The 53,972-nt window shown below is 64.9% G+C and carries 62 protein-coding genes, 2 tRNA genes and 1 other RNA gene (2 of these 65 running past the window's edge); 38 read left to right on the forward strand and 27 right to left on the reverse strand.

Going from position 1 to position 53,972, the window contains the following annotated elements; all coding sequences use genetic code 11:
- From PFY01_RS09455 to PFY01_RS09470, 4 genes are all read left to right on the forward strand, one after another.
- A protein-coding gene (locus tag PFY01_RS09455) for a D-amino-acid transaminase (RefSeq protein WP_271041084.1) crosses the window boundary here: on the forward strand, window positions 1-181 show its end. The gene continues 680 nt to the left of window position 1, outside the view; the window shows 181 of its 861 coding nt (coding positions 681-861); the start codon falls outside the window, past its left edge; it ends in the stop codon at window positions 179-181.
- Window positions 182-282: 101 nt separating this feature from the next.
- Window positions 283-528 (forward strand): RNA chaperone Hfq, encoded by a 246-nt coding sequence (gene hfq, locus PFY01_RS09460; protein WP_003164861.1) that lies wholly within the window; start codon window positions 283-285, stop codon window positions 526-528.
- Window positions 529-1,842: a GTPase HflX gene (hflX, locus tag PFY01_RS09465; RefSeq protein WP_271041085.1), complete on the forward strand. Its 1,314-nt coding sequence runs from the start codon at window positions 529-531 to the stop codon at window positions 1,840-1,842.
- A gap of 6 nt (window positions 1,843-1,848) precedes the next feature.
- Window positions 1,849-3,486, forward strand: coding sequence for a Na+/H+ antiporter (locus tag PFY01_RS09470; RefSeq protein WP_265148431.1), 1,638 nt, complete (start codon window positions 1,849-1,851; stop codon window positions 3,484-3,486).
- Between the two features lie 3 nt (window positions 3,487-3,489).
- Here the strand turns inward: PFY01_RS09470 and PFY01_RS09475 are convergent, their stop codons facing one another.
- The 3 genes from PFY01_RS09475 to PFY01_RS09485 are packed head-to-tail and all read right to left on the reverse strand — an operon-like array spanning window position 3,490 to window position 6,309.
- On the reverse strand, window positions 3,490-4,146 hold the full coding sequence (locus tag PFY01_RS09475) for an HAD family hydrolase (protein ID WP_271041086.1): 657 nt from the start codon (window positions 4,144-4,146) through the stop codon (window positions 3,490-3,492).
- Between the two features lie 10 nt (window positions 4,147-4,156).
- Window positions 4,157-4,921 (reverse strand): nucleoside triphosphate pyrophosphohydrolase, encoded by a 765-nt coding sequence (gene mazG / locus PFY01_RS09480; RefSeq protein ID WP_420197069.1) that lies wholly within the window; start codon window positions 4,919-4,921, stop codon window positions 4,157-4,159.
- A 26-nt stretch (window positions 4,922-4,947) separates the two neighbouring features.
- Window positions 4,948-6,309: an MFS transporter gene (locus PFY01_RS09485; protein WP_271041088.1), complete on the reverse strand. Its 1,362-nt coding sequence runs from the start codon at window positions 6,307-6,309 to the stop codon at window positions 4,948-4,950.
- Between the two features lie 105 nt (window positions 6,310-6,414).
- Here PFY01_RS09485 and PFY01_RS09490 point away from each other — a divergent pair, with 105 nt between their 5' ends.
- From PFY01_RS09490 to ygiD, 4 genes are all read left to right on the forward strand, one after another.
- Entirely contained in the window at window positions 6,415-7,272 is an 858-nt protein-coding gene (locus PFY01_RS09490; protein WP_271041089.1) for a D-alanyl-D-alanine carboxypeptidase family protein, read from the forward strand.
- A complete protein-coding gene (locus PFY01_RS09495) occupies window positions 7,248-7,706 on the forward strand; it encodes a hypothetical protein (RefSeq protein WP_271041090.1) in 459 nt (152 codons plus the stop codon). The genes PFY01_RS09490 and PFY01_RS09495 overlap by 25 nt, the downstream gene beginning before the upstream one ends.
- A 98-nt stretch (window positions 7,707-7,804) precedes the next feature.
- Window positions 7,805-8,407, forward strand: coding sequence for an NAD(P)H:quinone oxidoreductase (gene wrbA, locus PFY01_RS09500; protein ID WP_055805062.1), 603 nt, complete (start codon window positions 7,805-7,807; stop codon window positions 8,405-8,407).
- Window positions 8,408-8,411: 4 nt separating this feature from the next.
- Window positions 8,412-9,170 carry a 4,5-DOPA dioxygenase extradiol gene (gene ygiD / locus PFY01_RS09505; protein ID WP_271041091.1) on the forward strand — a complete coding sequence of 253 codons (759 nt, stop codon included), beginning with the start codon at window positions 8,412-8,414 and terminating at the stop codon, window positions 9,168-9,170.
- On the opposite strand, the gene PFY01_RS09510 is transcribed toward ygiD, so the two are convergent.
- A complete protein-coding gene (locus PFY01_RS09510) occupies window positions 9,171-10,724 on the reverse strand; it encodes an AMP-binding protein (RefSeq protein WP_271041092.1) in 1,554 nt (517 codons plus the stop codon).
- Between the two features lie 183 nt (window positions 10,725-10,907).
- Between PFY01_RS09510 and lipA the strand changes: the two genes are divergently transcribed.
- From lipA to PFY01_RS09585, 15 genes are all read left to right on the forward strand, one after another.
- Window positions 10,908-11,870: a lipoyl synthase gene (lipA, locus tag PFY01_RS09515; protein ID WP_017504838.1), complete on the forward strand. Its 963-nt coding sequence runs from the start codon at window positions 10,908-10,910 to the stop codon at window positions 11,868-11,870.
- A 7-nt stretch (window positions 11,871-11,877) separates the two neighbouring features.
- Entirely contained in the window at window positions 11,878-12,330 is a 453-nt protein-coding gene (locus PFY01_RS09520; protein ID WP_271041093.1) for a type II toxin-antitoxin system RatA family toxin, read from the forward strand.
- Entirely contained in the window at window positions 12,327-13,442 is a 1,116-nt protein-coding gene (locus tag PFY01_RS09525) for an NAD(P)/FAD-dependent oxidoreductase (RefSeq protein ID WP_271041094.1), read from the forward strand. The genes PFY01_RS09520 and PFY01_RS09525 overlap by 4 nt, the downstream gene beginning before the upstream one ends.
- Entirely contained in the window at window positions 13,439-13,990 is a 552-nt protein-coding gene (locus PFY01_RS09530) for a sugar O-acetyltransferase (protein ID WP_271041095.1), read from the forward strand. Before PFY01_RS09525 ends, PFY01_RS09530 begins: the two co-directional genes overlap by 4 nt.
- 133 nt (window positions 13,991-14,123) lie before the next feature.
- Window positions 14,124-14,306, forward strand: coding sequence for a 50S ribosomal protein L32 (rpmF, locus tag PFY01_RS09535; RefSeq protein ID WP_026108365.1), 183 nt, complete (start codon window positions 14,124-14,126; stop codon window positions 14,304-14,306).
- Window positions 14,307-14,415: 109 nt separating this feature from the next.
- Entirely contained in the window at window positions 14,416-15,036 is a 621-nt protein-coding gene (locus PFY01_RS09540; RefSeq protein WP_271041096.1) for a hypothetical protein, read from the forward strand.
- A gap of 89 nt (window positions 15,037-15,125) precedes the next feature.
- Entirely contained in the window at window positions 15,126-16,403 is a 1,278-nt protein-coding gene (gene eno / locus PFY01_RS09545; protein ID WP_271041097.1) for a phosphopyruvate hydratase, read from the forward strand.
- A gap of 138 nt (window positions 16,404-16,541) precedes the next feature.
- The gene (locus PFY01_RS09550) at window positions 16,542-16,841 is read left to right on the forward strand and encodes an FtsB family cell division protein (protein ID WP_017504845.1); all 300 of its coding nucleotides are present in this window, start codon (window positions 16,542-16,544) and stop codon (window positions 16,839-16,841) included.
- 134 nt (window positions 16,842-16,975) lie between these two features.
- Window positions 16,976-18,004 carry a pyruvate dehydrogenase (acetyl-transferring) E1 component subunit alpha gene (pdhA, locus tag PFY01_RS09555; RefSeq protein ID WP_039243674.1) on the forward strand — a complete coding sequence of 343 codons (1,029 nt, stop codon included), beginning with the start codon at window positions 16,976-16,978 and terminating at the stop codon, window positions 18,002-18,004.
- A 3-nt stretch (window positions 18,005-18,007) separates the two neighbouring features.
- On the forward strand, window positions 18,008-19,387 hold the full coding sequence (locus PFY01_RS09560) for a pyruvate dehydrogenase complex E1 component subunit beta (RefSeq protein WP_271041098.1): 1,380 nt from the start codon (window positions 18,008-18,010) through the stop codon (window positions 19,385-19,387).
- Window positions 19,384-19,701 (forward strand): DUF5076 domain-containing protein, encoded by a 318-nt coding sequence (locus PFY01_RS09565; RefSeq protein WP_165116908.1) that lies wholly within the window; start codon window positions 19,384-19,386, stop codon window positions 19,699-19,701. The genes PFY01_RS09560 and PFY01_RS09565 overlap by 4 nt, the downstream gene beginning before the upstream one ends.
- Window positions 19,701-20,999 (forward strand): pyruvate dehydrogenase complex dihydrolipoamide acetyltransferase, encoded by a 1,299-nt coding sequence (locus PFY01_RS09570; RefSeq protein ID WP_271041099.1) that lies wholly within the window; start codon window positions 19,701-19,703, stop codon window positions 20,997-20,999. The genes PFY01_RS09565 and PFY01_RS09570 overlap by 1 nt, the downstream gene beginning before the upstream one ends.
- A 15-nt stretch (window positions 21,000-21,014) precedes the next feature.
- Window positions 21,015-21,494 (forward strand): glutathione peroxidase, encoded by a 480-nt coding sequence (locus PFY01_RS09575; protein ID WP_271041100.1) that lies wholly within the window; start codon window positions 21,015-21,017, stop codon window positions 21,492-21,494.
- On the forward strand, window positions 21,494-22,900 hold the full coding sequence (gene lpdA / locus PFY01_RS09580; protein WP_271041101.1) for a dihydrolipoyl dehydrogenase: 1,407 nt from the start codon (window positions 21,494-21,496) through the stop codon (window positions 22,898-22,900). The genes PFY01_RS09575 and lpdA overlap by 1 nt, the downstream gene beginning before the upstream one ends.
- A complete protein-coding gene (locus PFY01_RS09585; protein WP_271041102.1) occupies window positions 22,900-23,106 on the forward strand; it encodes a hypothetical protein in 207 nt (68 codons plus the stop codon). The genes lpdA and PFY01_RS09585 overlap by 1 nt, the downstream gene beginning before the upstream one ends.
- Before the next feature lie 3 nt (window positions 23,107-23,109).
- On the opposite strand, the gene PFY01_RS09590 is transcribed toward PFY01_RS09585, so the two are convergent.
- The 5 genes from PFY01_RS09590 to PFY01_RS09610 all read right to left on the reverse strand — a co-directional run bounded on the left by PFY01_RS09590 (window position 23,110) and on the right by PFY01_RS09610 (window position 27,386).
- Window positions 23,110-23,292, reverse strand: coding sequence for a DUF3606 domain-containing protein (locus tag PFY01_RS09590; RefSeq protein WP_271041103.1), 183 nt, complete (start codon window positions 23,290-23,292; stop codon window positions 23,110-23,112).
- Between the two features lie 33 nt (window positions 23,293-23,325).
- Window positions 23,326-25,680, reverse strand: coding sequence for an ATP-dependent helicase (locus PFY01_RS09595; RefSeq protein ID WP_271041104.1), 2,355 nt, complete (start codon window positions 25,678-25,680; stop codon window positions 23,326-23,328).
- 333 nt (window positions 25,681-26,013) lie between these two features.
- A complete protein-coding gene (locus PFY01_RS09600; protein ID WP_271041105.1) occupies window positions 26,014-26,733 on the reverse strand; it encodes an SIMPL domain-containing protein in 720 nt (239 codons plus the stop codon).
- A 24-nt stretch (window positions 26,734-26,757) separates the two neighbouring features.
- Window positions 26,758-26,982 carry a ribbon-helix-helix domain-containing protein gene (locus PFY01_RS09605; RefSeq protein ID WP_271041106.1) on the reverse strand — a complete coding sequence of 75 codons (225 nt, stop codon included), beginning with the start codon at window positions 26,980-26,982 and terminating at the stop codon, window positions 26,758-26,760.
- Complete coding sequence (locus PFY01_RS09610) at window positions 26,979-27,386, reverse strand: YbaY family lipoprotein (protein ID WP_271041107.1); 408 nt, start codon at window positions 27,384-27,386, stop codon at window positions 26,979-26,981. Before PFY01_RS09610 ends, PFY01_RS09605 begins: the two co-directional genes overlap by 4 nt.
- Window positions 27,387-27,492: 106 nt before the next feature.
- Between PFY01_RS09610 and PFY01_RS09615 the strand changes: the two genes are divergently transcribed.
- Complete coding sequence (locus PFY01_RS09615) at window positions 27,493-28,377, forward strand: DMT family transporter (protein ID WP_271041108.1); 885 nt, start codon at window positions 27,493-27,495, stop codon at window positions 28,375-28,377.
- 4 nt (window positions 28,378-28,381) lie between these two features.
- Here the strand turns inward: PFY01_RS09615 and PFY01_RS09620 are convergent, their stop codons facing one another.
- Both PFY01_RS09620 and PFY01_RS09625 read right to left on the reverse strand, forming a co-directional pair.
- Window positions 28,382-28,570 (reverse strand): DUF4169 family protein, encoded by a 189-nt coding sequence (locus tag PFY01_RS09620; protein WP_271041109.1) that lies wholly within the window; start codon window positions 28,568-28,570, stop codon window positions 28,382-28,384.
- 2 nt (window positions 28,571-28,572) lie between these two features.
- Window positions 28,573-29,832 carry a patatin-like phospholipase family protein gene (locus PFY01_RS09625; RefSeq protein ID WP_271041110.1) on the reverse strand — a complete coding sequence of 420 codons (1,260 nt, stop codon included), beginning with the start codon at window positions 29,830-29,832 and terminating at the stop codon, window positions 28,573-28,575.
- A 150-nt stretch (window positions 29,833-29,982) separates the two neighbouring features.
- Here PFY01_RS09625 and PFY01_RS09630 point away from each other — a divergent pair, with 150 nt between their 5' ends.
- Entirely contained in the window at window positions 29,983-30,222 is a 240-nt protein-coding gene (locus PFY01_RS09630; RefSeq protein WP_039243689.1) for a DUF2171 domain-containing protein, read from the forward strand.
- Between the two features lie 96 nt (window positions 30,223-30,318).
- Window positions 30,319-30,705 carry a YccF domain-containing protein gene (locus PFY01_RS09635; protein WP_066551433.1) on the forward strand — a complete coding sequence of 129 codons (387 nt, stop codon included), beginning with the start codon at window positions 30,319-30,321 and terminating at the stop codon, window positions 30,703-30,705.
- A gap of 63 nt (window positions 30,706-30,768) precedes the next feature.
- On the opposite strand, the gene fumC is transcribed toward PFY01_RS09635, so the two are convergent.
- Window positions 30,769-32,160 carry a class II fumarate hydratase gene (gene fumC, locus PFY01_RS09640; protein WP_271041111.1) on the reverse strand — a complete coding sequence of 464 codons (1,392 nt, stop codon included), beginning with the start codon at window positions 32,158-32,160 and terminating at the stop codon, window positions 30,769-30,771.
- A gap of 108 nt (window positions 32,161-32,268) precedes the next feature.
- Between fumC and PFY01_RS09645 the strand changes: the two genes are divergently transcribed.
- Window positions 32,269-32,628: a RusA family crossover junction endodeoxyribonuclease gene (locus PFY01_RS09645; RefSeq protein WP_066551435.1), complete on the forward strand. Its 360-nt coding sequence runs from the start codon at window positions 32,269-32,271 to the stop codon at window positions 32,626-32,628.
- A 6-nt stretch (window positions 32,629-32,634) separates the two neighbouring features.
- Here the strand turns inward: PFY01_RS09645 and PFY01_RS09650 are convergent, their stop codons facing one another.
- From PFY01_RS09650 to miaA, 3 genes are all read right to left on the reverse strand, one after another.
- Window positions 32,635-33,108, reverse strand: coding sequence for an SspB family protein (locus tag PFY01_RS09650; protein ID WP_017504863.1), 474 nt, complete (start codon window positions 33,106-33,108; stop codon window positions 32,635-32,637).
- Window positions 33,109-33,219: 111 nt separating this feature from the next.
- Window positions 33,220-33,589: a transfer-messenger RNA gene (gene ssrA / locus PFY01_RS09655) on the reverse strand.
- A gap of 10 nt (window positions 33,590-33,599) precedes the next feature.
- Window positions 33,600-34,400 (reverse strand): tRNA (adenosine(37)-N6)-dimethylallyltransferase MiaA, encoded by an 801-nt coding sequence (gene miaA / locus PFY01_RS09660; RefSeq protein WP_420197070.1) that lies wholly within the window; start codon window positions 34,398-34,400, stop codon window positions 33,600-33,602.
- Between the two features lie 146 nt (window positions 34,401-34,546).
- Here miaA and PFY01_RS09665 point away from each other — a divergent pair, with 146 nt between their 5' ends.
- Both PFY01_RS09665 and PFY01_RS09670 read left to right on the forward strand, forming a co-directional pair.
- Complete coding sequence (locus tag PFY01_RS09665; RefSeq protein ID WP_271041112.1) at window positions 34,547-35,614, forward strand: Mrp/NBP35 family ATP-binding protein; 1,068 nt, start codon at window positions 34,547-34,549, stop codon at window positions 35,612-35,614.
- Between the two features lie 76 nt (window positions 35,615-35,690).
- Window positions 35,691-36,788 (forward strand): NADH:flavin oxidoreductase, encoded by a 1,098-nt coding sequence (locus PFY01_RS09670; protein ID WP_271041113.1) that lies wholly within the window; start codon window positions 35,691-35,693, stop codon window positions 36,786-36,788.
- Window positions 36,789-36,807: 19 nt separating this feature from the next.
- Here PFY01_RS09670 and PFY01_RS09675 read toward each other — a convergent pair whose 3' ends face one another.
- Both PFY01_RS09675 and PFY01_RS09680 read right to left on the reverse strand, forming a co-directional pair.
- Window positions 36,808-37,128 carry a YbjQ family protein gene (locus PFY01_RS09675; RefSeq protein WP_159851431.1) on the reverse strand — a complete coding sequence of 107 codons (321 nt, stop codon included), beginning with the start codon at window positions 37,126-37,128 and terminating at the stop codon, window positions 36,808-36,810.
- A gap of 9 nt (window positions 37,129-37,137) precedes the next feature.
- Window positions 37,138-37,665 carry a dihydrofolate reductase gene (locus tag PFY01_RS09680; protein ID WP_271041114.1) on the reverse strand — a complete coding sequence of 176 codons (528 nt, stop codon included), beginning with the start codon at window positions 37,663-37,665 and terminating at the stop codon, window positions 37,138-37,140.
- 57 nt (window positions 37,666-37,722) lie between these two features.
- Between PFY01_RS09680 and PFY01_RS09685 the strand changes: the two genes are divergently transcribed.
- Complete coding sequence (locus PFY01_RS09685) at window positions 37,723-38,310, forward strand: hypothetical protein (protein WP_271041115.1); 588 nt, start codon at window positions 37,723-37,725, stop codon at window positions 38,308-38,310.
- On the opposite strand, the gene PFY01_RS09690 is transcribed toward PFY01_RS09685, so the two are convergent.
- From PFY01_RS09690 to PFY01_RS09705, 4 genes are all read right to left on the reverse strand, one after another.
- On the reverse strand, window positions 38,307-38,612 hold the full coding sequence (locus tag PFY01_RS09690; protein WP_271041116.1) for a phosphoribosyl-ATP pyrophosphohydrolase: 306 nt from the start codon (window positions 38,610-38,612) through the stop codon (window positions 38,307-38,309). The two genes, PFY01_RS09685 and PFY01_RS09690, sit on opposite strands and share 4 nt — an antisense overlap.
- 4 nt (window positions 38,613-38,616) lie before the next feature.
- The gene (locus PFY01_RS09695; RefSeq protein WP_271041117.1) at window positions 38,617-39,471 is read right to left on the reverse strand and encodes an alpha/beta hydrolase family protein; all 855 of its coding nucleotides are present in this window, start codon (window positions 39,469-39,471) and stop codon (window positions 38,617-38,619) included.
- 11 nt (window positions 39,472-39,482) lie between these two features.
- The gene (locus tag PFY01_RS09700; protein WP_271041118.1) at window positions 39,483-40,340 is read right to left on the reverse strand and encodes a thymidylate synthase; all 858 of its coding nucleotides are present in this window, start codon (window positions 40,338-40,340) and stop codon (window positions 39,483-39,485) included.
- Window positions 40,341-40,415: 75 nt separating this feature from the next.
- Entirely contained in the window at window positions 40,416-40,958 is a 543-nt protein-coding gene (locus PFY01_RS09705; RefSeq protein ID WP_271041119.1) for a DUF924 family protein, read from the reverse strand.
- Between PFY01_RS09705 and ilvC the strand changes: the two genes are divergently transcribed.
- The gene (ilvC, locus tag PFY01_RS09710; protein ID WP_271041120.1) at window positions 40,957-41,991 is read left to right on the forward strand and encodes a ketol-acid reductoisomerase; all 1,035 of its coding nucleotides are present in this window, start codon (window positions 40,957-40,959) and stop codon (window positions 41,989-41,991) included. The two genes, PFY01_RS09705 and ilvC, sit on opposite strands and share 2 nt — an antisense overlap.
- 61 nt (window positions 41,992-42,052) lie before the next feature.
- Here the strand turns inward: ilvC and PFY01_RS09715 are convergent.
- A tRNA-Pro gene (locus tag PFY01_RS09715) sits at window positions 42,053-42,129 on the reverse strand.
- Between the two features lie 201 nt (window positions 42,130-42,330).
- On the opposite strand from PFY01_RS09715, the gene PFY01_RS09720 reads away from it, so the two are divergent.
- The 3 genes from PFY01_RS09720 to PFY01_RS09730 all read left to right on the forward strand — a co-directional run bounded on the left by PFY01_RS09720 (window position 42,331) and on the right by PFY01_RS09730 (window position 43,474).
- Window positions 42,331-42,404: transfer RNA gene (locus PFY01_RS09720), tRNA-Gln, on the forward strand.
- Between the two features lie 125 nt (window positions 42,405-42,529).
- Window positions 42,530-43,045 (forward strand): Dps family protein, encoded by a 516-nt coding sequence (locus PFY01_RS09725; protein WP_271041121.1) that lies wholly within the window; start codon window positions 42,530-42,532, stop codon window positions 43,043-43,045.
- Between the two features lie 66 nt (window positions 43,046-43,111).
- Window positions 43,112-43,474, forward strand: coding sequence for a hypothetical protein (locus PFY01_RS09730; protein ID WP_271041122.1), 363 nt, complete (start codon window positions 43,112-43,114; stop codon window positions 43,472-43,474).
- Between the two features lie 347 nt (window positions 43,475-43,821).
- Here PFY01_RS09730 and PFY01_RS09735 read toward each other — a convergent pair whose 3' ends face one another.
- Genes PFY01_RS09735 through PFY01_RS09745 form a run of 3 tightly spaced genes read right to left on the reverse strand, consistent with a single transcriptional unit; the run spans window position 43,822 to window position 46,905 of the window.
- A complete protein-coding gene (locus PFY01_RS09735; protein ID WP_271041123.1) occupies window positions 43,822-44,442 on the reverse strand; it encodes a 2-dehydro-3-deoxy-6-phosphogalactonate aldolase in 621 nt (206 codons plus the stop codon).
- Window positions 44,439-45,329 carry a 2-dehydro-3-deoxygalactonokinase gene (locus PFY01_RS09740; RefSeq protein WP_271041124.1) on the reverse strand — a complete coding sequence of 297 codons (891 nt, stop codon included), beginning with the start codon at window positions 45,327-45,329 and terminating at the stop codon, window positions 44,439-44,441. The genes PFY01_RS09735 and PFY01_RS09740 overlap by 4 nt, the downstream gene beginning before the upstream one ends.
- A gap of 1 nt (window position 45,330) precedes the next feature.
- A complete protein-coding gene (locus PFY01_RS09745; protein ID WP_271041125.1) occupies window positions 45,331-46,905 on the reverse strand; it encodes a sodium/sugar symporter in 1,575 nt (524 codons plus the stop codon).
- 190 nt (window positions 46,906-47,095) lie between these two features.
- Between PFY01_RS09745 and PFY01_RS09750 the strand changes: the two genes are divergently transcribed.
- The 3 genes from PFY01_RS09750 (at window position 47,096) to PFY01_RS09760 (ending at window position 50,524) form a co-directional block, all read left to right on the forward strand.
- Window positions 47,096-47,869, forward strand: coding sequence for an IclR family transcriptional regulator (locus PFY01_RS09750; RefSeq protein WP_271041126.1), 774 nt, complete (start codon window positions 47,096-47,098; stop codon window positions 47,867-47,869).
- Window positions 47,870-47,970: 101 nt separating this feature from the next.
- A complete protein-coding gene (locus tag PFY01_RS09755; protein ID WP_271041127.1) occupies window positions 47,971-48,720 on the forward strand; it encodes an SDR family NAD(P)-dependent oxidoreductase in 750 nt (249 codons plus the stop codon).
- Window position 48,721: 1 nt separating this feature from the next.
- Window positions 48,722-50,524 carry an IlvD/Edd family dehydratase gene (locus PFY01_RS09760; protein ID WP_271041128.1) on the forward strand — a complete coding sequence of 601 codons (1,803 nt, stop codon included), beginning with the start codon at window positions 48,722-48,724 and terminating at the stop codon, window positions 50,522-50,524.
- Between the two features lie 95 nt (window positions 50,525-50,619).
- Here PFY01_RS09760 and PFY01_RS09765 read toward each other — a convergent pair whose 3' ends face one another.
- Both PFY01_RS09765 and PFY01_RS09770 read right to left on the reverse strand, forming a co-directional pair.
- Complete coding sequence (locus tag PFY01_RS09765) at window positions 50,620-52,131, reverse strand: tryptophan halogenase family protein (protein ID WP_271041129.1); 1,512 nt, start codon at window positions 52,129-52,131, stop codon at window positions 50,620-50,622.
- Window positions 52,128-53,639: a tryptophan halogenase family protein gene (locus tag PFY01_RS09770; protein WP_271041130.1), complete on the reverse strand. Its 1,512-nt coding sequence runs from the start codon at window positions 53,637-53,639 to the stop codon at window positions 52,128-52,130. Before PFY01_RS09770 ends, PFY01_RS09765 begins: the two co-directional genes overlap by 4 nt.
- A gap of 285 nt (window positions 53,640-53,924) precedes the next feature.
- Between PFY01_RS09770 and PFY01_RS09775 the strand changes: the two genes are divergently transcribed.
- Window positions 53,925-53,972: the 5' portion of a TonB-dependent receptor gene (locus tag PFY01_RS09775; protein WP_271041131.1), read on the forward strand. Its footprint extends 2,847 nt past the window's final position; 48 of the gene's 2,895 nt are visible here — the first part of the coding sequence; its start codon is at window positions 53,925-53,927; its stop codon lies off the right edge, out of view.

Consider the following 53,972-nt stretch of genomic DNA (forward strand, 5'->3'; position numbering starts at 1 on the left):
ACGCGCCTTCTCGGTCGATGAAGCGAAACGGGCGCGGGAGGTGTTCGTGACCGCCGCCAGCGCCTTCGTCATGCCGCTGGTTTCGCTGGACGGCGTGAAGATCGGCAACGGCCAGCCCGGCCCGGTGGCGACCCGCCTGCGAGAACTCTATCTTGAACAGGCGCGTCGAGGGGCCATTTAGGGCGTTGCCCGAGCGGCCGGGCGGCGGTTAAGGTCGCGGTTGGCTGCATCGGCCCCGCCGCTCCCACGGCGATGAACAACGAAGAACAGGAAAAACCTGCCATGTCGCAAGACAAACGTCAGAACCTTCAGGACACCTTCCTCAACTCGGTCCGCAAGACCAAGACGCCGCTGACCATCTTCCTGGTCAATGGGGTCAAGTTGCAGGGCATCGTGACCTGGTTCGACAACTTCTGTGTCCTGCTGCGCCGCGATGGCCAGTCCCAGCTGGTGTACAAACACGCCATCTCAACCATCATGCCGTCCGCGCCCGTGCAGCTGTACGAGCCCGACGCCGAAGAAGACTGATTGACCCAAAAACTGATCGACCACACCGTCCCGCTGATCCGGGCGGTCGTCATTCACCCCGACCGACGCTCGGACAGTCCCCGGCTGGCGAGCGAACGGCTTGAGGAGGCGGCGGGCCTTGCTCGCGCGCTGGACCTCGACGTGCGCGCCGAAGAGATCGTGCGGCTGCGCAGCACCACGCCTGCGACCCTGTTCGGCACGGGCAAGGTCGAGGAACTGGCCGCGCTCGTGCGCGCCGCAGACGCCGAAGCCGTCATCATCGACGACGCCCTGACACCGGTGCAGCAGCGCAATCTCGAAAAGGCGTGGGAGGTGAAGGTCATCGACCGCACCGGCCTGATCCTGGAAATCTTCGGCCGTCGCGCGCGGACCAAGGAGGGGCGGCTTCAGGTCGAGTTGGCACGGCTGGATTATGAGCGTTCGCGTCTTGTGCGGACCTGGACCCACCTTGAGCGGCAACGTGGCGGCACCGGTTCAACCGGCGGGCCCGGCGAAACCCAAATCGAGCTGGACCGGCGTCTGATCGCCGACCGGATCGTCAGGCTGAAGGCCGAGCTGGAAGAGGTGCGGCGCACGCGCGGCCTGCACCGCAAACAGCGTCAGAAGGCGCCGTTCCCGACGATCGCTCTGGTCGGCTACACCAACGCCGGCAAGTCAACGCTGTTCAACAGGCTGACGGGATCAGAGGTCTTCGCCAAGGACCTGCTGTTCGCCACCCTGGACACGACCCAGCGCACCATCCGGCTGCCGCAAGGACGACCGGCCATCGTGGCAGACACGGTCGGCTTCATCTCTGATCTGCCGCATGAATTGGTCGAGAGCTTCCGCGCCACGCTGGAGGAGGTCGGCGAGGCCGATCTGATCCTGCACGTCCGCGACATCGCCTCGCCCGACAGCGCCGCCCAGGCCAAGGACGTCGAGGCCGTGCTGAAACAGATCGAGACGCCAGAGGGCAAGACGCGCCGGGTGCTGGAAGTCTGGAACAAGATCGATCTGCTGGACGACGAGGCGCGCGACACCGTGCTGGGTCAGGCCGAACGGTTGGCGAAGGACGGTGAAGCGGTCGCCGTCTCAGCCTGGACGGGCGAGGGGATCGAGCCTCTGCGCCAGATCATCGCCGGCCTGATCGACGATGATCCCGAGACGCAGCTGACGCTGGAGCCGCATCAGGGCGACGCCCTGGCGTGGCTGTACGAACATGGTCGGGTCACGGCGCGCGATGCGGACGAGCTTGGCCGTACTCACGTCACGGTGCGGCTGCATCCTGCGGCGCTGGGGCGATTCGAGCGCCTGTATCCCGACCTGACCGACTGAGGCTTCATGCATCTGATCGAAACCGTCCTGCTTCTGCTGTTGGCCGTGGTGGTGTCGGGTTCGATCGCGCGGATCACGCGCATCGCCTTGCCTCTGGTTCAGATCGGGCTGGGCGCCGCCATCGTGCTGATCACGGGCAAGACGGTCGATCTTGAGCCGGACATTTTCTTTCTGCTGTTCCTGCCGCCCCTGCTGTTTCTGGATGGCTGGCGAATTCCCAAGGAAGATCTGTTTCGCGACCGGGCGGTGATCCTCGAGCTGGCGCTGGGGCTGGTGCTGTTCACCGTCGTCGGTCTGGGTTTCCTGATCTGGTGGATGATCCCGGAGATGCCCCTGCCGGTGGCCTTCGCCCTGGCCGCCATCCTGTCGCCGACCGATCCCATCGCGGTTCAGGCCATTGCGGCGCGGGCGCCCATCCCCAAGCGCCTGATGCACATTCTGGAAGGCGAGTCGCTGTTGAACGATGCGACGGGCCTGACCTGCATGCGGATCGCGGTCGCCGCCGCGACGACTGGCGCGTTTTCGATCGGCCATGCGGTCGGCACGTTCGTTTGGCTGGCCCTGGTCGGGGTCGCCGTCGGCGTTCTGGTCACCATGGCCATCAGCTACGCCAAGAGCTTCGTCAGCCGCCGCTGGGGCGAGGACGTGGGCGCGCAGATTCTGATCAGCCTGCTGATCCCGTTTGCTGCCTATCTGGTCGCGGAAGAACTGCATGCGTCCGGCATTCTGGCGGCGGTTGCGGCCGGGGTGACGATGAGTTTCACCGAACGTGGAGGCATCGCCGGGCAGTCGATGGCGATGACGCGGATCCGGCGCAGCGTCGTGTGGGACACGGTTCAGTTCGTCGCCAACGGAATCATCTTCGTCATCCTGGGCGAACAGATGCCCTCGATCATGTCGAGAGCGGCCGAGGTGGTGGCGGGCACCAGCCGACCCGAGGTCTGGTGGCTGGCGGTCTATGTGTTCGGCATCGTCGCCACCCTGGCGGCGTTGCGGTTCGTCTGGGTTTGGACCTCGCTGAAGCTGACCCTGTTTCGCCGCCGCCATCGCGGTCCGCCGGCCAAGGTCGGTCTGCGGCTGACCATGGTGATGTCTCTGGCGGGCGTGCGGGGCGCGATCACTCTGGCGGGTATTCTGACCCTGCCGTTCGCCTTGGGCGACGGGTCGCCGATGCCGTCGCGGAACCTCGCGATCTTCCTCGCGGCAGGCGTGATCGTGGTGTCGCTTGTGCTGGCGACCTTCGCCTTGCCCCGCCTGCTGAAGAACGTCGAACTGCCGCCAGAGCCTTCGCATGAGCAGGAAGAAGATCGCGGTCGGGTCGCCGCCGCCTCGGCCGCCATCCGCGCCATCGAGGACGCCTCGCACGCCATGGCGGAGGGCAAGTCCAACCCTGACCTCTATTCCGACATCGCTGGCCGGATCATGGAGACCTATCGCCAGCGGATCGAGACCCACACCCGCACGGACGAGGAAGACGCAGCCCTGACGCGCAAGATGGACGACATCGAGCGGCGTCTTTGGCTTGCAGGGCTGGCCGCCGAGCGAGAAGAGTTACGTCGGTTGCTGAGGGCGCGTCAGCTGGACGAGGTGACGGCCAAGAAGCTGTTCCGTGACGTCGATCTACAGGAACTGCGTTACCTCTGACGCTCAGCGATCCATGAAGGCGGAGACGGCTGCATAGCTGTCGGCGATGTGGTGGGCGCCGCGCGCCATCAGGCGCTCGGCATGGCCGTCGCGAACATGGCCGCCCGCCGTCAGTCCCACGACCGTCATGCCGGCCGCGACGCCTGCGGTGACGCCCGCCTCGCTGTCTTCGATCACCAGGACGCGCGTCGGATCGACGCCCATGGCGTCGGCGGCGTGCAGGAAGATGTCCGGGTGGGGCTTGCCGCGCTCGACCACCAGGCCGGTAAAGACCGCGCCGTCGAAATGATCCGTCAGGCCGAACAGGTTTAGGCCCACGCCGATCCAGTCGGGGCCGCTGGACGAGGCGATGCAGCGGGGCTCGGGTCGGGCGGCGACGAAGTCCAGCAGACCGGGCACGGGTTCAAGCTGCTGCGGCGCGCGCCGGCGACAGGTCGCAAACCATGTGGTGTGGAAGTCGTCGGGGCAGGCACGACCCAAGGCCGCCTCAACGACCGGCCGATTGTCGCGCCAGCGCTTGCCCGTATAGGCGGCCAGCACGTCGTCGAGCGAGGTCGGCAGGCCGATGGCGGTCAGTTGCTCGGCCATGACGGTGCTGTTCAGCACCTCGCTGTCGGCGACGACGCCGTCGTAGTCGAAAATGATCAGGTCGTAGGTCACGCGCGGTCGCTCAGGCTTCAGGCGCGGCCTTTTCGGCGACCTTTGCGGCGTCCCAGAGGCGATCCATCTCGGCCAGATCCGATTGGTCGGGCGTACGGCCGTCCTTCGCCAGTTCCGCCTCGATGAAGCCGAAACGGCGTACGAATTTGGCGTTGGCGGCGCGCAGGGCGTCTTCCGGTTCGATGTCCAGCTTGCGCGCCAGGTTGGCGACGACGAACAGCAGGTCGCCCAACTCCTCGCGCGCCTTGGCCTGGTCGCCGGCGGCGATCTCGACGCGCAACTCCTCGACCTCTTCGGCGAGTTTGTCGAACACCTCGTCGGTGGAGGGCCAGTCAAAGCCGACGCGAACGGCGCGCTTTGTCAGTTTGGCGGCGCGGGTCAGGGCAGGCAGGCCGACCGGCACGTCGTCGAGAACGCCCGGCTTCTTGCGGTCCCTGCGCTCGGCGGCCTTGATGGCCTCCCAGGCGACGGTCTGTTCCTTCGAGGAGCGCTGGGCCTCGTCACCGAAAACGTGGGGGTGGCGGCGCTCCAGCTTGTCGGCGATGGCCGTGACCACGTCGTCGAAGGCGAACAGCCCCTGTTCCTCGGCCATGCGGGCGTGGAAGACGACCTGGAACAGCAGGTCGCCCAGTTCACCCTTCAGCTCGACAAGATCGTTGCGCTCGATGGCGTCGGCGACCTCATAGGCCTCCTCGATCGTGTAGGGGGCGATGGTGGCGAAGGTCTGCTCCACGTCCCAGGGGCAGCCGCCGTCGGGATCGCGCAACCGCTCCATGACGCCGAGCAGGCGGTCGATCGGTCTCAACGGCGGGCTCCGTCGCGGGCTTCCAGGGCGATGCGGATTTCATCGTGCCGCTTCGGCGTCAGGGGGTAGCCCTTCAGCACCCAGGCGGCGGCGGCCAGCAACAGGCCGGGGACCAGAATGAACAGGATCTGGAGCGTCAGCAGGGAAAAGTCGCTGTTGCCCGTCGGGCCCGGCACCGCCTTGAAGCCCACAACCTGCAGGATCAGATAGGGAATGAGCGCGACCACGTGGCCGATCTTGGTCGTCGCGGACAGGATGGAGAACATCAGTCCGGTGCGATCCACGCCCGTCTCCAGCCGCACCTCGTCGCCGGCGTCCGCCATCATGGCGCGCAGCAGGAACAGGCCGGCCGCATAGGGCAGGCCGGCGATGAACATGGCCCCTGCCGTCAGCATGAAGTTGCCGCCGGGAACCAGGGTGGCGGCAACATAGAGGGCCGCGAAGATCAGGCTGGCGACAGCCAGGGCCTTGTCCTTGCCGATGCGCGTGGCCAGCCAGGCCCAGATCGGCGCGCCGCACAGACCGGCGACGAAATAGAACAACATGAACAGGCCGGCCTGGCTGTGGTCGTAGCCCTTGATCTGTCCGAAGAAGAAGAACAGCAGCGAACCCGTGATGCCCGGCGCGACGCCCAGCAGCAGGTCGGCGATCAAGAGCTTCCGGACCGTGGGCATCTTCAGCAGGGCCAGATAGGCGCTGGCGCCGCCATGCGGCTGGTCGCCCGCGTTGACGGGTTCTGGCACGGCGACCATAGCCAGACCGATGGTGACGGGCAGGGCGATCAGAATGGCCCAGCCCATGATCCGCACGCCGTCGGCATAGTTCCCGATGCCCGTCTGAACCACCACGGTCGGCAGCACCAGGATCAGGATCACGCCGATGATGTTGAACACCTGCCACCAGCCATAGACGCGGCTGCGCTGGTCATACTGCGGCGCAAGCACGGCGGCCCAGCCGAGTTGGCCCAAGGTGCCGATCGAGAAGCCGAGATACAGGACCAGCAGCCAGCCGAACAGATAGGCCGGTCCGGCGCCGGGCTGGACCACGACGAACATCATGAAGGCCGACAGCATCAGGATCGGCGTCGAGATGGCCATCCACGGGCGATAGCGGCCGAACCGCGTCTTGGTCTTGTCCATGCCCCAACCGATGAAGGGGTCGAAGACGATGTCGATCAGGCGCACGGCCATGAAGACGGCCGCCACGACTCCCAGCTCCAGGCCTACATAGGTGGCGTAGAACTCCGGCAGGGTGACGGGCAGGGCGACGCCGAAGGCCGCCAGAGGCAGACACGGCCCGGAGAAGGCCGCAAGCACGGCGTTGGAACGGCGGGGCGCGGTCGGCGCGGCGGTGGACATGCGTCGGTCCGAAAGGCGCGGCGCGAGTCGGCCGCGCGTCACCATGCCAGCGATCGGTGACGCATGCACTTGTGAGATCGACCGGCTTGGGGCTTCCTGTGGGACATGTGGCGAAGCCTTTTTGCGTTCCTGTCCGTCTGCTTCGTTCTGACGCTCGCCGGCGGCGCGCGGGCGGCCGGGTCCTGCCACACCAATGCCGACGGTTGGCAAGCGCAAGGGCTGGCGAACGCGGCGTCGGCTTACAGCATGGAATGGGCGCCGTTCGGGGCGGCGGAGTGGGGGTGGCAGGCCTATCTGCCGCTGATCCAGCACGAACTGCATACGACGTGCGGACCCGGCACGCCGATCTTCGCGTCGCAACTGGCGGGGTTTCAGCAGACGCATGGCCTGGCGCCGACGGGCCTGTTCGATGCGGCGACATTCCAGGTGTTTCGCGGCCTTTGGCAGGAGCGCAGGCCATTCGTCATGGCGCGCGTCGGCGGAGTCTGTCCCGAGCCGCCGCCGATCAATCAACTCGGCTATCTGGTCGCGTCCGAGGAGCATGCCGACCGTCTGACACGTCTGCTGCGCCGGGACGTCTTGGACGCCTATCGCCGGCTGGTCGCGGCCGCGCGGGCAGAGGTTCCGGAGGTGGGGGCCGATCCCGAACTGCTGCAGATCTTCTCCGGCTTCCGCGATCCCGAGGCGGACGCGGCGCGCTGTGCGCAGCAGGGCAACTGCGACGGGCTACGTCGGGCGGTCTGTTCGCCGCATCGGACGGGCACAGCGGTCGATCTGTATGTCGGCCAGGCGCCGGGTCTGGGCGTCGATTCCACCACCCCGGCCAGTCGCGAATATATGGCGCGGTCGGCGACCTATCGCTGGCTGGTGGCGAACGCTGGGCGTTTCGGCTTTGTGCCCTATGTCTATGAGCCGTGGCACTGGGAGTATGTGAAGCCTTGGGATCCTTCGTTCGCGCCCTGACCGAAGCTGAGAAATCGCTCGCGCGAGAGGCGTTCGGCGCCGCGATCGACCTGGCGCCCGTCCGTTTGATCGGTTGGCCGTTCCGCCGCGCGTTTGTAGCCGGACGCTGGTTCGGGCGAGACTGGATCGTGTGGCCGCAAGCGCAGCTCGTCGCAGACTTCACTTTGACGTCCGAGCGAATGCAGGGCGTGCTGATTCATGAACTGACGCACGTCTGGCAGGCCCAGCAGGGTGTCAATTTGCTGTTCGCAAAGCTGAAGGCTGGGGACACACCCGCCTCCTATGCCTACCGCGTGGAACCGACCTGCCGGTGGGACGCGTTGAACATCGAGCAGCAGGCGATGGTGATGGAGCATCGTTTCCATTGTCGCCGCGGTCGCCTCACGCCGGGCGACAGGACCTTTTACGACACCGTCTGTCCCTTCGAGACGTGATTTGACGTTGGGGACTTGCAGAAGGCAAGGCAGCGCGCCAAGTTAGCAACGGTCGTTGTTGCGAATGGCGACCCTTGTCATTCAATGGAGCCTCCCCGATGCCGAAAGTCCTCGTCCTCTATCATTCGACCTATGGTCACCTGGAAACCATGGCCGAGGCGGTCGCCGAAGGCGCGCGCGAGGTCGAAGGCGCCGTCGTGGACATCAAGCGCGTGCCGGAAACCGTGCCGGAAGAGCTGGCCAAGGCTTCTCACTACAAGCTGGATCAAAAGGCGCCGATCGCCAAGATCGACGATTTGAAGGACTACGACGCCATCATCATCGGCGCCGGAACCCGCTTCGGTTCGGCCGCGTCGCAGATGCGCGCCTTTCTGGATCAGGCTGGCGGCCTGTGGTTCTCGGGCGCCCTGATCGGCAAGGTGGGCGGGGCCTTTACCGCCACGGCGACACAGCACGGCGGTCAGGAGACGACCTTCCAGGGCCTGCACAACTTCTTCATGCACCACGGCATGCCGGTCGTGGGTCTGCCCTATTCCTTCCAGGGACAGATGACGCTGGACGCCATCCACGGCGGCTCGCCCTATGGCGCATCGACGATAACGGGCGGCGACGGCTCGCGTCAGCCCAGCGATGTCGAGCTGGACGGCGCCCGGTTCCAGGGCAAGCATATCGCCGAGCTGGCCAAGAAGCTGCACGGCTGATCCGATGCGCCAGCCCGCCGTCTTCTTCGGCCACGGTTCGCCCATGAATGCGCTCGGCGGTCCTTATGGGGCCGCCTGGCGTGCGCTGGGCGAAGCGATCGGCAAGCCCAAGGGCGTGGTGATGATCTCCGCCCACTGGGAGACGCGCGGGCTCGGCGTAGCCGCGCAGGAGAAGCCCGAAACCATTCATGACTTCGGCAACTTCCCGCGCGAACTTCATGAGATGCAGTATCCGGCGCCCGGGTCGCCCGCCTTGGCGGCGCGGGTGTCGGCGCTGACCGGGGCCGTCCAGACGCATTCGTGGGGCCTGGATCACGGGACCTGGTCGGTGCTGTGCCATGTGTGGCCAGAGGCGGACGTGCCTGTGGTGCAGTTGTCGCTGAACCGCGAGCTGACGGCGCGCCAGCATTACGATCTGGCCAAGGCGCTGAAGCCTCTGCGCGATGAAGGGATCGTCATCGCCGGCTCGGGCGATTTCGTCCACAATCTGCGGACCTGGAAGCGCGAGGACGGCGCAGAGCCCTATGCCTGGGCGACCGGCTTCAACGAGGCGGTGAAGACGGCGTTCGAACGGGGCGACCATGAGGCCCTGATCGATTGGGTGGGTCTGGCCGAGGACGCGCAGCTAAGCGTGCCGACCGACGAGCATTTCCTGCCGGTGCTTTATATCGCCGCCCAGCAGGAGCCGGGCGAGGCGGTCAGCTTCTTCAACGACCGTATCGACGGCGGCTCGATCTCGATGACAGGCGTCCGGATCGGCTGATCACGCCGCCTTCTCGGCCTCAACCATCTTCTGAATGGACACATAATCCGTCTTGCCGGTACCCAAGACGGGCACTTCGGCGACCTTGACGATCTTTTTCGGCACGATCAGTTCGGGCGCGCCGTTGGTTCGCGCCCATTCAGCCAGGGGCGCGACCTCGGCGTCGGCGTGGTCAGTGACGAGCACCAGCTTCTCGCCCTTGCGGCTGTCCGGGATAGACACCACGGCGTGGCGCTGATCCGGCCAGACGGCGCCGGCGATCCCTTCGACGGCGGTCAGTGAGACCATCTCGCCGCCGATCTTAGCGAAGCGCTTGGCGCGGCCGCGGATGGTGACATAGCCGTCGTCCGTCACATCGACGATGTCGCCGGTGTCCAGCCAATCGTCGCCAATCGGATCCCACTGCAACGGCTCGGCCGAGGTGACATAGCCGTTCATGACATTGGGCCCGCGCAGCATCAGGCGACCGCCCGCGTCGATGCCCTCAACGGGCTCCAGCTTCCAGTCGATGCCGGGCAGCACCTGACCGACCGTGCCGGGCGCGTTTCGGTCAGGATGGTTGACGGCGATGACGGGCGAGGCCTCGGTCGCGCCGTAGCCTTCCAGCAGTTCGACGCCGCCGAACTTGGTATTGAACAGGGTGCGAGTTTCCTCGCGCACCTTCTCGGCGCCGGCGACCACGAACTTCAGCGTCGAGAAGTCGTTCGGTTCGGCGACGCGGCCGTACTGGTTCAGGAAGGTGTCGGTCGCGAACAGGATCGAGGCCTTCACCTGGGGCAGCAGGTCGGTGATCTGTTTGGCGTGCAGTGGCGACGGATACTGGAATGCCTTCAACCCTTGCAGCAGCGGCAGAATGACCCCGCCGGTCAGGCCGAAACAGTGGAAGGTCGGCAGGGGATTGAACATCACCCATTCGGGCAGCAGGTCGATGTGGGCCGCTACCTGACGCGCATTGGCGACGAGGTTCTTCTGGCTCAGCACCACACCCTTGGGCGTGCCGAAGCTGCCGGAGGTGAACAGGACGACGCCCGGCGAGTCGGGGTCCGTCTTCACGCGGAACCGCTTGGGCGCCGCGCCGGCGGCGAGGCCGTAGAGCTTGTCGGCCAGACCGATGGTCTTGCGGACATCGTCCAGCCAGACGACCTCGGCCACCGTCTTCAGTTCGACGATCAGGTCGTCCAGCTTGGCCTGATCGATGAAGCGTTTTGCGGTCAGCACCTTCTTGACGCCGGAGGCCTTGATGGCCGCCTTCAGATTGGCTTCGCCAGCGGTGAAATTCAGCATCACCGGCACACGACCGTGGGCGTGCAGACCGAAGAAGGTGACGACGACGCCCATGGACGACGGCAGCAGGATGGCGACACGCTCGCCCTTGTCGGTCATATTGGCGATCTTGCGCCCCAGCACGAAGGCGGCGCGGATCAGGCCGGTGTAGGTCAGCGGATGCCGGTCCTGATCTTCCAGGATTTCCTTGTCGCCGAACCGCGACCGCGCATCGATCAGGGCGTCGATCAGGGTCGAGTCGTAAAGCGAGGGATCCAGGGCCTGGCGCAAGCGCGTCTCCTACGGAGGACGCGGGCGGCCCTCTCTGTTGTTCGGGCGACTGTCATTAATGACGCCGCCGCATCTTGAAAAGATGCGTAACGTCGCGTGAGTTCTGATGCGCGATCACGCCTGCGGCAAGTCTGTTACGCGGTGTGCCTTGCCTAAACGGCCTCAAAGTCCGAAATACCGGCCATGGTCACCCTGATCGACACCCTTCAGCGCAAGCCGTCCGAGCTGCGCCACCCCGAAAAGCAGAACCGGCCCGAGTCGGTCGTTCTGAAAAAGCCCGACTGGCTGCGGGTCAAGGCGCCGGGCTCCGGTCAATACAACGCCACCAAGGAGATCGTTCGTTCCAAGGGGCTGGTGACGGTCTGTGAGGAGGCGGCCTGTCCGAACATCGGCGAGTGCTGGAGCCAGAAGCACGCCACCCTGATGATCATGGGCGACACCTGCACGCGGGCCTGCGCCTTCTGCAACGTCAAGACGGGCTTGCCTCAGCCGCTGGATCCGGAAGAGCCGGGCAAGGTGGGTTTGGCCGTCCAGCAGATGGGGCTGAACCACGTCGTCATCACCTCGGTCGATCGCGACGACGTGGCCGACGGCGGCGCGGCCCACTTCGCCGAAGTGGTGCGCCAGATCCGCATCCAGGCGCCGGACACCACCATCGAGATCCTGACGCCCGACTTCCTGCGAAAGGACGGGGCGGCGGCCGTGATGATCGACGCCAAGCCTGACGTCTTCAATCACAACCTGGAGACCGTGCCGCGCCTGTATCTGAAGATCCGGCCGGGCGCGCGCTACTTCCACAGCCTGCGCCTGTTGCAGATGGTCAAGGAGCGGGACCCGAACCAATTCACCAAGTCCGGCATCATGGTCGGCCTGGGCGAGACCAAGGAAGAGGTCATGCAGGTGATGGACGACATGCGGTCCGCCGGCGTGGACTTCATCACCATCGGCCAATATCTTCAGCCGACGCGCAAACACGCCGCGATCGACCGGTTCGTGACCCCGGAAGAGTTCAAGGCCTATGAGGCGATCGCCCGGGCCAAGGGCTTCCTGATGGTGTCGTCCAGCCCGCTGACGCGTTCGTCGCACCACGCCGGCGACGACTTCGCCCGGCTGAAGGCGGCACGCGAGGCGCAGCTGCGCCGCTAAGTCCCGCATGGCCGTACACCGCGTCACGCGCATTCTTCCCTATGCGCCCGAACAGCTTGCCGATCTGGTCGCCGACGTGCGCGCCTATCCCGACTTCGTGCCGTGGGTGACGTCGATGCGCGTCTGGAACGCGCGCGAGGAAGGCGAGGGTGTCGGCTTGCAGGATGCGGAGGCCAGCGTCGGGTTTTCCTTTCTGAAGGAGCGGTTCTCCACCTGGGTCCGGCACGATCGCAATGCGCCCAAGGTCGAGGTCGGCTTGCTGCGCGGACCCTTCAAGCACCTGAAGAACCGTTGGGAGTTCTTTTCCCATCCGGAGGGTACGCGGCTGGAGTTCATGATCGACTTCGCCTTCAAATCCCGGATGCTGGACATGATGCTGTCGGCGAACTTCGACCGTGCGGTGGAAAAGCTGATCGGCTGTTTCGAGGCCGAGGCGAAGCGGAGATACGGCGGCCGATGAGTTTCGATTTCGACGCAACCGTCGTGGGCGCCGGGGCTGTGGGCCTGGCCTGCGGACGGGCGCTGTCGAACCGAGGCCTGACCGTGCTGGTGCTGGAGAAGGAAGGCCACATCGGCCAGGGCGTCTCCTCGCGTAACTCGGAGGTCATTCACGGCGGTCTCTATTATCCGACCGGATCGCTGAAGGCCCGCTTCTGCGTCGAGGGACGCCGTGCGCTGTACGATTTCCTGGCCAGCCGCAAGATCGACCACTGGAAATGCGGCAAGCTGGTCGTGGCGACGCAAGAGGCCGAGGTCGAGCGGATCGAGGCGATCTTCAAACAGGCGACGGCGAACGGCGTCGAGGGGCTAGCGCATCTGACCGGCGCCCAGGCGCGGGCGCTGGAGCCAGAGCTGAATGCACACGCCGCCATACTGTCGCCCGAGAGCGGCCTGTTCGACAGTCACGGCTATATGCTGGCCCTGCAGGGCGAGATCGAGGATGCGGGCGGGGCGGTCGTGGTCTCGGCGCCGTTCGAGGGCGCAGAGGCGTTGACGGGCGGCGGCTTCACGATCCGTGTCGGCGGGGAGGGGGCGATGCAGGTCACCACCCGCCTTCTGGTCACCGCGCCAGGACTGTCGGCCCAGGCGGTGGCGGCGTTGATCGAAGGCTATCCGCCCGGCGACATTCCCGCCGGACATTTCGGCAAGGGCGTCTATTTCCGGCTGACGGGCAAGGCGCCGTTCGACCGCCTGATCTATCCGCCGCCCATCCCCGGCGCGCTTGGCACCCACTATCGCAAGGATCTGGGTGGTCAGGCCGTGTTCGGGCCGGACCTTGCCTATGTCGAAACCGAGGACTACTCGGTCGATCCTGCCAAGGCCGAAGAGTTCGCGACCTACATTCGGCGTTTCTGGCCGGGTCTGCCCGACGGCGCCCTGACGCCGGACTACGCCGGCATTCGGCCCAAACTGCATGGGCCGGGCGAGCCGCAACCGGACTTTCAGCTTCATGGCCGCGAACATCACGGCATCGATGGTCTGATGGCCCTGTTCGGCATCGAAAGCCCGGGCCTGACCAGTTCGCTGGCCATCGGCGAAGCGGTGGCCGACGCTCTGACGGGGGACGCATGACCGAGCGCGAAAAGATGCTGGCGGGCTTGCCTTACGATCCGGGCGATCCCGATCTGCGCGATGGCCGGGCCCGCGCCGTGGCCCTGACCGTCGCCATCAACGCCGAGCCGGATCGCGACCGGCGCGGCGCCCTGGTCAACGAACTGGTCAATGCGGTCGATGGCAAGGCGATCATCATGCCGGGCTTCTTCTGCGACTACGGCATCAACATCCATCTGGGCGCGCGGGCCTTCGCGAACGCCAACTGCGTGTTCCTGGACTGCGCCGAGATCCGTATCGGCGACAATTTCCAGGCTGGGCCAGGCGTCCAGCTTCTGACGCCGGAACATCCGCTGGACGCGGTCGCCCGCCGGGGCGAGGAGACGGCGCGGCCGATCGTCATCGGGGACGACGTCTGGATCGGCGGCGGCGCGATCGTTCTGGCCGGCGTCACCATCGGCGATCGTTCGGTTATCGGCGCGGGATCGGTCGTGACGAAGGACGTGCCGTCCGACGTGGTGGTGGTCGGCAATCCCGCGAAGATCGTCCGGCGTCTGACGCCCGCTTAAACGCCTTGAAATCGTCGCGCGGTTCATGCATAAGCCGCGCCTCGCGTGGCGGTCCTGAGGGCCGCCGCTATTGTTTTCGCGCTAGACGGAGCTCGGCTCTGGGCGGCGCCCGACTTAGAAGATTGAGACGGACATGGCCGTTCCGAAGCGCAAAGTATCTCCCTCGCGTCGCAACATGCGCCGCGCCCACGACGCCCTGACCTCGAACGTCTACGTCGAGGACAAGGACACGGGCGAGCTGAAGCGCCCGCACCACATCGACCTGAAGACCGGCACCTATCGCGGTCGTCAGGTCATCACGCCGAAGGAAGACTAGTCTTTCAGGCGATCCCGACTTCGGTCGGATGACGATTTTGACGGCGCGCGGTGACCCGCGCGCCGTTTTCGTGCGTTCAATGCGGTGAAGCTTCCATTGGAGACGCCGCATGATGATTCGTTTCACCGCCGTCAGCGCCTGCGCGCTGCTGACCCTCGCCGCCTGCAATCGCGCGGAGGAGCGCGTCTCGGAGCCCGCCGCCACACCGGTTGCTTCGGCGAACGAGACGCCCGCGACACCCGCTGCCGATCCGAATGCTCTGACGGCCGAGGGTCTTGGGCCGGTGCGAATCGGCATGACGCGCGCCGAGCTGGTGAAGGTCTGGGGCGAGGACTCTCAACCGAACGCCGTCGGCGGCGCCGAGCCTGAAGTCTGTGACCAGTTCCATCCCGCGAAGGCGCCCGCCGATGTGCAGGTGATGATCCAGAACGGCGTGCTCACGCGAATCACCCTGGCGCGCGGTGCGACGACGAAGACCGATCGCGGGTTCGGGGTCGGCGATACGGCCATGGCGATCAAGCAGGCCTATGGCGGCGCGGTCTTCGCCCAGCCGCACAAATACCAGGAGGCGCCGGCCGAGGATCTGTTCGTCTGGTCGAAGGGCGGATCGACGACCTATGTCACCGATCCGTCGGCGCGTGGCGTTCGATATGAGATCGGCAGCGACGGCAAGGTGATGATGGTCCACGCTGGCGATCCTTCGATCCAGCTGGTCGAAGGCTGTTCCTGACGCCCGGCGACGATGTCGGCATTGGCGTTTGGCGGGGAGGCGGCTAAACCGTCGGACCTCCCTTGCCCCTTGAGCCAAAGAGCCGAGCCATGACCGACATCGCCGACATCGTCGCCCGCCAGATCCTCGACAGCCGGGGCAATCCGACGGTCGAGGTCGATGTCACGCTGGAAGACGGTTCGTTCGGCCGCGCCGCCGTACCGTCCGGCGCGTCTACGGGCGCGCACGAAGCGGTCGAACTGCGTGACGGCGACAAGGACATGTGGGGCGGCAAGGGCGTCCAGAAGGCGGCCGACGCCGTCAACGGCGAGATCTTCGACGCCCTGTCCGGCATGGACGCCGAGCAGCAGCGCCGGATCGACGAGGCGATGATCGAACTGGACGGCACGCCCAATAAGGGCCGTCTGGGCGCCAATGCGATCCTGGGCGTGTCTCTGGCGGTCGCCAAGGCCAGCGCCCTGTCGGCCAATCAGGAACTGTATCGTTATCTTGGCGGGGTCTCGGCCCGCGTCCTGCCGACCCCGATGATGAACATCATCAACGGCGGCGCCCACGCCGACAATCCGATCGACATTCAGGAGTTCATGATCCTGCCCACGGGCGCCGAGACGTTTTCGGACGCCGTGCGCATGGGCGCCGAAATCTTCCACGCCCTGAAGAAGCAACTGAAGGACGCCGGGCACAACACCAACGTCGGCGACGAGGGCGGCTTTGCGCCCAATCTGGCGTCGGCTGATGAGGCGCTGAGCTTCATCACCAAGGCGGGCCAGGCGGCGGGCTACCTTGCGGGCGAAGACTTCCACCTGGGCCTAGACGTCGCCTCGACCGAGTTCTTCAAGGACGGCAAATACGTCATGGCCGGTGAGGGCAAGACCGTCGATTCCGAAGGCATGGCCGCCTATCTGGTCGATCTGTGCGAACGCTTCCCGATCGTGTCGATCGAGGACGGCATGGCCGAGGATGATTTCGACGGCTGGCGCCTGCTGACCGAACGTCTGGGCGACCGGGTCCAACTGGTCGGCGACGATCTGTTCGTGACCAATCCGGCGCGTCTGGCCGCCGGTATCGGCGAAGGTCTGGCCAACTCGATCCTGATCAAGGTCAACCAGATCGGCACCCTGTCCGAGACGCTGGACGCCGTCGATATGGCCCACCGCGCAGGCTACACCGCTGTGATGAGCCACCGGTCGGGGGAGACCGAGGACTACACCATCGCCGACCTGGCCGTGGCGACCAACTGCGGGCAGATCAAGACCGGCTCGCTGGCCCGCTCCGACCGGGTGGCGAAGTACAACCAGTTGCTCCGCATCGAGGAAATGCTGGGCGACCAAGGCGTCTATTTCGGCGACGGCATGCTGCTGAAATAGAGATCGAAATTGTCGGCGGGGAATCAGCGTTTTCCGCCGACAATCTTACGGTCAAGCTACATTTCGTTAGGCATTTTCGGGCACGGTTTCTGAACTGTATTTTCGCGCTCAGAAGGAGCGTCTCAAGTGCCCGAACGGATGAAACCTTACCGCCTGTCCCTCGCCCTGTTGCTGCTTCTTGCCTATCTCGGGGTGCAGGCGCTGACGGGCGAGCGCGGACTGTTGAGCGGATCGTCTCGCGACGCCTTGCTGGGGCAGCGCGAGGACCAGCTGGCGCATCTTACCGAGCAGCGCCGCGACCTTGAGACACGGGTGCGCTATCTGCGCACCGACAGTCTGTCTCGCGATCTTCTGGAAGAGCGCGCGCGCGCTGTGCTCGGCTTCTCCGACCCGCGCGACTATGTGATCCGCGTCTCGGCCCCGGCCGCCCAAGGCTAAGCCACCTTCACCACTTGAACTATTGTTACAGGGCGACCCGCACCCCTTTGCGTTACCGGAAGGAAGGCTGCTAAAGCCCCTTTCCGTAACGATAAGAAGGCGTCGGTTCTCGGCGCCTAGCCGGGAGATACCGGATGGCGAAAGCCCCAGCCAAATCCGCTCAGACGACCACGCCTGACAAACTGCCCAACACGCCGACGGCGTCCAAGGAAGACCTTCTGCGCTTCTATCGCGAGATGGTTCTGATCCGCCGCTTCGAAGAGCGTGCGGGCCAGCTCTACGGCATGGGTCTGATTGGCGGCTTCTGCCACCTGTACATCGGCCAAGAGGCCGTGGCGGTCGGCGTTCAGGAGAGCGTCAAACAAGGCCACGACAAGATCATCACCGGCTATCGCGACCACGGCCACATGCTGGCCGCCGGCATGGATCCCAAGGAAGTCATGGCTGAGCTGACCGGTCGCAGCGGCGGTTCGTCCAAGGGCAAGGGCGGATCGATGCACATGTTCGACGTGCCGACCGGATTCTACGGCGGTCACGGCATCGTCGGAGCCCAGGTGGCGCTGGGCACCGGCCTAGCCTTCGCCGGCAAGTATCGCGGCGACGATTCGGTGGCCTTCGTCTATTTCGGCGACGGCGCCTCGAACCAGGGGCAGGTGTACGAGAGCTTCAATATGGCGCAGCTGTGGAAGCTGCCCGCCATCTACATCATCGAGAACAACCAGTACGCCATGGGCACGAGCATCGAACGCTCGTCCTCGACGACCGAACTGTATCAGCGCGGCGCCAGCTTCGGTATTCCGGGCGAGCAGGTTGACGGCATGGACGTGCTGGCCGTGCGCGACGCGACGGCCCGTGCGGTCAAGCGCGCCCGCGAGGGCGGCGGTCCCTTCATTCTGGAAGTGAAGACCTACCGCTATCGCGGTCACTCGATGTCCGACCCGGCCAAATACCGGACCAAGGAAGAGGTCGACGAGGTCAAGAAGACCCGCGACCCGATCGATCACCTGAAGACGCTGCTGTCGGCCGCCAATGCGACCGAGGACGAGCTCAAGGCCATCGACAACGAGATCAAGGCGATCGTCGCCGAAGCTGTTCAATTCGCCCAAGAGAGCCCGGAACCCGATCCGTCCGAGCTCTATACTGACGTCTACGTGGAGGCCTGATCCGTGACCGACATTCTGATGCCGGCGCTGTCCCCCACGATGGAAGAGGGCACGCTGACCAAATGGCATATCAAGGCGGGCGACACCGTGTCGGCCGGCCAGGTGATCGCCGAGATCGAAACCGACAAGGCGACGATGGAAGTCGAGGCCGTGGATGAAGGCGAAGTGCTGGAAATCCTGGTCGCCGAAGGCTCCGAGAACGTGAAGGTCAACACGCCGATCGCGCGTCTGGCCGGCGAAGACGGCGCAGCGGCGCCTGCACCCAAGGCTGAGTCCGCACAGGGCGAAGCTGAAGCGCCCAAGGCTGCGGCCGAGGGTAAGACTGGCGATCCCGAAAAGGCCCCGGCCCAGACCGCGACACCCAAGGTCGAACTGCGCGACCCGGAAATTCCGGCCGACGCCAAACTGGTCAAGACGACCGTGCGCGACGCCCTGCGTGACGCCATGGCCGAAGAGATGCGCCGCGATGACCGCGTCTTCCTGATCGGCGAGGAAGTCGCCCAGTACCAGGGTGCCTACAAGGTCAGCCGCGACCTGCTGCAGGAGTTCGGCGACCAGCGCGTCGTGGACACCCCGATCACCGAGCACGGCTTCGCCGGCCTGGGCGTCGGCGCCGCCATGTCGGGCCTGAAGCCGATCGTCGAGTTCATGACGTTCAACTTCGCCATGCAGGCGATCGATCACATCATCAACTCGGCCGCCAAGACGCTCTATATGTCGGGCGGTCAGATCCGCGCGCCTATCGTCTTCCGCGGTCCGAACGGCGCTGCTTCGCGCGTCGGCGCCCAGCACAGCCAGGACTACTCGGCCTGGTACGCTCAGGTGCCGGGTCTGAAGGTCATCGCGCCCTATGACGCGGCCGACGCCAAAGGCCTGCTGAAGGCCGCCATCCGTGACCCGAACCCGGTCGTCTTCCTCGAACACGAGATGATGTACGGCCTGGAGTTCGACGTGCCGGAGGTCGAGGACTACGTCCTGCCGATCGGCAAGGCCAAGGTCCGTCGCGAAGGCAAGGACGTCACCATCACCGCCCACAGCCGCATGGTCGGCTTCGCGCTACAGGCGGCCGAGAAGCTGGCTGAGGAGGGTATCGAGGCCGAGGTGATCGACCTGCGCACTCTGCGTCCTCTGGATCACGAGACCATCGTCGAGAGCGTCAAGAAGACCAATCGTCTTGTCTCGGCCGAAGAGGGTTGGGGGCCGATGGGCGTCGGCGCCGAGGTCGTGGCCCGCGTCATCGAACACGCCTTCGACTATCTGGATGCCCCGCCGCTGCGCGTGCACCAAGAAGACGTGCCGCTACCCTATGCCGCCAATCTGGAAGTGCTGTCGCTGCCAGGCGTGGACAAGATCATCGCCGCCGTGAAAGAGGTGATGGCATGACCGAGGCATCGGAGTTCATGCTGACGACGCCAGACAGCGTCGCTGCTGACCCCGCAGCCATTGAAGTCCTCCGGATGTGGTGGTCGAAAGACGAGCCGGTGATGTCCGTCAAACCGGCCTTCAACGATCCCATACAGTTCGGTCGGCTGCTGGCCTATGCGGCGCGACACATGGCGCATGGTTATGCCGTGCGTCATCAACACGATGAAACCGCGGCCTACCACCGCATCCTCGAAGGTCTCAGCGAAGTGGTGAAGGCGAATGACGTCCGCACTGTCGCCGAACCGATCGCGCCAACCGGGGGGAACGCTTGATGACCGACATCCTGATGCCGGCCCTGTCTCCGACGATGGAGGAGGGCGTTCTGGCCAAGTGGCACGTCAAGGTCGGGGACGTCGTCTCCGCCGGAGACGTGATCGCTGAGATCGAAACCGACAAGGCCACGATGGAAGTCGAGGCCGTGGATGAGGGCGAAGTCACTGATATCCTGGTCGCTGAAGGCACGGAAGGCGTGAAGGTCAATACGCCCATCGCCCGCCTGAAGGACGAGGGCGGCGCGGCCGCACCCAAGCCGGCTGAAAAGTCGGCTGCAAAAACGGAAGCCCCCAAGGCCGAGGTCGCTCCGGCTGCTGCCGAGGCGCCCAAGGCGGCTACGCCTGCGGTTCCGGCGCCCGCGGCGCCGAAGTCGGACAGCGGAGATCGCATCTTTTCGTCGCCGCTCGCTCGACGTATCGCCGCTCAGAACGGCGTCGATCTGAAGTCGATCAAGGGCACCGGTCCGCATGGTCGCATCGTCAAGCGCGACGTCGAGGCCGCCGGCAAGGCGTCGGCCCAACCGGCGACCGCCTCTTTGCCGTCGCCCGCCGCGACCGCAGCCGAGCCGCGCAAGGCGCAGTCGCTGGCGCAGATGGGCATTCCGGACGGCAGCTACGATCTGATCCCGCTGGACGGCATGAAGAAGGCGGTGGCGCGTCGGATGGTCGACAGCGTCCAGAATGTGCCTCACTTCCCGCTGTTCATCGACTGCGAGATCGACCAGCTGATGGCTGTGCGCGCCAAGGTCAACAAGATGCTGGAGCCGCAGGGCATCAAGGTGTCGGTCAACGACTTCGTCATCAAGGCCGCCGCCCTGGCCCTGAAGATGGTGCCGGAGGCCAACGCCTCCTACACGCCCGAAGGCATCGCCATGCACCACAACGCCGATGTCTCCATGGCGGTGGCGATCGACGGCGGCCTGATCACCCCGATCATCAAAAAGGCCGAAACCAAGGGTTTGGCGCAGATCGCGACCGAATCCAAGGACTTGGCCAAGCGCGCCCGCGACCGCAAGCTCAAGCCCGAAGAGTTCCAAGGCGGCACCTTCTCGGTGTCCAATCTGGGCATGTTCGGCATCAAGCAGTTCACCTCGATCATCAATGAGCCGCAGGGCTGCATCATGAGCGTGGGCGCGGGTGAACAGCGCGCAGTCGTCAAGAACGGTCAGGTCGTGCCGGCCACGGTCATGACCGTGACCCTGACCTGCGATCACCGTGTGGTGGACGGCGCGACCGGCGCCCGCTTCCTGCAGGCGTTCAAGCCGCTGATCGAAGATCCCGTCGCGATGCTGGCCTAAGGGGAGGGTGAGGTCATGACCTCGGTCTATGACTTCTCCGCCCGCGCCATCGACGGCACGGACGTTTCGCTCGATCGCTTTCGCGGTCAGGCGTTGCTGATCGTGAACACAGCGTCCAAGTGCGGCTTTACCGGCCAATACGACGGTCTGGAAAAGCTGCACCGCGCGTTCGCCGATCAGCCGTTCGAGGTGTTGGGCTTTCCCTGCAACCAGTTCGGCGAGCAGGAGCCGGGCAAGGCGGCGGAAATCGCCGCCTTTTGCGCCACCAGTTTCGATGTGACCTTCCCCCTGTTCGACAAGGTGGAGGTCAACGGACCGAACCGCCATCCAATTTACGCTTGGCTGACCGAGCAGAAGCGCGGCTTCCTGGGCTCCAAAGCCATCAAGTGGAACTTCACCAAGTTCCTGACCGACCGCGAGGGCAGGGTGGTCGCCCGCTATGCCCCGCAGACTGAACCCGAGGCCATCAAGGCCGACATCGAGAAGTTGATCTAATGGCTGCTGAATTCGATCTCGTCGTCATCGGCTCGGGCCCCGGCGGTTACGTCGCGGCCATTCGCGCCAGCCAGTTGGGCCTGAAGGTCGCCATCGTCGAGCGCGAGAACCTGGGCGGCATCTGCCTGAACTGGGGCTGCATCCCCACCAAGGCCCTGCTGAAGTCGGGCGAAAAGTTCGAGAGCCTGAGCCATCTGAAGGAGTACGGCCTGTCGGCGTCCGGCGCGTCGTTCGATTTCGACGCCATCATCCAGCGCTCGCGCGGCGTGGCCAAACAGCTGAATCAGGGCGTGGGCTTCCTGATGAAGAAGAACAAGATCGAGGTGATCGAGGGGTCAGCCAAGCTGGAGAAGGGCGCCGCCGCGCCCAAGGTCGTCGTCGCTCTGAAAGCGGGCGGATCGCGCGCCTTGGAGGCCAAGTCTGTGATGCTGGCCGTCGGCGCACGTGCACGCGCCTTGCCGCAGATCGGACTGGAAGCCGACGGCGATCGCATCTGGGCCTATCGCGAAGCCATGGCCCCGAAGTTCCTGCCCAAGTCGATCGTCGTGATCGGTTCGGGCGCCATCGGCATCGAGTTCGGCAGCTTCTATCGCGCCCTGGGCTGTGACGTGACCGTGGTCGAGGCCGTGGATCGCATCATGCCGGTCGAGGACGAAGAGGTCTCCAAGGCCGCTCAGAAGTCGTTCGAAAAGCGCGGCATGAAGTTCAAACTGGGCGCCAAGGTCACTAAGGTGAGCAAGGACGCCAAGGGCGTGAAGGTCGCTGTGGAGATCGGCGGCAAGGCCGAGACCCTGGAGGCCGAGGTCTGCATTTCCGCTGTAGGAATCACCGCCAACACCGACGGCATCGGACTGGAAGAACTGGGTCTGGAAATGGACCGCGGCCACGTCAAGATCGACGGCCACTGCCAGACCAACGTCAAGGGCCTGTACGCCATCGGCGACTGCGCCGGCGCGCCCTGGCTGGCGCACAAGGCGTCGCACGAAGGCATACACGCCGCTGAACATATCGCCGGCTACAAGACCCCCAACGTCCATTCGCCCATCGCCGGCTGCACCTATGCCCAGCCGCAGGTGGCCTCGGTCGGCGTCACCGAACAGGCTGCGCGCGCCGAAAAGCGCGACGTGAAAATCGGCCGCTTCCCGTTCCGCGTGAACGGCAAGGCGATCGCCTCGGGCGACACCGACGGCTTCGTCAAGGTGATCTTCGACGCCAAGACCGGCGCCCTGATCGGCGCGCACATGATCGGTCATGAAGTGACCGAGATGATCCAGGGCTATGTCACCGCCATCACCATGGAGGCGACGGAAGAAGACATTCACGGGATCGTCTATCCGCACCCGACCATGTCGGAGGCCATGCACGAGGCGGCGCTGGACGCCTATGGGCGTGTGATCCACATCTGATGAGGGGGCCTGTGTTCGCCAAGGTCACCGAGACGAACGGCGTGGTTCACTGGATCAATCTGAACCACGTTCGCGAACTTATCGTGAAGGACGGCAAGCACGGCCAACCGACCTTGACGGAAGTCAGCATCGACAACCTATTCGTGGCCAAGGTTTTTCGCGTCAAGGAAACGCCTGAGGCCATCCTGGCTCAGGTGAGAGGCTGAAACTTAGCGCTTCTTGCCCAATTCCACCGCGATATCCTTGGTCATGCGACCGACTTTACGGTGCGCGGCGGTGATCTGATCCTTGGTCACGCCCCAGCGCTTCATCCAGTATTCGACCGACTGACGCTCGGTCAGGTCGATGCGGTCCTTGTCGATGAAGCCGCGCTTGTCTTTAAGGCCCGCCATGGTTGGCTCCGTTCATTGGGTCAGAGCGCCGGGTTAGGCCCTCTCGACAAAGCTGTCGATGACGCGCTTTTCACCGGCCTTTTCGAATTCGACCAGCAGTTTGTTGCCTTCGATGACGCGCACGTTCCCGTAGCCGAACTTCTGGTGGAAGACGCGTTCGCCCTTCTTCCATCCCGTGCTGGACTTGGGGTCGGCGGTGGCGATCAGGCGGCCGTCGCCTTCGATGACCGCCTTGCGCGCCGGGATCTTGGCTGGGGTCTGGGCGGCGGTGAAGGATTGGGCGCGTTTCCAGCCGGGGGAGGAATAACCGCTGCCAAAGGATGGCGCGTCGTCCCAGCGGCTCTTGGCCTCCTTCATGCCGGTCGAAGCGCCGTAATAGCCGGTATCGGATTGGGGATCGACGTGGGCGATAGGCAGTTCGTCGACGAAGCGGCTGGGCAGTTGGGAGGTCCAGCGTCCATAGACCAGCCGGTTGGCGGCGAAGGAGATGCGGGCGTCCTGCTTGGCGCGGGTGACGCCGACATAGGCCAGGCGGCGTTCCTCCTCGAGGCCTTTTTCGCCCTTTTCGTCGATGCTGCGCTGGCTGGGGAACACGCCTTCCTCCCAGCCCGGTAGGAAGACCAGCGGGAACTCCAGCCCCTTGGCGCCGTGCAGCGTCATGATCTGCACCGCGCCGTCGCCGTTGGGATCGTCGCTGGTCGCGCGCTCCAGATCCATGACCAGTGAGACGTGCTCCAGATAGGCCTGCAGCGTCTCGAACTGCTGCATCGACTGGGTCAGTTCCTTCAGGTTCTCCAGCCGGGTCTGGCCGCTGGTGCGGTCGGCCTTCTGCATGTCGGTATAGCCGCTCTCCTCCAGCACCGTCTCCATGACCTGCCAATGGGGCGTGGTCTCGGACAGTTGGCGCCAGCGGTCGATATCGCGCACGAAGTTGGACAGGGCGGTGCGCGTACGGGCCTGAAGCTCGTCGGTATTGATCAGGCCCCTGACGGCGGTCAGGGCCGACAGGTCGTGCTGGCGGGCCAACTGCAGGATCTTCTGCACGCTGGTGTCGCCGATGCCGCGCTTGGGCACATTGACGATCCGCTCGAAGGCGAGGTCGTCGTCTTCCGACAGGATCAGGCGCAGATAGGCGTGGGCGTCGCGAATCTCGGCGCGCTCGAAGAACCGCGGCCCGCCGATGACGGTGTAGGGAATGGCCAGCATGACCAGCCGTTCTTCAAAGGCCCGCATCTGGAACGAGGCGCGGACCAGAATGGCCATGTCCTTGTATTTCAGGCCCGGTTCGCCGGCGTGGGGCCGCCGCGCGGTCTCGATCTCGTCGGCTATAAGCCGGGCCTCGGCCTCGCCGTCCCAGACGCCGCGCACCCGCACCTTGTCGCCGCTGTCGTCTTCGGTCCACAGGGTCTTGCCCAGACGATCGCGATTGGCGGCGATCAGGCCGGACGCCGCCCCCAGGATATGACTGGTCGAGCGATAGTTACGCTCCAGCTTGACGATCTTGGCGCCGGGGAAGTCCCGCTCGAAGCGCAGGATGTTGTCTACCTCGGCCCCGCGCCAGCCGTAGATCGACTGATCGTCATCGCCGACGCAGCAGACGTTGCCGGTCGAGGCCGTCAGCAATCGTAGCCACAGATATTGGGCGACGTTGGTGTCCTGATATTCGTCCACCAGGATGTAGCGGAAGCGGCGGCGATATCCCTCAGCCAGGTCCGCATGCTGCGACAATATGGTGATGTTGTGCAGCAGCAGATCGCCGAAGTCGCAGGCGTTCAGGCTGCGCAAGCGCGCCTGATAGGCGGCGTACAGACCCTGACCTTTGCCGTTGGCGAAGTCCTCGCCGGACGGCAGCTTGTCCGGCGTCCAGCCGCGGTTCTTCCAGTGATCGATCAGGCCGGACAGCGACTTGGGCGTCCAGCGTTTGGTGTCGATGTTGGCCGCTTCCAGCAGCTGTTTCAGCACCCGTTCCTGGTCGTCGGTGTCCAGGATGGTGAAGCTGGATTTCAGACCGACCAGTTCGGCGTGGCGACGAAGGATCTGGGCGGCGATGGAGTGAAAGGTGCCAAGCCAGCGGAGGCCCTCGGCGGAGGGGCCGATCAGATGCGTGATGCGCTCGCGCATTTCGCGCGCGGCCTTGTTGGTGAAGGTGACGGCCAGCAGCTCCCACGGCTTGGCCCGGCCTGTCGCCAGAATATGCGCCAGCCGTGTCGTCAGGACGCGGGTCTTGCCCGTGCCGGCGCCCGCAAGCACCAGAACCGGACCCTCGGTCGTCTCGACCGCCTCGCGCTGCTCCGGGTTCAGCCCCTTCAGATAATCACGCGGCGCCTCGCCCTCGGGCGCACGAGCGCGCGCGAGGTCGGAAATGCGGGGGGCGGGAAGATCAGTCACAGGCGCAGAAACATCCGTCAGTCAGATTCGAAACCGGAACATAAGGGGACCGCGCGGCAAAGTCAGGGCCGCCGCCACAATCAAACCTCGGAACCCGGCGGATCGACGGCCGGTTCCTAGGTGCGATGCAGCAGAACACTGACAAAAGGGACGCGGCGTCACACCGCAAACCACGCGGCAAGAAGGCCGGGTGGTGGGCCTTCGTTCTGGGCATGGTCGGAATGTTCGTGATCCTGGCCGTCTGGGTCGTGTTGGTCGAGATGGGTCAAGATCCGCAGGCCGACGTCAATTTCATCGGGCGACAGCAATCCTCCGACGCCGGACCGCCCGAGACTACTTCAGACTATAGGTGATGGTCGTGACGACCCGGATCTTCTTGTCGATGGAGGCGGCCTCGTCACCGGCTGCGCCATCGCGCGGCAGGATTTCGAACGAGCCCTGGGTGGCCTGACGGATCGGGCCCAAGGGCGTTCCGCTGTCCTTGGCGAACTGTTCCGCCCCGGTGCGCGCCGCCGCTGTACCCTCGGCGATCATTTGCGGGCGCACGTCGTTCAACTTGGTGAAGATATAGGACGGACCCTGGAAGTCCTGCAGCACCACGTCCTGACGCACCAGATCGTTGAGCAGTCGCGTCGTTGCCTGAACCCGTGCGACATCGCTGGTCCGCACGATCACCGTCTGAGCCAGGATGAAGCGCGGACCGCCGTTCTGGGCGGCGTATTCTCGCGACCGGGTGTCGGCCACCTCCAACCGGCCCAATTCGATGGCCTGGGCAGGGTAGCCCTGGGCGGTGAGGAAGCGGCGGACCAGCGCCAGATCGTCGTCGATCTTGGTTTGAACTTCCGAAAGGACATCGCCCGAGGCCGAGAAGCGTAGCGGCAGGACGGCAAGGTCCGCTTTTACATTGCGTTCGGACAGGCCGCGCACCGTCACGGTGCGGTCGCCAGCGCGCGCGTGGATGACGCCCTGACCGATAAGGGCGCCGGCGCCGATGAAGCCGACAGCCAGAAGACCGCCGACCACGGCGGCTGGAAGCAGACGATTGTCGGACATGATCAGGTCTCCGTTGGATCGAAGCTACGCCGGTCTTCCATGATCCGCCACCCAGTCCAGCGCCAGCAGGCGACAGGCGGAGGCGAGGGGGCGTCGGCCGCGACCGGCGTCGATTTCAGCCAGAAGCTGCGCCTTGCTGAGGTTGCGGGCAGCGGCGATCCGATCCAGCACGGCCCAGAACTCCGGCTCCAGCGCCACCGACGTGGCATGGCCGGCGAGGGCGACCGAACGTTTGCTGAGGCTGCTCAACGCGCGGACTTCAGCACGATCTCGGCCGAGGCCGGCGCGCCGTTCGTCAGGATCGCGTGGCGGGTGTCTGTAACGAAGACCAGAGCGCCGGCCGCGTCTCGGATCTCGGCGCGCGCGGCATAGGTGTGGCGCGGATCGATCTGAGACGTGGGAAAGCCAAGGGTGACGCGATAGGGCGGGGCGCCGGTCAGCGGCTCGCGGGTCTCGGCGAGAACCTTGGCGGGTGCGTCGGCCAGACTGACATCCTCAACCCTGACGGTCAGGACATGGCCGGGCGGCAGCATGATCCGTTCGCGATAGGTGGCGGTCACGTTTGCGACCGTCGTTCCGGTCGTCATGTCCGGCGTGGCGGCGCAGGCAGCCAAGACCAGAGCGGCGGGCAGGATCAGGGGGGCGTTTCGCATGGCGATCTCCTTCGAGGCGCCCAGTGTGTCACACTCAGGCGCAAGACGTGAGGGCGCGTGGCGTTAGGGCGTGTTATGCGGGCCGTCCATCGTCGGAGATCAACCTTTGAGCCGCCCCTTTGCGATCGCTGCGATCGCCATCTGCGCCCTGATCTGGGGCACGACCTGGTACGCGATCACCCTGCAGTTGGGGCCGGTTGATTCCATCGTCTCGATCGTCTGGCGGTTTGGTCTGGCGTCGGCGGTCCTGTTCGCCTTCTGCGCCGTGACGCGCCGGCCGCTGCGTCTGACGCGCAGCCAGCATCTGGCCGCCATCGGCCAGGGCGCCTTCGTCTTCGCGGTCAGCTATGGCTTCGTCTATGCCGCGGAAGGGCAGGTGGCCTCGGCTGTGGTCGCGGTGATCTTCGCCGCCCTGGCCTTTGTGAACCTGATCCTGTTTCGGCTGCTGGGCGGACAGAAGGCGGCGCCAGCGGCGTGGATCGGCGCAATACTGGGCGTCATGGGCGTCGGGGTCTTGTCCTACGGCCAGATCACGGCGGCCGGCGCTGGGCTCAATCCGGGGCTGGGCGTCCTCTTCGCGCTAACCGCTGTACTGGCTTCGGCGCTCGGCAACTGGTTCGCCTGGAAAGGACAGCAGGCGGGCGCGCCCGTTATGGCCGCCACGTGCTGGGCGATGGCTTATGGCACAGCCATGTTGGCGCTGTACGGCATGGCGACCGGCGTGACGTGGCGGATCGAGCCGACGCCGGACTATGTCCTGTCGCTGCTTTATCTCTCGCTGTTCGGGTCGGTGATCGCGTTCGGCTTGTACTTCACCATCGCGCGCCAACGCGGCTATGCCCTGGCCAGCTACATCTCGGCTCTGACGCCGCCCATCGCCATGCTGGTGTCGGTGCTGTTCGAGGGCGCGCGGTTCGGCTGGAGCGCCCTGATCGGACTGGCGCTTGTGCTGGCGGGGCAGGTCATGCTGATCCGCGCGCCAAAGGCCTGAGCCATCAGTCGTCGTTTTTCGGCTCCAGCTTCTGACCGTCCAACTGCTTATCGGCGCGATGACGCTCAAGAGCGGACAGGGTCTTCTCGGCCTTGGAGCGTCCATGGGCCAAGCGGTTGGCGGCGGCCAACGCCTTGTCTTCGGCCTTGGCGCGGGTCTTTCGCGCTCGGTTCAGATTGATGATCTCGCCCATGACTACGCCTTGGGCTTGTCGGCGGGGGGCGTATCCGCCGACGGTTTGGCCGAGGGCTCGGGCGCCAGCACAGCCGGCACCTGAGACTCCGAGATCGTCGTCTGGGGGATGAAGGGCTGGTCCGCCGGGCGCTCGCCCAGCCGGGTCCAGGCATCGGCGCTGCGCCCGCGCTGACGCCCCAGTTCGAACATGGCCGTCATGGTCTCTTGATCGAACTTCAGGCTGGAGGCGGCGACATTGTCTGGAATGGCCGACAGCGCCATGTCCAGCCCATTGCGCCGCGCAAACGCCGCCGTCACGGCCAGATGGATGCGCAGCGACGATTTGCTCATGCTGTCATAGGTACGCGACAGAATTCCCGACAGGCGGCCGGGCGTAACCCCGTCGTTGCGGCCGACCTGACCATTGACGATGACATAGAGGGCGCCGACACGCCCTTCGTCGTTTGGACGGGTCCACAGCATCAGGTCCTCTGGGATGGCCAGGAACGGCGTGTTGACGCCGCCATCGACGTGCATTTCCAGAACCACCTTGTCGTCGTCCTGAAGCCCGGCGATCAGAACCGGAGGAAAGACGCCGGGAATGCTGGCCGAGGCGACCAGCACCTCCTTGAACAGCTCGCGGGCGTTCTCGTCGCCCTGCGTCGCCAAAAGGCCCATGTCCCAGATGACGGTTTCCTCGCTGTCCAGATCGGTCGTCGCCACCAGCAGGCGTCTGCCCTTGGCGTGCTCGCGCGCGACGGCCTGCATCAGTTCAGGGGTGACGTTCTCGTCCACCAGATTGCGCAGGACCTGCGACGAGAACAGGCTCGGGTTCAGGAAGGCGGCGAAACTGCGCCAGCTCAGCAAATTGCTGGCGGCGCCGCTGGTGTAGGCATGCTGAAGTTCGTCGTCCCAATCCGATCCGAGAAAGGCGAACGGCGCGGCAAGCGCCCCCGTGCTGACGCCGGTGACAACATCGAACGCGGGGCGATCGCCCTGTTCGGTCCAGCCGACCAGAAGCCCGGCTCCGTAGGCTCCGTTTGCGCCGCCGCCGGACAGCGCCAGGATCGAGGTTGGTTTGTCGGGCCGAAGTCGCTGACCAATTTCCTGGGTGAAGGCCTGCAAACGCGCACTGTCACTGGCGCGGATGCGAGGGTCTTCCGCCTTGACGAGCGTGCCGTCGGTGATGCGGAGGGGGCCGGTCGGGCGATCCAGCGTTCCACACGCCGAAAGGGCCAAGGCCATGAGGACGCCGAACAGGCCTGATCCAATCCGCCGCATATCTTGAGTTCCGGTTCCGTGTGAACGGCGGCTTCTACCGCGTCCTTGCCAATCCTGTCATCAAGACGATGAACAAGCGTCGCCGTTTGAAACCGTCGCAGGCCGGGTGTGTTCTCATCGGCAGGACAAACCAAACTGCTGGAGATACACATGGTTGACGTTTCGCTCATCAAGGAACACCTCGAAGTCGTGGGCTCGGACGGCGGTCACGTGGGCCGGGTCGATCACGTCCTGGGCGACCAGATCGAACTGGCGAAGCTGGATTTCGCCGGCGGCTTCAAGCACCACATGATCCCGGTCAGCTGGGTCGAACGGGTTGACGACAAGCACGTTCATCTGAGCCTGACCCAAGACGACGCCAAGGCGCGCTGGACCGAGAAGCCGCACTAAGGCCGATCTGACGCCGATTTAATGAAGGCCCCGCTGCACAAGCGGGGTCTTTTGCTTATCTGAGGTATGTCGCAATGGGCGACAGTGGAGCCTGTCTTGATGCGCCTGATCCTGAATATCCTCTGGCTCATCTTCGGCGGCTGGATTTCCGGCCTTCTGTGGCTGCTGGGCGGCGCGATCCTGGCGCTAACCGTTGTCGGCCTGCCGTGGACGTTCGCGGCGTGGCGTATCGCCAGCTATTCCTTCTGGCCCTTCGGCCGCGAGATCGTGTGGCAGGACACGCATCCCGTCGCTGGCTGTGTCGGCGTCGTTTTGAACGTCGTCTGGTTCGTCGTGGCCGGCTGGTACATCGCCCTGACGCACCTGCTCATCGCCGTGGCGGAGTTCGTCTCCATCATCGGCATTCCGTTCGCGCTGAAGGATCTCGAACTGGCCAAGCTGGCGCTGGCGCCGGTCGGCCGCACCATCCGTGACAAGGCCTGACCCAAAAGAAAACGCCGACGTCAGACGACGTCGGCGTTTCAAAAATCTCGATCTTGGAGGGGGTCAGCCCGGCGAGATCATCTTCTCCGGCCGCACGGCTTCATCGAACTCCGCGTCCGTCAGATAGCCGCCGCCGACAGCCTCTTCGCGCAATGTTGTGCCGTTCTTGTGCGCGGTCTTGGCAATCTTAGCGCACAGGTCATAACCCAGCTTGCCGTTCAAAGCGGTGACCAGCATCAGAGAGTTATTCAGGCCGCGCGCAATATTATCCTCGCGCGCCTCGATGCCGACGACGCAGTTGTCGGTGAAGCTGATGGCCGCGTCGGCGACCAGGCGCACCGACTGCAGGAAATTGTACGCCATCACGGGATTGTAGACGTTCAGCTCGAAATGGCCTTGCGACCCGGCGAAGGTCAGGGCGGCGTTGTTGCCGAACACCTGGACGCAGACCTGGGTCAGGGCTTCGCATTGAGTCGGATTGACCTTGCCCGGCATGATCGACGAGCCTGGCTCGTTTTCCGGCAGCGCCAATTCGCCCAGACCCGAACGCGGGCCGGAGCCCAGGAAGCGGATGTCGTTGGCGATTTTGAACAGGCTGGCGGCGACCGTGTTAATGGCGCCGTGGCTGAAGACCATGGCGTCGTGGGCGGCCAAGGCCTCGAACTTGTTCGGGGCCGTGGTGAAGGGCAGTCCGGTGATCTCGGCGATCTGGGCCGCAACCTTTTCGGCGAAGCCGATGGGCGCGTTCAGACCGGTGCCGACGGCGGTGCCGCCCTGCGCCAGTTCCATCAGGGCCGGCAGGGTCTGTTCGATGCGCTTGATGCCGTTCTGGACCTGTTGCGCATAGCCGCCGAACTCCTGGCCCAGCGTCAGAGGCGTGGCGTCTTGGGTATGGGTGCGGCCGATCTTGATGATGTGGCCCCAGGCCTTGGCCTTGGCGTCCAGCGCGGCGTGCAGATGTTTCAAGGCCGGGATCAGGTCGTTGACCACCTGTTCGGCGCAGGCGACGTGCATGGCGGTGGGATAGGTGTCGTTGGACGACTGGCTCATATTGACGTGATCGTTGGGGTGGACCGGCTTCTTCGAGCCCATCTCGCCGCCCAGAATCTCGATCGCGCGATTTGAGATCACCTCATTGGCGTTCATGTTCGATTGGGTGCCCGAACCCGTCTGCCAGACCACCAGCGGGAAGTGGTCGTTCAGCTTGCCTTCGATAACCTCATTGGCGGCCTTGATGATGGCGTCGGCCAGGGCCGGGTCCAACTTGCCCAGGTCGCGGTTGGTCTCGGCGGCCGCACGCTTGACGATGCCCAGAGCGCGCACGACAGGCAGGGGCTGCTTCTCCCAGCCGATCTTGAAGTTTCCCAGCGATCGCTGCGCCTGAGCGCCCCAGTAGCGGTCGGCGGCGACTTCGATCGGGCCGAAGGTGTCGGTCTCTGTCCGGACGTTGCTCATGCGCGTAAATCTCGTCTCTCAGGCGTGGCGATGGGTTGCGCGGCGGTGTAGCACGAGAGCCATGCAGGGCAAGAAGAGCGCGGATATCCTCACACCGGCAATCGTCGCATGACCGCCGGCTGGATCGGGACCGGCAAGGTCAGGGCGAGGGAGGATGGCGATGCGGTCGAGATCGTCATCGACGGCCTGACGACCCAGGCCAAATACTACAAGCCGCTGGTCTATGAGTTCATGCGCAAGGAATGGCGCGGAGCCAGGCCGTCATGGGGCGATCATGTCGTCGAAATTCGCATGGAGCATGTCGGCGAGCCGCCGTGGATGGACCTCGACAATCTGGCCAAGGCCTTGCTCGATTCTATCAAAGGCTATCTGTTTCACGACGACGCCCAGGTCGCGCGGCTGCTGGTCGAAAGACGCGAGGGCGAAAGAGAGCGGATCCTGATCCGCTCCTATCCGCGCAAGGACTGACGGCGGCTATTTCTTGCGGAACTGGTCCAGCGAAACGACCTTGGGGCCGTCCGAAATCGGCGGCATGTCCTGGGGCGGGGTCGGCTCGTCTTCGACCTCGTCCAGAAGCTGTGGGTCTTCGAACTGCAGCAGGAATTGGACGCTGGGATCGTAGAAGCGCGTGATCGCGGAATAGGGGATGACCAGGCTCTTGGGCATGCCGCCGAAGCGCAGCTTGACCGAGAAACGCTCAGGCTCGACACGCAGGTCGTCGTACTGGTGCTGCAGAACGACCGTCATCTCTTCCGGATATTTCGCCAGAATGTCAGGGGCCACGCTGACGCCGACGGCGCGTGTCTTGAAGGTGATGTAGAAGTGGTGGGCGCCGGGCAGGCCCTCGGCCAGCACGCGTTCCAGCGCGGCGCGCATGACGCCGCGCAGGGCTTCCTGTGCCAGCTGTTCGTACCGCATCTCATCGACCGGAGGGGCCTGGTCGCTCATCGTCACCTCACATCAGAGCGCGACTGATAGCGGCGCAGGGCCGTAGGCGAAAGGTGTCATGAAGGTAAAGCGCCGGGATTCTGGCGCTAGGCTCCCGATCATCTTTTGGAAAGTGCCGGGGGTTCTGTTGCCAGGCCCCCCGACGGGCCCCGCCCAGGGATCTGAACCCCTAGGACTTAAGATTCGAAATCACTCGAACCGCATTACGCGGCGAGAGCGACTTCTCCAGCGAAGTTATCGTTCGCAGTTAGAAAATGGCCCGATACGGTGGGCCAGGACGAGCGAAAGCAATCCTCTTTACACGTCCGTCGATGCTAGTCGGCCCCATGCTGCCTCCGCCGATAACGCGGGGAGAAAGTTGGTGGAGCCGCCGGGAATCGCACCCGGGTCCGGTCCGCTTATTACAAGCGCGTTTATCGCTATAGTCCGGCCGAAACCGAACCAGACGAATATAGGCGCAGCCGTGAGGCATTCCAAGCGCCGGATTGCACTCAGGCGCGGCTCCACTCCGGCGTCTGGTTTCGGAACCACGTCAACTGACGTTTGGCGTAGTTGCGGGTAGCTTGTTTAAGGGCGGCGATCGCGTCGTCGCGGGCCAGATAGCCGGACAGGTAGGCGGCCAGTTCTCTGACCCCGACCGCCTTCATGGCGGGCAGGGCGGGGTTCAAGCCACGGTCCAAGAGGGCTTGGACTTCGTGTATCGCTCCCTGATCAATCATCAGGTCAACGCGCTGGTTGCAGTTTGCATAGAGTTGCTGGCGCTCAGGCTCCCTAACCCATCCGGTCCATGAATCCGGCGCCAACAAGGGCTGAGTGTCGGCCTTCCAGGCGCTTAACGCGCGGCCGCTGGCGATGAAAACGCTCATGGCTCGAACCAGTCGCTGTCGGTCTCCGTGTTCGATGGCCTGCGCCGCCTCGGGATCGATCTGGGCCAGGCGCCGGCGAAAAGCTGACTCGCCGAGCGCCGTGTAGTCGGCATCCATCTGATCGCGCACCCCGCTCGGCACCGCGGGAATATCGGCCAAGCCTCGCGTCAGACTGGTGAAGTAGAGGCCGGTCCCCCCCACCAGAATGGCCGGCCGGTCTTGACCGCGGAGGTTGTCTAGCAACGCCATTACCGCGCGGCTCCAGCGTCCGACGGACCAGGCGTCCGCCGCGTCTGCGACGCCATAAAGTCGATGATCGGCCTGAGCTTCATCCTCCGCCGAGGGGCGGGCCGTCAGGATACGCAGGTCGGCGTAGAGCTGCTGGCTGTCGGCATTGATGATCACCGCGCCCGTTTCGCGCGCCATCTTCAGCGCCAGCGCCGACTTGCCCGAGGCGGTGGGGCCAGCGATCAGGGTGATTGAGGGTGGTCGGGACAAATCGTGGCTCGCGGGACGGGTTCGAGGGCGATAGAACGCGCGCATCATCGCCTGCAAGTCCCTTGGAGACCGCCTTGGTCGAACGCACCGCCGTCATCGCCGCCCTCGACGCCGTCATCGATCCGGTTTCCGGCCAGGGGTTGGTCGCCGCCGGTCTGGTTCAGGGTCTGGTCGTGGCTGAGGATCGCGCGGGGTTTGCTCTGGAAGTCGATCACACTCAAGCGGCCGCCTACGCGCCGGTTCGTGACGCAGCGGAGGCTGCGCTGAAGGCCATTCCCGGCATGGCGCGCGTCTCGGTGATTCTGACCGCCGAGACCAAGCCTGCTGCTGCGCCGCGCACGGCGGGCCTGTCCAAGGCGGCGGTCGATCAGGGGCGCGCCAAAGCCCCGGTCCCATCTGATCGTCCCGCGCATGTCCGCCGCGTCCTGGCCGTCGCCAGCGGCAAGGGCGGGGTGGGCAAGTCCACGGTCGCCGTAAATTTGGCCGCTGCGCTTTCGGCGCGCGGGCTATCGGTCGGCATTCTCGACGCCGATGTCTATGGGCCGTCGCTGCCGACCATGCTGGGCATCAGCGGCAAACCCGCCTACGAGCACGGCGCCATCGTGCCGCACGTCGCCCACGGGCTGAAAGCCATGTCGGTCGGCCTGCTGACCAAGATGGACGACGCCATGATCTGGCGCGGACCCATGGCGTCGCAGGCCATCACGCAGATGCTGACCCAGACGCGTTGGGGAACGGCTGATGCGCCGCTGGACGTGCTGGTGGTCGATCTGCCGCCGGGCACGGGCGACGTGCAACTGACCTTGATCCAGAAGACGCCGCTGGATGGGGCGGTGATTGTGTCGACGCCGCAGGAAGTGGCCTTGGCCGATGCGCGGCGCGCCCACACCTTGTTCCAATGCGTCAATGTCTCGACGTTGGGCCTGATAGAGAACATGAGCGGTCCGGTCTTTGGCCAGGGCGGAGCCAAAGCCGAGGCCGAGCGCCTATCCATCCCGTTCTTGGGCGCCTTGCCGCTGGACGCCGCCTTACGAGAGGGGGGGGATGCCGGACGACCGCCTGTCGCAACCGACCCGCAGGGCGATATCGCCGGCCGCTTCGCCGAAATCGCCGCGCGAGTCTCTGCGGCGCTCGGGCTTTAGAAAAAGCCGAGGCGAGGGGTTTTCAAACGCAACCCTGTTCGCCACCTTGGGTGCTACAGATACCCAAGGAGTTCCGATGAGCCTCGACGCCCTGTTCAGCCCCTTCACCATCAAGGGGCTAACCCTGCCCAACCGCATCGTCATGGCGCCAATGACGCGGTCCTTCTCGCCGAACGGCATCCCGACCTCCGACGTCGCCGCCTATTATCGCCGCCGCGCCGAGGGCGGAGTGGGCCTGATCGTGACCGAGGGCACGGTCGTCGAGCGTCCGGCGGCGCGCAATGACGCCAATGTTCCAGTTTTCCACGGCGAAGCGCTGCCGGAATGGAAGTCCGTGGTGGAAGAGGTTCATGCCGCCGGCGGTCTGATCGCGCCGCAGATCTGGCACGTGGGCTCGGCGCGGGGACGCGGCGAGGACTGGGCGCCGCTGGGCAAGGTGGACAGCCCGTCGGGCATGACCATGCCGGGCAAGACCAAGCTGGAGCCGATGACGGAGGAAGATGTCGCCGACACGATCGCCGCTTTCGGCCGGTCGGCCCGCGCGGCTCGCGACCTCGGCTTCGACGCCGTCGAAATCCACGGCGCCCATGGCTATCTGATCGACCAGTTCTTCTGGAGCGGCCTGAATGCGCGCGAGGACCGCTGGGGCGGACCGACCATCGCGGATCGCGCCCGCTTTGGCGCCGAGGTCGTGAAGGCGGTGCGCGAGGGCGTCGGCGACGACATCCCCGTCATCCTGCGCCTGTCGCAATGGAAGCTGCAGGATTACACGGCCCGCATCGCCGAGACGCCGGAGCAGATGGTCGAGTGGCTGACCCCGCTGTCGGACGCCGGCGTCGATGTCTTCCACTGCTCGCAGCGCCGCTTCTGGGAGCCGGAGTTCGAAGGCTCGGACCTGAACTTCGCCGGCTGGACCAAAAAGCTGATGGGCAAGCCCACGATCACCGTCGGATCCGTGGGTCTGGACGGCGAGTTCATCGCGTCGTTCGGCGGCGAAGGATCGAAGCCCGCCTCGCTGGACGGTCTCCTGCGCCGTCTGGAGAACGAGGAGTTCGACCTGGTCGCCGTTGGCCGCGCGCTGCTGGCCGATCCGCAGTGGGTCGCCAAGATCCGCGACGGCCGCGAAGACGAGCTGCGCAACTTCGAGCGTTCGGACCTGATGACCCTGTCCTGATCAGGAAACGTCGAGCCGGTTATGCCGGCTCGACGATCACGCCCGTGCCGTAGCACAGCACCTCGGTCACGCCCGGCATGATCTCCGTGGCGTCATATCGGACGGCCAGGATGGCGTTGGCACCGTGCGCTTCTGCATGTTTGACTAGCTCGTCATAGGCTTCCTGACGCCCGGCCTCGGCCAGTTTCACATAGGCGCCGACGCGGCCGCCCAGCATGGACTGGACCCCGCCGATGGCGTCGGAGATGGCGTTGCGTGACCGCACCGTCACGCCGCGCACCAGGCCGATGTGGCGGGTGACGCGAAAGCCGGGCAGGTCGTTGGTGGTCGTGACGTACATCTGTCTCTCCTAGCGGCGTTCCAGCACGCGGAAGGTGAAGGCGTGATCGTCCTTCTCGCCCGCCGGGTGCGATTCTGACGATACCTCGACCCAGGCTGTTTCGTCGAATGCAGGAAAGACGGCGTCGCCTTCGGGAGAGGCCTCGACCTCGGTGATGTACAGGCGCCTGGCGCGGGGCAGGGACGCCTCGAACAGGGCGGTGCCCCCGATGATGCAGATCTCCTCGACGCCATCGTCCTCGGCGGTTTCGCGTCCGATCTCGATGGCCTCGTCCAGAGTGGCGCAGACCAGCGCGCCTTTGGACATGCCGTCGGTTTCGTAGGATTCATCACGCGTCAGCACGATGTTCAGCCGACCGGGCAAGGGCTTGAGCGGCAGACTCTCCCAGGTCTTGCGGCCCATCAGGCAGGGCTTGCCCACAGTTATGGCCTTGAAGCGCTGCAGGTCGCTGCGCAGCCGCCAGGGCAAGGCGCCGTTTCGGCCGATGACGCCGTTGCGTCCACGCGCGACGACCAGGGAAATGAGGGGCTGGGGCAAGAACCTTGACCGTATCGATGCGTTGAGGGGGCCCATCCAATGAACGCGAGCCCCGTTGTGAGCAAGTATCTCCCCGCCATCCTGGTCGGTTTCCTGGTGGCGTTCGTCATCAGCGGCGGGCTGGCGTTCTTGTTCTCGTCCGCCGGAGCCGACGCCGGCTATCTGCCGATGATGGTCGGCGCGTTTTTGGGTGTGTTCACCGCCTACATCATGGCCAATCTGGCGGGCACAAAACTCGGGAAGTCAGCAACGGCGGAGCAGAAGCAGGCCGCACTGGCGTTTCGCCCTCAGTTTCACGATCAGGCTCTGCTGATCGTCTATCGCGAAGGCTTCGTGGGCAAGGCCGCCGGCATGGACTTGTCGGTGGACGATGAGTTCGTGGCCCAGCTGAAGAGCCCGCGCTTCACCGCCATTTCGGTCTCGCCGGGCGGCCACCAGCTGTCCATGGCGTTCGGCGGTCTGGCGGGAAAGCAGAACAAGCCCACGCTTGAGGGCTTCATCGCTGCGCCCGGCGACGTGATCGCGTTCCGCGCCACCATGCAGATGGGCATGATGAAGAACCGGATCGTGGTCGAGCGCATCGAAACGGACGACGCCCTGGTCGCGCGATTGACGCCGATGATCATGATTGCGCCAGAGACTTAAGCTTCGGTCTGAGGCTCCAGCCACTTCAGCCATTTGCGCTGCATCGCCTGATCAAGATCGACGCCCGCCTGCGCGCAGTAGATCAGCAGCATCCCCAGCACATCCGCGGCCTCGTCGCCCAGCGCCTGATTGTCGGGCGCGCCTCGTGCGCGGCCGGTCAGACGCAGATGCTCGGCGGTCAGTTCGCCAAGCTCTTCCTGAAGCTTGAGCAAGGCCCAGTCGCGGTCGCGGTCGATATCGTGTTCGGCGGCGTAGATGTCGGAGATGCGAATCACCGACGCGGTCAGATCGCGCAAATCCATACGTTCAGCGACGCTCGACGCTGACGCCATCCGCCGCAAAGGCCTCAAGGCGCGATCGGGCGTCGACGTCGTTCAGCGCATAGGCGTCGAGGAAATCCTCCGTCGCCCGGATGATCTGATCAAACCGCTCGCCCTGCGCCGTCCCCGGCAGCTGGTGGTCTGCGCCCGCGAAGATCATGAGAGTTTTGTCGCCTGCCGGACTATTGTCGAACGGCGCGCGATGATCGCGCCAATCGCTGACGAAGCCGGGCACCAGATCCTGATCGCCGGCGATCACCAACAGCGGACGGTCAAGCGTGCGGTAGCTGTCGGAGGTGACGAGGCCGGGGATGGAGCCGGCCGAGGAAAAGGCGATCACGCCTTTTACCGCCGGGTCGCCTGCGGGGCCCGCCGCCGTGACGGCGCCGCCCTCGATCACGGACATCAGAGAGCCGAACGAATGCCCCGCCACGATCAGCGGTTTGCCCGAATGCGCATGGGCGGCGATGCCGCGTGCGACGCCCAGGTCGATCAGCCTGGTCGAGAAGGCGGCGCGATTGTCATATTTATCATGTTCCGGATGACGCAGAGAATCGACGTGCAGCGGTGCGATTACCGTGAAACCGTGCGCCGCCCAGACCGACAGAATGCGGGCATAGGCCGTCGGCGAACCGTTATAGCCGTGGCTGAACACCACCACGCCGCGTTCGGCCGGGGCGGTCCAGATGCTGATCGGTATGGCCCGACCGTCCGGCGCAGGCACCCTGATTTGTACCGGTGTGATCTCGGCGGCTTCAACGGCGGATGAGATCGGCTGGGCGATCGCCGACACTGCCGGCGTCGCGAGCAGAATGAGACCAAGAGAGAAAGCGCGGATCATCGTGAATGACCTTAAACGGCGACGGCCGCCTTGATATGCGGCCAAGCCTCGTAGCCATCGAGGGTGAAGTCCAAGAGGTCGAAGGCGAACAGGTCGGTCTTGGGCGCGATCTGCATGACGGGCAGGGGCAGGGGTTCGCGAGTCAACTGAAGCTCGGCCTGTTCGAGGTGGTTCAGATACAGGTGGGCGTCGCCGAAGGTGTGGACGAAGTCGCCCGGCTCCAGCCCCACAACCTGGGCCAGCATCATCGTCAGCAGGGCGTAGGAGGCGATGTTGAACGGCACGCCCAGGAAGACATCGGCGCTGCGTTGATACAGCTGGCAGCTGAGCTTTCCGTCCGCGACGAAGAACTGGAACAGGCAGTGGCAGGGGGGCAAGGCCATGTCGTCGACATCGGCCGGGTTCCAGGCGGTGACGATGTGGCGGCGGCTGTTGGGATTGGTTTTCAGCCCATGAACCAGGTTCTCGATCTGGTCGATGACGCGGCCATCCGGCGCAGTCCAGGACCGCCATTGCTTGCCATAGACCGGACCCAACTCGCCCTCGGCGTCGGCCCATTCGTCCCAGATGCGGACGCCATTGTCCTTCAGATAGGCGATGTTGGTCTCGCCGCGCAGGAACCACAGCAGTTCGATGATGATCGACCGCAGATGCAGCTTCTTGGTCGTCAGGACCGGGAAACCCTTGGACAGATCGAACCGCATCTGACGGCCGAAGACGCCCAGGGTGCCGGTGCCGGTGCGATCGTCGCGGCGCACCCCATTGTCGAGGATGTCGCGCAGCAGGTTCAGATACTGCCGCTCGGGATGATCGGCAGGCGCGGCGGCGATGCGAGCCTGAAGTTCAGCGATGGCGACCTGAGCGTTCATGGCGTCAGCTTCCACCCGAATCAGTCGATCGCCAATGAGCCGTCGGTGATCACGATCGGATCGTTGTGGATCGAATCATCCGCCGAAGCCGCCTTCGTCGAGGAAGGCCTGTTCTTCAGGCGTGGTCCGGCGGCCCAGCGCGGCGTTGCGGTGCGGGAATCGGCCGAAGCGAACGATGATGTCGCGGTGCAGCTTGCCCCACTTCTCCAGCTCTTCGTCGCCCGCGACCAAGGCCATGTAGCGGTCCTGATCCTCGATCCTTTCGGAATGCTCGAACGGCAGCAGCAGGAAGTTCTTCAGAGCCGGCTCGACCGCCAGATGCAGATCGCGGGCCACGGCCTGGTTTGCAAACATCAGGGCCAGCGGGTCGGTGGCGAACTGATGCGCCGTGCCGCGAAAACTGTTGCGAGGATACTGGTCCAGCAGGATCAACAGCGCCAAGGCCCCATCGGCCGTGTCCATCCAGTCGTCCCGTTCGCGGCGCGCGGCGGCCCAATGCAGGGCGCGGCCTCGGTCGCGGAAGTCGGTATCGAAAGCTTCGTCCTTGGCGAACCACTTTTCGGGCCCAGCCTCTTTCCAGAAGGCGACGACGTCGGATGGGGTTATGAAGGCGGTCATGACCCAGACCCTACCCAATCCGCTGCCTGTCTTCCACGACCGCGACTGCGACCTTTCGATCATTCGCGGCAAGCGCGTGGCCATGATCGGTTACGGCAGCCAGGGGCGCACCCATGCGCTGAACCTGCGCGATTCGGGCGTGGCCGACATCGTGGTGGGGCTAAAGGCCGGATCGAAGACGCGCGATCTGGCGCGCGCCGACGGATTCGAGGTGATGACGGCCGGACAGGCCGCTTCGGGCGCCGATGTGATCGCCGTGATGACTTCGGACGAGGCGCATCGCGATCTGTGGCGCGACGAACTGGAGCCAAATGTGCGGCCGGGCGCGGCCCTGGTCTTCGCCCACGGCCTGTCGGTGCGATTCGGCCTGGTCGAACCGCGCGCGGATCTGGACGTCATCCTGGCCTCGCCCAAGGGGATAGGGCCGCGCATCCGCGACCTGTACGAGGCCGGGGAGGGGGTCTTCTGTCTGTTTGGGGTGCAGCACGACGCGACGGGCGGGGCGCACGCGCTTGGCCTGTCCTATGCGGCGGCGCTGGGGTGCGGGCGCAAGGGCATTCTGGAAACGACGATGCGCGACGAGTGCGAGAGCGACCTGTTCGGCGAACAGGTGGTTCTGTGCGGCGGCATCGCCGAACTGATCGACGCGGCCTTCATGAAGCTGGTCGACGCCGGCTATCCGCCCGAGGTGGCGTGGTTCGAATGTTTCTATGAAACCAAGCTGGTGACCGACCTGATGTACGAACGGGGCATCGCCGGCGCCTTCGCCAAGATTTCGAACACGGCGGAATACGGCGCCTATCTGACCGGACCGCGCATCATCGGATCCGAGTCTCGCCAGGCGATGGATCAGGTTTTGGCCGAGGTTCAGGGCGGGGCGTTCGTGGGGCGGCTGATGGCGGATTATGACGCGGGATCGCCCGATCTGACTGCACGCAGAAGGGCGCTGGGCTCAAGGACCATCGAGTCGGTTGGAGCGCATCTGAATGCGGTGGCGCGCCGGGCGATGGAGAGCGCGGCGAACGACGACTGACGCGGCTCTGGCGGCGGGCGAAAGGCCCGCTGTCGCATCGTCGATTTTTCTGAGGAGAAGATGGTCGGAGTGAGAGGATTCGAACCTCCGACCCCTGCGTCCCGAACGCAGTGCTCTACCAGGCTGAGCCACACTCCGACCGTGGGGGCTGGCCTGGCGGCGTCGCCCCGAAGTGAGGACGCGGCTTATAGCCATGGGTTCGATGGGCCGCAAGCGCCCATTTTGACCCATCTTCACGGTAAGCGAAAATAGTCCTGAAAGAGGGTGTTGCATCCCAAAACGGCTTGGCGTATCTGACCGCCTCCGCCGCACAGAGTGCTTCGGAAACGCCGGTCCTGCTGGGGAATGGTGTAATGGTAACACTACGGTTTTTGGTACCGTCATTCTAGGTTCGAGTCCTAGTTCCCCAGCCATCCGCCGACAAAGGTCGGCGCCGCCGAACCACTTCACAGCTTCAGCATTATCATCTGCGCCAGAGCTTCCGTTTGGATGCCCGGCTACCTAGCTTGACCGCAGACTGCTGCTGAGGAGAACGATGATGGTCACCGCCAAAGAAAAGCGCCTAGCGCCTCTGAAGACGCCGACGAGCCTGTCGGAGGAGGCGACCCAGAGCATTTCCACCGCTCTGACCGGGCTTCTGGCCGATACGTTCGCCCTCTACATCAAGACCAAGAATTTCCACTGGCACGTCTCGGGCCCGCATTTCCGGGACTATCATCTGATGCTGGACGAGCAGTCGGCGGAAATCCTGTCCATGACCGATCCGATGGCCGAGCGGGCGCGCAAGATCGGCGGGACCACGCTGCGCTCCATCGGTCAGATCGCCAAGGAAGCACGCATCGCCGACAATGACGCCGATTACGTCGATCCGCTGGATATGCTGGCCGAGCTTCGCGACGACAACGGCGAACTGATCAGCCGGATGCGAGAGGTGCATGACCTGTGCGACGAGCATAACGACGTGGCCACCGCCAGCCTGCTCGAGAACTGGATCGACGAGAGCGAGAAGCGCGTCTGGTTCCTGTTCGAATCGGGTCGTCGCGGTAACGGCTGAGGAACCGCAGCGCTTGCGCCGTCTTATGTATCGTCGATAGTCGATTACGGACGGCGCAGGAGAGGCGTGAAGCAGGTTTCGGTGATCTGCGGCTTGGCGATCGTGGTCGTGCTGGCGGCGTCGCCTGCCTCAGCCGATATGTCCAAGGCGTTCGGCAATACGATCGTGTCCCATTATCCGAACGGACAGTGGGTGAGGCACTATTTCGATCCGGATGGACGCTACACCTCGCAGTTTTCGGACGGGCGACGTGTGGCGGCCCGCTGGTCGGCCGAGGGTGACAAGATTTGTCTGACTGGTTTCAGCCCGCGCCAGATCCTGCCGCGGTTCTGCAGCCGGATGGTCGAGGCCGATGTCGGCGACACCTGGCGCGCCCGCGATCCCTTGGGACGCTCCATTCGCAACGAACTAGTCGCTGGCCGTCGCTGAGGTCTTTCATCCCGCCTCCCGCGTAATGTTGTGCTCGACCTTGTTCGAGGGTTATCAGGATACTGAGGCTTGGCGTGGCAGGGGCGTCGGCCTCTGAGTCGTGGCGTAGCGCGCTGTGGACGTGATACTTCCGCTTTGCGCTTGGGCGACGTTCACATCACTTGGACTATCGGTGGTTATTTCCCGCGCTTCGCCAAAAACGTACTATCCAACCCGGGCCTGCGGGCCGCCAACTTGGCCATCGCCGCGACGGCGGCGCGTCATGCTCGTTCGCGTTCTTGACGAATCCGCACTCTGAGAAGACCCTGACCCTAAGGGTCGCAGAAGGCCGCTTGGGCGGTTTCCAATCAGGACCAATGCGCGACGAAGGCTTCCGCCTGACGGGCGACCTGTTCAGCTGACTGCCCTGGCTGAAAAACGGCCGAGCCGATGCCGAAGCCGGATGCGCCGGCGGAGCGCCAGGCGGACATGCTGTCGGGGTCGACGCCGCCGACGGGATAGATGCGGGTTTCGGCGGGCAGGACGGCGCGGACGGCTTTCAGACCCTTGGGACCGGCGATCTCGGCGGGAAACAGTTTCAAGGCGTCGGCCCCGGCGTCCAGGGCGGCGAAGGCTTCGGACGGCGTAAAGAAGCCGGGCAGGGACAGCAGGCCCAGGGTCTTGGTCTCGGCGATCACTTCGACGTTGGTGTTGGGCGAGATGATCAACTGGCCGCCGGCCTGTGCGACCTCTCGCGCCGCTGCGACGTTCAGCACCGTGCCCGCGCCGACCAGGGCGCGGCCGTCCAGCGCGGCGCGCAGGCGGCGGATGCTGTCTAGCGGCTCGGGCGAGTTAAGCGGCACTTCCAGACAGCGGAAACCGGCGGCGACGATGGCCTCGCCGACCTCGACCGCCTCGTCCGGTTTCAGGCCGCGCAGGATGGCGATCAGCGGCAGGGCGTCCAGGCTTTCGATGGAAACAGGGATCATCGGTGTGCGGCCTCATGAATGCGCCACAGACCCTTGGCCGTGGCGGCGGCGCCGTCCGCGATGCGGACGTCTTGGAACCCACCCTGCGCCAGGGCGGCGGCATAGCGGCGGCTCAGGGCCTCGGCGCCGATCAGGATGACGGGGCGATGGTTGGCGTCGGCCTCGGCCGCGACCTCGGCCCCGATCAGCAGACCCGACAGATAGTCGGCCGAGGACGCCGCTGAAAGGCGTCCGGCCAAGCCCTCGACCCGCACAGAGAACAGGGCGGCGGTGACAGCGGGATCGCGCAGGGATCGCTCGACCCCCGTGGCGAAGGCGTCGTCGTCCACGCCCGGCTCGCCCATCTCGGCGCCCAGGATGGTGCCCCTGCGGATGGCGGCGAACAGTTCGCCGGTCATGAAGGTCCGGAAATCCGTGATCCGTCCGCCGGCTGTGCCGATCCATTTGCTGTGGGTGCCGGGGCCGACGACGACGGCGTCGTCGGGTCCGTCCAGGCCGAAGACCTGGGTCTCCTCGCCGCGGATCACGTCCTCAAGACGGCTGTCCTCGAACACGGCGACGCCGGGCACGATGGAGACGTGGGGCGCATCGTCAGGGCTGGCGACGGCGCTGGCCAGGTCCGCGACACCGGCGGGGCAGGGCAGATAGGCCATTTCACGCCACCGCCCCCGCGCCCCGGCCATGCCGCTGACCAGCACCGGCAAGCCGTCGTTCAGCCAGTCGCCGGCGACATCGTCCAGCACGGCGCGGAACTGGTCGGGCGCCAGGCCGCCTGCACCGCGCGGGTCGGCGCGGCTGTCCAGCACCGCGCCGCCCTCGGCGATCCGCATGACGCGAAGATTGCTGGTGCCCCAATCGACCCCGATCAGTTCGGCCGCTGAACTCACCTCACCACCAGATCGTATAGACCAGGATCAGGAAGGCGATCACGCCGGCCCCGGCCAGGTTGAAGCCCAGCGAGGTCTTGTAGCTGATCTTGTCCAGCTTGATCTTCATGGCGTCGGGCTTGGCGGGGACCAGCAGGGACACGATCACCGCCGCGATCAGCGAGACGACGAAGACCACGCCGACCCGGTTCATGAAGGGGAAGATGAACTGGCCGGTTTCCTGCAGCCACCAAAAGATGGCCGACAGCACGACCGAGCCGATGGCGGCTGTCAGGGCGCCGGCTTCGGACGCCCGCTTCCAGAACAGGCCCAGCATGAAGATGACCACGATGCCGGGTGTGAAGAAGCCGGTGAACTCCTGAATGAACTGGAACGCCTGATCGAAGCCGCCCAGCAGCGGGCGGGCGGTCAGGATGCCGATGACGACGGCGGCGACGGCGGCGATACGGCCGACCGTGACCAGCTGATGCTCGGGCGTGTCCTGCTTGATCTTGGCGTAGAGATCCAGGGTGAAGATGGTCGAGATCGAGTTCACTTTCGACGCCAGCGAGGCGATGATGGCGGCGATCAGAGCGGCGAAGACCAGCCCCTTCAGACCCACCGGCAGCAGGTTCATCATCGTCGGATAGGCCTGGTCCGGCGCCGACAGATTGGGGGCCAGGATCAGCGCCGCCATGCCCGGCAGCACCACGATGACCGGCATCAGCAGTTTCAGATAGGCGGCGAAGGCGATGCCCTTCTGCGCTTCCGGCAGCGACTTGGCGGCCAGGGCGCGCTGGATGATGTACTGGTTGAAGCCCCAGTAGCTGATGTTCATGACCCACAGCCCGCCCAGCAGGACCGCGATGCCCGGCAACTCCTGATAGTGAGGGTTGTCCTTGGACAGGATCATGTCGAACTTGTCCGGGAACTGGGTGATCAAGGTGTGGAAGCCCGCAACCGCTCCGCCCGCGCCGCCGATGGTCGACAGGGCGATGAAGCCGATAATCAGGCCGCCGCAGACCAGCAGGGCCACTTGGACGATGTCTGTCAGGGCCACGGCCTTCAACCCGCCCCACAGCTGATAGGCCAGGGCGAAGACACCGATGGCGACGATGGCGTAGTCCTGGTTGAAGCCGGTGACGGTGTGCACCGCGATGGCGCCCAGCCACAGGATCGAGGTCACGTTCACGAAGACGTAGAGCAGCAGCCAAAAGACGGCCATCACATTGCGGATCGTCGGCCCGTACCGTTGCTGCAGGAACTGCGGCATCGTCACGATCTCGTTGCGCAGGAAGATCGGCAGGAAGAACTTGCCCACGATCAGCAGGGTTAGCGCCGCCATCCATTCATACGACGCGATGCCCAGGCCGATCACATAGCCCGAGCCGCTCATGCCGATGATCTGTTCGGCCGAGATGTTGGCCGCGATCAGCGACGCGCCGATGGCCCACCAGGGTAGGCTCTTGGACGCCATGAAATAGTCGGTGGAGGTCTTCTGTTCGCCGGCCTTACTGCGTGAGACCCACTGGGCCAGGCCGAATATGAAGATGGCGTAGATCGCCAGAATCGCCAGATCGATGCCTGCGAGCGACATGGTGCACTTCCCCCGATGCGCCCGTGTTCGGGCTTAAGTCGAAGCCTAGGTTAGCCCCCGGTCAGCCGCAATGGACTTTTTATATGCGCTTGTGTATTTTACCTGCGGTAATGTAGCTTTCTTGTTCCAAGCCTCGGCTTCCTCCGCGACGATGGCGAGGGCAACGTAGGGCCCAAGCGACAGGAATCCCATGACAGACCAAGACGCCGCCGACGATCGCAAATATCGCGCGCCCGCCTTGGAGAAGGGCCTCGACGTTCTTGAACTGCTGTCTGCACAAGGCGAGCCGATGACGCCGTCGCAGATGTCCGTCACCTTGGGACGTTCCGTCAGCGAACTGTTCCGCATGATCCAGGTGCTGGAGTTCCGCGGCTATATCGAACAGTCCTCGGACGGCTATCGTCTGACCAACCGCCTGTTCACGATGGGCATGACCCAGGCGTCGATCAAGTCGCTGGTCGATGTCGCCATGCCGGCCATGCGCGATCTGGCGTCGGCGACGATGCAGTCGTGCCACCTTGTTGTGCCGTCCGGCGATCAGATCGTCGTCATCGCGCGGATCGAGAGCCCCGGCGACCTCGGCTATTCGGTGCGGATCGGGTACCGGCGCAGCATCCTACACGCCACCTCGGGCTTGATGTTCTATTCGCGGACCAATGAACGGGCACGGGCGCATCTCAAGGAGACATTGGTCGGCCTGTTCGGAGTAAAGGCGGTGAACGAGTTCGCCGCCCGCTCGGAAGCGATGACCCAAGGCGACTATGTGGAGCGGGCCAGCGACTTCGTGAAAGGCGTCACCGATCTGGTGGCGCCCATCATGGGGGCGGACGGCGTGATCGCCACCTTGATTACCCCTTTCATCGAACAGGCGCCGATGATCTGCACGAAGGATGAGGCGGCGGCGCTGCTGGTGCGGGCCGCAGAGGTGATTTCGGATCAGATGGGGGCCGTTTCCCAAGCTTGATGCTACCGCTATCTATTTTTTGTTGACGGCAATAAGTTTCATTTGTGAAAAGGGCCTTTGGCCCATGCAGACGACCCTCCGGCCTAGGGAGACCCGCATCCATGGCCGCCATCTATTCCGATCTGAAGGGCAAGATCGCCATCGTCACCGGCGGCGCCGGCGGCATCGGTGAGAGCATCGTCCGCGCCTTCCATGCCCAAAACGCCAAGGTTGGCTTTCTGGATATCGACGCCGAACGTGGGACCAAGTTGCAATCGGAGCTGGGGCAAGACGCCCTGTTCGTCGCCTGTGACCTGACAGACGTTTCGGCAGTGAAGGCCGCAATCGCCACAGTGCACAACGCCTTTGGCCCGATCGACATTCTGGTCAATAACGCCGCCCACGACGAGCGTCACGCCACGCTGGAAGTGACTGAGGATTATTGGGACGGCCGCATGGCGGTGAACCTGAAGCACCAGTTCTTCGCCGCCCAGGCCGTGCTGCCGGACATGAAGGCGACGGGCAAGGGCGCGATCGTCAATCTGGGCTCGACTTCCTGGGTCATCGGCCAGGGCGGCATGGCTGCCTACACGGCCTGCAAGTCGGCGGTGATCGGCCTGACCCGTTCGCTGGCCCGAGACTTCGGCCAGTTCGGCGTACGGGTGAACGCCGTCGCGCCCGGCTGGATCATGACCGAGCGGCAACTGAAGCTCTGGGTCACGCCGGAAACCGAAAAAGACATCTACGCCAACCAGTGCCTGAAACGCCGCCTCGTGCCGGACGACATCGCTCGCGTCGTCGTCTTCATGTGTTCGGACGAGGCGGGGGCGATCACCAATCAACACTACGTCGTCGATGGCGGCTGGACCTGAAATGACCGACAATTCCAAGACCGCAAAGCCGCTCCGCAGCCGCGCCTGGTTCGACAATCCCGAGAACCCGGACATGACGGCGCTCTATCTGGAGCGCTATCTGAACTACGGCCTGACGCGAAAAGAGCTTCAGTCGAACAAGCCGATCATCGGCATCGCCCAGACCGGCTCGGACCTGTCGCCCTGCAACCGTCACCATCTGGTCCTGGCCGAGCGGGTGCGCGAAGGCATCCGCGAGGCGGGCGGCATCGCCATGGAGTTCCCGGTCCATCCGATCCAGGAAACCGGCAAGCGCCCGACCGCCGGTCTGGATCGCAACCTGGCCTATCTGGGTCTGGTCGAGAGCCTCTACGGCTATCCGCTGGACGGCGTCGTCCTGACCATCGGCTGCGACAAGACCACGCCCGCCTGTCTGATGGCCGCCGCCACCGTGGACATTCCCGCCATCGCCCTGTCGGTCGGCCCGATGCTGAACGGCTGGCACAAGGGCGAGCGCACCGGGTCCGGCACCATCATCTGGAAGGCGCGTCAGATGATGGCGGCCGGCGAGATCGACTACGACGGCTTCATCGAACTGGTAGCCTCGTCGGCCCCGTCGGTCGGCTATTGCAACACCATGGGCACGGCGACGACGATGAACTCGCTGGCCGAGGCGCTGGGGATGTCGCTGCCCGGCTCGGCCGCCATTCCGGCGCCGTACCGCGAGCGCGCCCAGGTCGCTTACGAGACGGGCCTGCGCATTGTGGAGATGGTGCGTGAGGATCTGAAGCCGTCGGATATCCTGACCAAGGAAGCCTTCCACAACGCCATCGTCGTCAACTCGGCCATCGGCGGCTCGACCAACGCCCCGATCCACCTGACCGCCCTGGCCCGCCACGCCCATGTCGATGTGCGGTTGCAGGATTGGCAGACCGAAGGCCTGCACGTGCCGCTGCTGGTCAACCTCCAGCCCGCCGGCGAATACCTGGGCGAGGACTATTTCCATGCCGGCGGCGTCCCCGCCGTCGTCTCCGAACTGATGAAACAGGGGCTGATCAACGAGGACGCCCTGACGGTCACCGGCAAGTCCATCGGCGAGAACTGCAAGAGCGCCGAGATCCAACTGCCCGATGTCATCAAGAGCTTCGACGCCCCGATGAAGACCGACGCTGGCTTCGTGGTCTTCACCGGCAATCTGTTCAACTCGGCCATCATGAAGCTGAGCGTGATCTCGGACGAGTTCCGCGAACGCTATCTGTCCAACCCCGACGATCTGAATGCCTTTGAAGGCCCGGCCGTCGTGTTCGACGGGCCCGAGGATTATCACCACCGCATCGACGACGAGAGCCTGGGCATCACCGAGCAGACCCTGCTGTTCATGCGCGGCGCCGGCCCCATCGGCTATCCGGGCGCGGCCGAGGTCGTGAATATGCGCCCGCCGGCATACCTCATAAAAAGGGGCGTCAGTGCCCTGGCCTGCATCGGCGACGGGCGCCAGTCCGGCACCTCCGGCTCGCCCTCGATCCTGAACGCCTCGCCCGAGGCGGCGGCGGGTGGAAACATCGCCCTGCTGAAGACCGGCGACCGGGTCCGCATCGATCTGAACACCGGCCGCGCCGACATCCTGATTTCGGACGCGGAATTGTCCGAGCGTCGCCAGGCGTTCGAGGCGGCAGGCGGCTACAAATACCCCGCCTCCCAGACCCCTTGGCAGGAAATGCAGCGCGACGTGGTCGGCCAGCTGGAAACCGGCGCCGTGCTGGAGCCCGCCGTCAAATACCACCGCATCGTCGACACCATCGGCCTGCCGCGCGACAACCACTGACGGCCCTAGAGCGTGATCGCTTGAGGTTGGATCGCTTCGCGATTCCGCTGACGCCGCGCATCAGGCTCCGGGATTTCGTTCTAGGCGTCGCCGCCTCACTGCAGCGGCGGCGCCTTGCAGTTGGCGGCGATGAAGGCCTCGTGGGTCGGCATCCGCGCGACGCCCTGCTGGATCATCGCCTTCATCTTCTGCAACCATTGCTGGACCTGCTCCAGAGGAATGGTCTCCGTGATCGGATCGTGTCGCTCGGGGATGACGCCCTGGCCGAGCAGCACGGCGATCCAGCTCGTCTCCTGAAACAGCTCGTCTTCGTAGCGGAAGATGCGGCCCCGGCTGCGGAACTGATCCATCTTCTGCTTCAGCGTCTCGGGAATCGGCATGGTCCGCACGTGGCGCCACAGAGGCGAGTCGTCGCGCGCCGTGGCGTGATAGTGCAAGATGATGAAGTCGCGGATGCGCTCGGTCTCCAGCCGCATCATGCGGTTGTAGTTGTCGATATCGGCCTGGGCGAAGCCGGTGTCGGGGAAGTGCAGCAGCAGTTTGGATATGCCCGACTGCACCAGATGGATGCTGGTCGATTCCAGCGGTTCCAGGAAGCCCGACGCCAGGCCCAGGGCTAGGCAGTTCTTGTTCCAGGTCTTCTTTCGGCGACCGGTGGTGAAGCGCAGGAAGTTTGGTTCGGCCATCGCCTCGCCGTCCAGGGAGGCGCGCAGCTTGGCCTGGGCCTCGTCGTCCGAGATATAGGGGCTGCAATAGACATAGCCGTTGCCGGTGCGGTGCTGCAGCGGAATGCGCCAGCGCCACCCCGCTTCAAGGGCCGTCGATTGGGTATAGGGCGTCGGATCGCCGACCCGGGTGCAGGGCATGGCCACCGCACGATCCGCTGGCAGCCAGTGGGTCCAATCCTCGTAGCCCGTCTTCAGCGCCCCTTCGATCAGCAGGCCGCGGAAGCCAGAACAATCGATGAAGAAGTCCGCCTCAAGTTCGCGGCCGTCATCCAATCGCACCGACTGGATAAAGCCGTCGCCGTCGCGCAGGCGCACGTCGGCGATCTTGCCCTCATGACGCACGACGCCTTGCGACTCGGCGCGCCGGCGCAGGAAGCGCGCGTACAGGCCGGCGTCGAAATGGAAGGCGTAGGTCATTTGCGAGCCGGCGCCGCGCGGGTCGGCGTCAGGCCGGGTGAACCGGCCCATGCGCGCCGCCATGGTCGTGACGGAATAGGCGTCCAGGTCGTCGTCCAGCCCCGCCTTGTTCAGCCTCAGCCAATATTGGTGGAAGGAGGCGGCGTCGATGCGCGTGCCATAGGTTCCGAACGGGTGGAAATAGCTCCGGCCCTTCTGGAACCAGTCGTTGAACTGAATACCCAGCTTGTAGGTAGCCTGGGTGGCGCGAATGAATTCGTTTTCGTCGATGCCCAGCAACTGGTTGAACAGCAGGATCGGCGGAATGGTGGCCTCGCCGACGCCGACCGTGCCGATAACCTCGGACTCGATCAACTCGACCTTCACCGTGCCGCGCGTGACGTGCGCTAGTGCGGCGGCAGCCATCCAGCCGGCCGTGCCGCCCCCGACGATCAGAATACGCTTCAGTGGGGCAGGGATCATCGTGCGTAACCGGTGAAGGTGGTGGAATGGTCGGGCAGGGCGGCCGCCGCCCGCGCAATCAGTTGCGCGAACTGCCGGGCCTGTCGATCCACGGTTTCCAGATCGTCGAGACAGGCCAGGGGCGACGGCTGTTTGGGCCACGTGCCCAGGCCGGTGAACACCGCAGCCCAACTGTCTTCGCGGAAGGATTCGTCCTCCAGCAGGCCGACCTCGCCACGCGCGCGGAACAGCTCGATCTTTTCCATCAGCGTATCGGGCGGCGCCGTTTCGCGGCATCTGTCCCACATCGCGCCGGCGCGACCGGCCAGATGATAGTGCAGGATGATGAAGTCGCGGATGCGCTCGAACTCCTGGGCCGAGCGTCGATTGTATTCGCGGATCAGGGCCGGATCGAAACGGCGGTCGGGGAACATCTGCAGCAACCGCCCGATGCCGGTCTGGATCAGGTTGATGCTGGTGGATTCCAGCGGTTCGACGAAGCCGGACGCCAGGCCCAGCGACACCACATTGCCCTTCCAGGCCTCGGGTCGCCGCCCCGTGACGAACCTCAACCGATTGGGCTCGGCCAACGGCTCCGATTCGATCTGACTTAGCAGGTCGTCCAGCGCCGTCTGATCGTCCACATGGTCGCTGGAATAGACATAGCCGTTGCCGACCCGGTGCTGCAGCGGAATACGCCATTGCCAGCCGGCCTCTCGCGCACGCGCCGTGGTGATGGGCTCGGGGGCCAGAGTCGAACTGCACGGCACGGCGACGGCGCGATCGCACGGCAGCCAGTGCGTCCACTCCTCGTATCCCGCCCGCATCGTCTGTTCGATCAACAGGCCTCGGAAACCCGAGCAGTCGATGAACAGGTCTGCCTCGACCTCGCCGCCGTCTTCCAGCGTCACGGCTCGCACCAGACCGGTCTCGCCGTTACGATCCACACCCGTGATCCGCCCTTCGCGCCGGACGACGCCCATCGTCTCCGCCAACGTCCTCAGCCGCCGTGCAAACAAGCCGGCGTCGAACTGATAGGCGTATGAATAGTGGGACAGCACCGAACGGCTGTCCTCGACCGGCGGGGCGAACTTGCCGGCGCGGGCCATGGCCGTCGGCATGGACCAGGGATCAAGGCTGTCGATCCGACCGGCGGCCTTCAGGCGAAACAGATATTGCCGCCAGGCTTGTCCTGCGACGGTCGGACCATAGTCGCCGAAGCCGTGGAAATATTCAGAGCCCGGCGCAATCCAGTCCTTGAAGGCGATGCCCAGTTTGGCGGTCGCGGCCGTCGAGCGGATGAAATCTTCCTCGGACAGCCCGATCGTCTGGACGAACTGTCGGATGGGCGGGATCGTGGCCTCGCCCACGCCCACCGTGCCGATGGATTCCGATTCGAGCAGGGTGATCCTTAAGGCCAGACCCTGGGCGCGGGTGAACGCTCGGCCCAATGCGGCGGCGGCCATCCAACCCGCCGTTCCGCCGCCCACGATGGCGATGTGGCGCACCGGTTCTGGCTGGTCGCTCATGCTTCTTCCCCATCGCCCGCTTGGCGCGGATCCTGTGTCGGCATCTAATAGCCGAGGATCGTCGTGGCGCTATTGTGGTAGCGCTAACAGAAAATGCTTTTCAGCTCATGAAAACTTGTGCATCCTTGAAAGGTGATCATGCCATCGAAGGGTGGGTGAGTTCACGTCGGGAGGGATGTCGCCCTACGTCGTCAATAAGCGACGGGCGCGACCAGCAGGAAGGTTCTGAGACCGATGTCTCGTCAAAATCACGTTCGTCGCGTCGCTCTGCTTTGCGGAGCATCCTTGCTTACGGTCGCGGCGACGCTGCCGACCGCCGTGTTGGCCCAACAG

The organism is Brevundimonas vesicularis (genome assembly GCF_027886425.1).
Lineage (GTDB): Bacteria > Pseudomonadota > Alphaproteobacteria > Caulobacterales > Caulobacteraceae > Brevundimonas > Brevundimonas vesicularis_C.

Coding starts and splice junctions, on each gene's coding strand:
- hfq (WP_003164861.1), top strand. CDS start 283: ATGTCGCAAGACAAACGTCAGAACCTTCAGGACACCTTCCTCAACTCG.
- PFY01_RS09470 (WP_265148431.1), top strand. CDS start 1,849: ATGCATCTGATCGAAACCGTCCTGCTTCTGCTGTTGGCCGTGGTGGTG.
- mazG (WP_420197069.1), bottom strand. CDS start 4,921: ATGGAGCGGTTGCGCGATCCCGACGGCGGCTGCCCCTGGGACGTGGAG.
- PFY01_RS09485 (WP_271041088.1), bottom strand. CDS start 6,309: ATGTCCACCGCCGCGCCGACCGCGCCCCGCCGTTCCAACGCCGTGCTT.
- PFY01_RS09490 (WP_271041089.1), top strand. CDS start 6,415: ATGTGGCGAAGCCTTTTTGCGTTCCTGTCCGTCTGCTTCGTTCTGACG.
- wrbA (WP_055805062.1), top strand. CDS start 7,805: ATGCCGAAAGTCCTCGTCCTCTATCATTCGACCTATGGTCACCTGGAA.
- ygiD (WP_271041091.1), top strand. CDS start 8,412: ATGCGCCAGCCCGCCGTCTTCTTCGGCCACGGTTCGCCCATGAATGCG.
- lipA (WP_017504838.1), top strand. CDS start 10,908: ATGGTCACCCTGATCGACACCCTTCAGCGCAAGCCGTCCGAGCTGCGC.
- PFY01_RS09520 (WP_271041093.1), top strand. CDS start 11,878: ATGGCCGTACACCGCGTCACGCGCATTCTTCCCTATGCGCCCGAACAG.
- PFY01_RS09525 (WP_271041094.1), top strand. CDS start 12,327: ATGAGTTTCGATTTCGACGCAACCGTCGTGGGCGCCGGGGCTGTGGGC.
- PFY01_RS09530 (WP_271041095.1), top strand. CDS start 13,439: ATGACCGAGCGCGAAAAGATGCTGGCGGGCTTGCCTTACGATCCGGGC.
- rpmF (WP_026108365.1), top strand. CDS start 14,124: ATGGCCGTTCCGAAGCGCAAAGTATCTCCCTCGCGTCGCAACATGCGC.
- PFY01_RS09540 (WP_271041096.1), top strand. CDS start 14,416: ATGATGATTCGTTTCACCGCCGTCAGCGCCTGCGCGCTGCTGACCCTC.
- eno (WP_271041097.1), top strand. CDS start 15,126: ATGACCGACATCGCCGACATCGTCGCCCGCCAGATCCTCGACAGCCGG.
- PFY01_RS09550 (WP_017504845.1), top strand. CDS start 16,542: ATGAAACCTTACCGCCTGTCCCTCGCCCTGTTGCTGCTTCTTGCCTAT.
- pdhA (WP_039243674.1), top strand. CDS start 16,976: ATGGCGAAAGCCCCAGCCAAATCCGCTCAGACGACCACGCCTGACAAA.
- PFY01_RS09565 (WP_165116908.1), top strand. CDS start 19,384: ATGACCGAGGCATCGGAGTTCATGCTGACGACGCCAGACAGCGTCGCT.
- PFY01_RS09570 (WP_271041099.1), top strand. CDS start 19,701: ATGACCGACATCCTGATGCCGGCCCTGTCTCCGACGATGGAGGAGGGC.
- PFY01_RS09575 (WP_271041100.1), top strand. CDS start 21,015: ATGACCTCGGTCTATGACTTCTCCGCCCGCGCCATCGACGGCACGGAC.
- lpdA (WP_271041101.1), top strand. CDS start 21,494: ATGGCTGCTGAATTCGATCTCGTCGTCATCGGCTCGGGCCCCGGCGGT.
- PFY01_RS09585 (WP_271041102.1), top strand. CDS start 22,900: ATGAGGGGGCCTGTGTTCGCCAAGGTCACCGAGACGAACGGCGTGGTT.
- PFY01_RS09590 (WP_271041103.1), bottom strand. CDS start 23,292: ATGGCGGGCCTTAAAGACAAGCGCGGCTTCATCGACAAGGACCGCATC.
- PFY01_RS09600 (WP_271041105.1), bottom strand. CDS start 26,733: ATGTCCGACAATCGTCTGCTTCCAGCCGCCGTGGTCGGCGGTCTTCTG.
- PFY01_RS09610 (WP_271041107.1), bottom strand. CDS start 27,386: ATGCGAAACGCCCCCCTGATCCTGCCCGCCGCTCTGGTCTTGGCTGCC.
- PFY01_RS09620 (WP_271041109.1), bottom strand. CDS start 28,570: ATGGGCGAGATCATCAATCTGAACCGAGCGCGAAAGACCCGCGCCAAG.
- PFY01_RS09625 (WP_271041110.1), bottom strand. CDS start 29,832: ATGCGGCGGATTGGATCAGGCCTGTTCGGCGTCCTCATGGCCTTGGCC.
- PFY01_RS09630 (WP_039243689.1), top strand. CDS start 29,983: ATGGTTGACGTTTCGCTCATCAAGGAACACCTCGAAGTCGTGGGCTCG.
- fumC (WP_271041111.1), bottom strand. CDS start 32,160: ATGAGCAACGTCCGGACAGAGACCGACACCTTCGGCCCGATCGAAGTC.
- PFY01_RS09645 (WP_066551435.1), top strand. CDS start 32,269: ATGACCGCCGGCTGGATCGGGACCGGCAAGGTCAGGGCGAGGGAGGAT.
- PFY01_RS09650 (WP_017504863.1), bottom strand. CDS start 33,108: ATGAGCGACCAGGCCCCTCCGGTCGATGAGATGCGGTACGAACAGCTG.
- miaA (WP_420197070.1), bottom strand. CDS start 34,400: ATGGCGCGCGAAACGGGCGCGGTGATCATCAATGCCGACAGCCAGCAG.
- PFY01_RS09670 (WP_271041113.1), top strand. CDS start 35,691: ATGAGCCTCGACGCCCTGTTCAGCCCCTTCACCATCAAGGGGCTAACC.
- PFY01_RS09675 (WP_159851431.1), bottom strand. CDS start 37,128: ATGTACGTCACGACCACCAACGACCTGCCCGGCTTTCGCGTCACCCGC.
- PFY01_RS09690 (WP_271041116.1), bottom strand. CDS start 38,612: ATGGATTTGCGCGATCTGACCGCGTCGGTGATTCGCATCTCCGACATC.
- PFY01_RS09695 (WP_271041117.1), bottom strand. CDS start 39,471: ATGATCCGCGCTTTCTCTCTTGGTCTCATTCTGCTCGCGACGCCGGCA.
- PFY01_RS09700 (WP_271041118.1), bottom strand. CDS start 40,340: ATGAACGCTCAGGTCGCCATCGCTGAACTTCAGGCTCGCATCGCCGCC.
- ilvC (WP_271041120.1), top strand. CDS start 40,957: ATGACCCAGACCCTACCCAATCCGCTGCCTGTCTTCCACGACCGCGAC.
- PFY01_RS09705 (WP_271041119.1), bottom strand. CDS start 40,958: ATGACCGCCTTCATAACCCCATCCGACGTCGTCGCCTTCTGGAAAGAG.
- PFY01_RS09725 (WP_271041121.1), top strand. CDS start 42,530: ATGGTCACCGCCAAAGAAAAGCGCCTAGCGCCTCTGAAGACGCCGACG.
- PFY01_RS09735 (WP_271041123.1), bottom strand. CDS start 44,442: ATGATCCCTGTTTCCATCGAAAGCCTGGACGCCCTGCCGCTGATCGCC.
- PFY01_RS09745 (WP_271041125.1), bottom strand. CDS start 46,905: ATGTCGCTCGCAGGCATCGATCTGGCGATTCTGGCGATCTACGCCATC.
- PFY01_RS09750 (WP_271041126.1), top strand. CDS start 47,096: ATGACAGACCAAGACGCCGCCGACGATCGCAAATATCGCGCGCCCGCC.
- PFY01_RS09755 (WP_271041127.1), top strand. CDS start 47,971: ATGGCCGCCATCTATTCCGATCTGAAGGGCAAGATCGCCATCGTCACC.
- PFY01_RS09760 (WP_271041128.1), top strand. CDS start 48,722: ATGACCGACAATTCCAAGACCGCAAAGCCGCTCCGCAGCCGCGCCTGG.
- PFY01_RS09765 (WP_271041129.1), bottom strand. CDS start 52,131: ATGATCCCTGCCCCACTGAAGCGTATTCTGATCGTCGGGGGCGGCACG.
- PFY01_RS09770 (WP_271041130.1), bottom strand. CDS start 53,639: ATGAGCGACCAGCCAGAACCGGTGCGCCACATCGCCATCGTGGGCGGC.